Here is a 57,671-nt window from a genome sequence, read left to right as displayed (position 1 = left end):
CTCGCCGATCACTGTCAGCAGCGCACGCGGGTGTTCCTCCAGCAGCGGCCACACCGGATTGGGCCGCGCGAGGTGCAGCCACACGGTGGCTTCGCCGTCGAAGGTGAAATGCGTCGGGACGACCACCGGGAGGTCACGGCCGCGGCCACCGGCCACGAGCTGGCCGAAATCGTGGCTCTCGAGCCACTGCCGCCATTCCGCGTCGTCCCCGGCATCCCAAGGGTGGATCAGCATGACACCGAGTATTGCGCTGGGAAGTGGCCCCGAAAAAGGGCCAGTGCCGGGCTGGAACAGGAGACCACTTGGCCTACGCCGAGGGCGTGAACTCTTCCTCGTCCTCGGCCAGCATCTCCGCCACGGACTTGCGGCGTGTGCGCTCCGGCTTCTCCGTGGTCAGCGCGCCACCGGGTTTGAGCTCCCGGATCGTGAAGTACAGCCAGCCCAGGATCGCCATGCTGCCGAACGCCAGCCACTGCAACGCGTAGGAGAAGAACGGCCCCGAGTCCAGCTGCGGCAGCGGCAGCGCGCCGAGCACGCCGGGCTGGTTCTGGTCGAGCTGGAAGTAGCCGGTCCGGATCTTCAGGCCCGACGAGCGTGCCACGACCTGCGAGTCGACGGTGTAGCTCTGCAGCTTCCCCTTCGTCGACGCATCGGAGAACGCGTCGCGGTGCTTCGGGTCCACCTCGTCGCTGCGCACGCGCGCGACCACGGTGACCTGGCCCCCGGGCGCGGCGGCGTAGGGGAGCACGCCGGACTGGTCGTCGAGCCGCACGTAACCGCGGTCGATCAGGTACACGGTGCCGTCCGCCGCGCGCAACGGCGTGAGCACCTCGAACGCGGCCTCACCCTGCACGGTCCGCAACCGCGCGACGACCTCCGCCGACGGGAGGTAGGTGCCTGTGATCGACACGAGGTGCCATTCCGTCTGCTGGTCGGGCGTCGTGCCGGCCGGCATCAGCTGGGCGACCGGCGCCGGCTGGGCCGTGAACGACGCGGTGAGCGCGTTGTTCTGGGCCTCCTGCTCGGCATCGCGCCGGAACTGCCAGGGCGCGAGAAGGGTGTAGCAGCAGACGGCGAAGGTGAACACCACCACCGTCAGTGCCAGCCAGCCGGGCCGGAGCAGAAACCGCAACCGCACCCCTCCACGGTAGGCCGTCGCCCCCACCGAGCGCGCGGCGACCTCTCCCACCTGTGATTTCGCCCGGGACAAACCGGTCCTAACCGTGCGCGCGCACCCACTCGATCAGGCCGGGCATCGCGCGCTCGATCATCGCCAGCACGTCCTCGAAGCCGTCGTCACCGCCGTAGTACGGGTCCGGCACCTCCGCGCCGACCTTCGCGGCCGGGTCGAACTCCCGCAGCAGCCGCACCTTCGCCGGATCCTCGACGCGCCCGCGCAGGAAGTCGAGGTGCCCCTCGTCCGCCGCCAGCAGCAGATCGGCCTCGAGATCCTCGTCATTCACCTCCGACGCGACGTGCTGCGTCGGATAGCCGTGGGCGCGCAGCGTCGCCTGCGCGCGCCGGTCCGCGGGCTCACCCGCGTGCCACGGCCCAGTGCCGGCACTCGATACCGTCACCGCGCCGTCGAGCCCGGCTTCGGCGAGCTTCGCCCGGAACACCAGCTCGGCCATCGGCGAGCGGCAGATGTTGCCTGAACACACGAACACCACTGAAGTCACGGGTCCCCAGTCTGCCCCAACGGTCGTGGGAAGATCCGGTGGTGCCTGCCCTAGCCGAGATCCTCGACGTCCTCGAACGCCACTACCCGCCGCGCCTCGCCGAGAAGTGGGATGCCGTCGGGCTCGTGTGCGGAGACCCGGCCGACGAGGTCACGCGGGTGCTGTTCTGCGTCGACCCCGTCGAGGAGACGGTGGCCGAGGCCGAGGACCTGGGCGCGCAGCTGATCGTGGCGCACCACCCGCTGCTGCTGCGCGGGGTGCACGGCGTGCCCGCCGACACGGTCAAGGGCGGCCTCGTGCACCGCCTCATCCGGGGCGGCCGCGCGCTCTACTGCGCGCACACCAACGCCGACTCGGCCGATCCCGGCGTGTCCGACGCGCTCGCGAACGCCATCGGCCTCACCGTCGACCGGCCGCTCGACCCGCAGGAACCCGGTGGCCGCACCGGCATCGGGCGGATCGGGCACTTGGCGGAGGCGGAGCCGTTCGCTGTGTTCATCCAACGCGTCGCCGAGGCGTTGCCGGCCACCGTGCCGGGCGTGCTGGGCGCGGGGGACCCGGATCTGCCGATCCGCACCGTCGCGGTGTCGGGCGGTGCGGGCGACTCCTACCTCGCGCGCGCCGCGGCCGAGGGCGTCGACGCGTACGTGACGGCGGACCTGCGCCATCACCCCGCCGGCGAGCACCTCGCCGCCTCGGGGCCCGCGCTGGTCGGGCTCACGCACTGGGCCAGCGAATGGCCCTGGTGCGGGCAGGCCTCGGCCCTTGTCGACGTGGCCTTTGCGGGTAACGTCGACAGTCACGTCTCCACGCGGTGCACCGACCCGTGGACCGTCCGCGCGACCCCCGCCAGCTGACTCACCGCAAGTCCCCAATGCCACCGAGTCCAATTCAACAAGGAGCACCGTGAAGGCCGACCCCGCCGTCCAGCGCCAGCTGCTCGAACTCGCGAAGGTGGACGCCGAGCTTTCGCGCACCGCGCACCGCCGGCGCACCCTGCCCGAGCTCGCCGAGATCGATGCGGGTGAGAAGACCGTGCGCGAGAAGCGCGACGCGCTGGTGTCCGTGCAGACCGCCGCTTCGGACCTCGACCGCGAGATCGCCCGCCAGGAGAAAGAGGTCGAGTCGGTGCGGGCCCGCGAGGACCGCGACCGCAAGCTGCTGGAGTCGGGCTCGGTCAACGCCAAGCAGATGACCGACATCGAGCACGAGCTGCAGACGCTCGGCCGCCGCCAGAGCGCGCTCGAAGACGACCTGCTGGAGCTCATGGAGCAGCGCGAGGCCCTGGAGCTCGACGCGCAGCGCACCGGCGCCGAGGTAGACAAGGCCGAGGCGGGTGTCGCGGCCGCGATCGAGCGCCGTGACGAGCAGTTCAAGGACCTCGACACCACGCGCGCCCGCCGCGACGAAGACCGCGCGAAGCTGCTGCCGCGCTTCCCGGAGCCGGTGCTCAAGCTGTACTCGCGCGTGCTGGACCACAAGGGCATCGGCGCGGCCCTGCTGCGCGCCCGCCGCTGCGGCGCCTGTCAGCTGGAGCTGGACCGCAACACCATCGCCGAGATCAAGGCGACGCCCGAGGACACCATCGTCCAGTGCGAGAACTGCGGGGCGATCCTGGTTCGTACGGTGGAGTCGGGCCTGTGACCGACCGGGTCGTCGTCGAGGCCGACGGGGGGTCCCGGGGCAACCCGGGCCCGGCCGGCTACGGCGCGGTCGTGAAGGACGCCGCCACCGGCGAGGTGCTGGCCGAGCGCCACGAGTACCTCGGCGTGGTGACCAACAACGTCGCGGAGTACTCGGGGCTCATCGCGGCGCTGACCGCGGCGGCGGAGACCGGCGCGTCCATTGTGGACGTGCGAATGGACTCCAAGCTGGTCGTGGAGCAGATGTCCGGCCGCTGGAAGATCAAGCACGCCGCGCTGCAGCCGCTCGCCGCGCGGGCGCGTGAACTCGCGGACGGGTTCGATCGTGTCACCTACATGTGGATTCCGCGCGCAGAGAACTCCCACGCCGACCACCTCGCCAACGTCGCGATGGACAGCGGCACCGGCAAGACCCCAGCTCAGAGTAAACCGCAGGTCAAGACCACCTCCGGTACCGGTGAGGCCGACCGTGGCGCCAAGGCCGGCTGGACGGGCGCGCGCGGCACGCCCACGCGCCTGCTGCTCCTGCGCCACGGCCAGACCGAGATGTCGGTCGACCGCCGCTACTCCGGCCGCGGCGACGTGCCGCTCACCGAGCGCGGCCGGGGCCAGGCGGCCGCGGCGGCGAAGCGGCTCGGCGCGTGGCCCGGACTCGTTTCCGAAGACGGCGAGGCCGCCCCGATCGTCTCCTCGCCCCTGACCAGGACGAAGCAGACAGCGCAGGCCGTGGCCGACGCGCTGGGCTCCCGCTTCGTCACGCACCCGGGCCTCATCGAGACCGACTTCGGCCAGTGGGAGGGCCTCACCTTCAAGGAGGCCGCCGAACGCGACCCCGAGCTGCACGGCTGCTGGTTGCGCGACTCGTCGTGCGCGCCGCCCGGGGGCGAGAGCTTCGACGCCGTCCACGAGCGCGTCGACCAGGCCCGTCGCGACCTGATCGAGCAGTACGAGGGGAGGACGATCATCGTCGTCAGCCACGTCACGCCCATCAAGACGCTGCTGCGGATCGGCCTGGACGCGGGTCCGAGCCTGCTGTTCCGCCTGCACCTGGACCTGGCGTCGCTCTCGATCGTGGAGTTCTACCCGGATGGCAACTCCTCTGTGCACCTCGCCAACGACATCTCGCACCTCTCCTGACTGTTCGTGACCGGTCCTCACCGGGGAAGACCGCCCTCACCGGCGAAATTGTGGGGCGGATCACGCCCAGGGACGACGCGTGAGCGGGCGCCGATCCGGTATTGGCTAGAGTGCTGTGTCGACCGCGGCGCCGCGGCGCGGGTTCCACCCGGGATCCTCATCAGGGGGGCGCAGGCTCGTGCGTTTCTCGGCAAGCTCTGCGAGTAGAAACAGTGACGAGGTAATGACCGCTAGCGCACTCACCGAAGCATCCGAACGCGATCTCCCCGGCGAGAACGCGCCCGTGACCGCCGTCGGCCTGCGCCACGGCTGGATCGCCTCCGTGCTGGCGGTACTGGCCGGTGTCGCCGCGGTCGCCTGGCACGCCACCCGCTACGGCCACTGGATCGTGGACGACGCGGCCATCACGTTCTCCTACTCGCGCAGCCTCGCCGACGGCCTCGGCCCGGTCCTGCAGCCGGGCGCGCCGCCCGTCGAGGGCTTCTCCGACCCGACGTGGATGGTGCTGCTCGCGGGCGGGAAGCTCGTGGGCCTGTTCGACCACGGTCTGCTGTTCGGCATCCCCGACTACGTGCTGTTCCCGAAGCTGCTCGGCCTGCTGTTCACCGCCGGCATTCTCACGCTGTGTCACGTCGTGGCGCGGCAGATCTTCCCGCGCCACGCGTGGGCGGTCACGCTGGCCGTGGGCCTCACGCTGGCGACCATCCCGTCGTTCGTGATCTGGGTGGTCTCGGGCCTCGAGAACTCGCTGTTCGCGTTCGCGGTGCTCGGCCTCGCGGTGCTGCTGTTCACCGCGGTGCGCAAGGAACGCACGCTCACGTGGAAGGTCGCGGTGGGCGCGGGCGTGATCGTGGCGTTCGCCGCGCTGACGCGTCCGGAAGGCTTGATCTACGCCGCCGCGTTCCCGCTCGTCCTGTTGTACGGCGTGCGGCGCGAGGGGTTCTGGGTCAGCTTCCGTTACGCCGTGCTGTCCGTTGTGGCCTTCGCGGTGCCGTTCGGCGTGTACGTGGCTTGGCGCCACAGCGAGTTCGGCGGCCGGTTCCTCGCGAACCCGTCGGTGGCGAAGAAACAGGGCCTGCCCGACCTGATGTCGTTGGTCCGGCCCGGAACCCTGATCCTCTACGCCGGTGTCGCCGCCGTGGTCGTGCTCGCGATCGTGGTGATCTGGGCACTGCGCAAGGCGCCGTGGCGGCGTCCGCTTGCCGCGTTGATCACGCCGTTCGCGCTCGGCGTGATCGCCTTCGGCGTGATGGTGCCCGACTGGATGGCGCAGTTCCGCTTCGCGACGCCGGTGTGGGTGCTGGGCGTGCTCGCGGGCACCCTGTCGTTCGGTGAGCTGCTGCGCACGGTGAAGGTGCGCTGGCGCGCCGTCGCGTCGGTGGTCGTGGTGGCCGCGGCGATCCCGTCGCTGGTCGGGTTCGTGCAGCAGTCCGACGAGTTCATCAAGAGCCCCACCGTGCCGGCGTGCCTGATCGCCGACCGCTTCGGCCGCGGCTTCAACACCTACGCCGACATGCTGGGCCTGCAGCAGGCGTCGCTGCTGCTGCCGGACCTCGGCGGCTCGTCGATGACCAGCCGGCTGCAGCTCGTGGACATGGCGGGCCTGGTCAACGCGCCCATCGCGGACCTCACGCACGACGAGAACATGGTGGGCCTGCGCGACTACGTGTTCGACACGGTCAAGCCCACCTTCATCCACTCGTGGGGCCCGTGGGCCGGCGGCAACGGCATCTCCCTCGACCCGCGCATCGACCGCGACTACTACCCGATCTTCATCTACCCGGGCCCCGGCCTGCGCAACGGCGACTGGGTCCGCAAGGACGCGGTCAAGGACCCGGCGAAGCTCCAGGCCGTCCAGCACTACGCGGCGACCACGATGATGGACGTCGAGGCCTACCGCTTCGGCAACGGCCTCGACGACTGCGGCCCCACGCTGGAACCGGGTCAGACGATCCCACCGCGGCCCTAGCCGTGGCCGCGCTCTGATCCGTCACGGCAGCACCAGCCACAACGCGGTGGTCGCCGCGGCGAGGGAGACGGGTGTGGTCAACGCGCCCAGCGCCGTGAACTCCCGCGCGCGCGGCGTGTGCCCGTGGCGGGCCAGCACGCGCCGCCACAGCAGGGTCGCCAGGGAGCCGAGGTAGGTCGCGTTCGGCCCGACGTTCACGCCGATCAGCACAGCTAGCAGTACGCCCGTGTTCGGGTGGTCGCCCAGCACGGACAGCAGGATCAACGTCGCGGGCAGGTTGTTGACGAGGTTCGCCAGCACGGCCGCGATGGCGGTGGTGAGCAGCAGCTCGGGGAGCGCCGCCGTCGTCGGCAGGAAGGCCTTGAGGGCGCCGCCGAGCCCGTGTTCGTCGACGGCTTCCACCGTGATGGCCAGGCCGAGCACGAACAGCACCAGCATCGGCGACGCTTCCGTGACCACTTGCCACGGCTTGATCTTGCGCTCGGCCAGCGCTCGCGCGCTGAGCACGAGCGCCGCCAGCGCGGCGACCCAGACCGGTTCCACGTGCACGAGCTGGCCCACACCGAAACCGACGAGCATCACGCCGAGCACGACGAGCGCGAACACCGGCGGCTCGCGGTGCTGCGGCTTTTCGGTGCTGCAGGGGCCGGCCAGGTCGCGGTTGAAAAACCTCGAAAAGATGGCCAGCTCGATCAGGATCATGACCAGCCAGGGCAGCGCCATCAGCGCGGTGAATCCGGCGAACGTGAGCCCGGACGCCGCGAAGGCGAGCAGGTTGGTCAGGTTGGAGACGGGCAGCAGCGTCGAGGCCGAGTTGGCGAGGTGGGCGCACGCGTAGACGTGGGGCTTCGACTCGAGCCTGAGCCCCTCCGCCGTGGCCAGCACGACGGGCGTGAGCAGGACGACGGTGGCGTCGAGGCTCAGCACCGCCGTCACCCCGGCCGCCGCGACGAAGGTGAGCACGAGCAGCCGTTTGGGCTCACCCCGGCACACCTCGGCCAGCCGGCTGCCCAGCCAGATGAACACGCCATCGATCGCGGCGAGGTGGCTGACGAGCAGGATCGCGGCCAGGAACCCCATCGTCGGCAGGATCTCGACGACCCGGTCCCACGCGGCTTGCGGCGTCGTGAGCCCGATCGCGAGCACCACCCCCGCGACGGGCACCGCGGCGACCGCCTCGGGCAGCCCGCGCGGGCGCACCATCGCGAACCCCAGTGTCACGGCCAGGAGCACGAGCGAGACGACCGCGGCGAGGGGTTCGGGCACGCGAGAACGCTAATCGAGCCCACCCGCCGACCCGTGAGCGGCCGTTCCCCGTGCTCTCGCGGCCTGACTGACGCGCCGGCGGGCTCGCGAGGAACGCTATTCGGCCCACCCGGCGACCGACGCTCGGCGGTTCCCTGTGCTGCCGCGGCCTGACTGACGCGCCGGCGGGCTCGCGCTGACGCGCCGGCGGGCTCGCGAGGAACGCTATTCGGCCCACCGGCGACCGACGCTCGGCGGTTCCCTGTGCTGCCGCGGCCTGACTGACGCGCCGGCGGGCTCGCGCTGACGCGCCGGCGGGCTCGCGAGGAACGCTATTCGGCCCACCGGCGACCGACGCTCGGCGGTTCCCTGTGCTGCCGCGGCCTGACTGACGCGCCGGCGGGCTCGCGAGGAACGCTATTCGGCCCACCGGCGACCGACGCTCGGCCGCTCCCTCGTGCCGCCTCGGTCCGACCCACCCGCCAGCAATCCCGCAATCCGGCGCGCCTCGGCAACTACACGACCGCCTCGGGCTTTCCTTGCCTTCGCGGGTACGCACCGCGAGATCGCGCCGGCTTCCGGACTGAGCGGTTTTCGTGCGGCCCCTTGCCCGCGCGAAAACCGGGAGGGAAGAAGCCGGCTTGCGGCGATCTCGCCCGCCTCGGCGGAGCCTAGGCAGACAATTCAGCGAGTTCTCGTTCCTTCTCGCGGATCACAGGCAGCACGTTCTTCCCGAAGTACTCGACGTCCTCGAGGTAGTGCAGGAAACCGAGCAGCAGCAGGTTCGCGCCGCGCTTCTTGTATTCGATGGCGCGGTCGGCGATGTGTTCCGGCGTGCCGATGAGCTGGGTGCGGAAACCGTCGTTGTACTGCACGAGGTCCTTGAACTCGGAGTCGGCCCACATGCCCTTGTTGTCCGCCGTGGACTTCCCGGCCTGCGCGACCGCGGAACGGAAGCCTTCGACGGCGGGCCGGTCGGCCTTCTCGATGATCTCGCGAAATACGGCTTCGGCCTCGGCGGCCGATTCGCGCGCGATGACGAACCCGTTGAGTCCGAAGCGGACAGTGCGGCCGTTCGCGATGGCGCGGACGTCTTCGACCTGTTCGGTGAACCCGTCGTAGTCCTTGCCGTTGCTGAAGTACCAGTCGGACACGCGGCCGGCGACCTTGCGCGCGGCCGTGGAGTTGCCGCCCTGGAAGATCTCCGGGTGCGGCCGGCCGGGGGAGACCTCAGGTTTGGGCTTGATGTCGAAGTCGTGGATGCGGTAGAAGTCGCCGCCGAACTCGGCGTGGTCGTTCGTCCAGAGCTCGCGCACGGCGGTGATGAACTCCTCCGTGCGGCGGTAGCGCTCGTCGTGTTCGAGCCACGGTTCGCCCAGCTTGGTGAACTCGTCCTTGAACCAGCCGCTGACGACGTTGATCGCCGCGCGCCCGCCGGAGATCACGTCGGCGCTCGCGACGAACTTCGCGAGCACGCCGGGGTGCCACAGCCCGGGGTGGATCGCGGCGATCACCTTGAGCCGCTGCGTGGCCAGCAGCAGCGCGAGGCTGAAGCCGGTGGATTCGTGCTGGTAGGCGGCGCCGTAGCTGGCGGTGTAGCGGACTTGGGTGAGCGCGTACTCGAAGCCGTTGTTCTCGGCCAGGACGGCGAGCTGCTTGTTGTACTCGTACCCCCAGTCGGTGCGCTGCTCGATGTCGCTGGTGACCAGGCCGCCGCTCACGTTCGGGACCCAGTAGGCGAACTTCAGGGGCTCGTGCAGGTCTGGGACGGACATGGCGCGAGTGAAACAGTGGCCCTGAGTAGCGTCAACGCACGTCCACGGCGTGGGATCATCCACAAAGGACCTTGCGCTGATCGACTTGAACCGGTTTTGGGCGGGGTCCGTACTCCCCGTTGCGAAGGGAGCTGGTGGCCGTGGACCTGATCAACGCCGTGGAGCTCGTGGCGCTGGCGGTGATCGTGACGCTCGGCGTCGTCGAACTGCTCGCCCCGCCGCGCGCCCGCCCGGCGGTACAAAGGTACGATTCCCGGGCGGACGAGTTGGCTGGACGGTCGCGAATCGGGGTGACCCGGTCCGAGGAAAGTCCGGACTCCGCAGGGCAGGGTGGTTGCTAACGGCAACCCGGGGCGACCCGCGGGACAGTGCCACAGAAAACAGACCGCCTCCGTCAGCGTTCGCGTCGACGGGGGTAAGGGTGAAACGGTGGTGTAAGAGACCACCAGCACCCCGGGTGACCGGGGTGGCTCGGTAAACCCCACCCGGAGCAAGGCCAAGAGGGAGCTGCCGCTCCTGCGCAGGCGCTTGAGGACGGCCCGTCCGATGCCTGCGGGTAGGCCGCTGGAGCCTGCCGGCAACGGCAGGCCGAGATGGATGACCGTCGCCCGACCGGCCGAGAGGCCGCGCCGGGCACAGGATCCGGCTTACACGCCAACTCGTCCGCCCTGCTTCGGGGCGACCGCCGAAAACCCACCAGCTACCCCGCAGACAAAGAACCTACCGCCCGGTAGCATCCCGTTCATGGGCGAAGCAGCCGAAGCGGCGAAGAAGTTCAAGGGCACCTTCGACACCCTCCACTCCCTGATCTACTTCGTCCCCGAAGCCGAAGAGCACCTCACCGCCGCGGGGTTGCGGCCCGGGCGTATGACCTACTTCGCCAGCCGTTCGGCGCCGATGGGAGCGGTAAAAGCCGACGTGGTGGCCGCGACGTTCTACAACTTCAACCCCGAGATCATCGAGCGGCACATCCCGTGCGCGTGGACGCTCGCCACGCCCGAACAAATCACCGAAGCCCGCTTCAACGCGGTAGACGCCGCTCTCAGCCGGCTCCTCGGCGACGAGATCCACGCCGAAACCACCGCCGAAGCCGCCGAGCTCGCGCGCGAAGCCACGGACGGCTGCCGCCCGGAAGGCCGAGCCCTCTACGCCGGCCACGCGAGCCTCGCCTGGCCCGAAAAGCCCCACCTCGTCCTCTGGCACGCCCTCACGCTCATGCGCGAGCACCGCGGCGACGCCCACGTCGCCGCCCTCATGCTCCACGGCCTCGACGGCCTGGCCGCCCTCGTCACCCACGTCGCGAGCGGTGCCGGCTTCACGCCCGACATGGCCAAGAGCACGCGCGGCTGGAGCGACGAGCAGTGGGACGCCGAGGTCGCCCGCCTGGCGAACCAGGGTGTCATCGGCCCCGACGGCGACCTCACGGACAAAGGCACCGACCTCCGCGAGCGCGTCGAGGCGGCCACGAACGCCGCTTCCGAAGGCCCCTGGCGGCACCTGGGTGAGGAAAAATCCACCCGCCTCGCCGAGTTGTGCCGGCCGCTGAGCCGCGCTGTCGTGAAGGCCGGCGCGTTCCCCCGGGCGATGACCGCGTCCCGATAAGGCACCTCTCGTGCCCGATGTCCGGCATCACGCTATGTAGTGAAAATCGCGGCACGACTTGCGCGTATCGTGACAAGCGCCTCACTGCTCCCGGCGACCCTGGGGCAGCGTGGCGCTCACTCGTACTCACTCAGCGGACTCGGGCGGGGAGGCCATCCGGGGCATGTCACACTGGTTCCGGCCGGATCCCGACCACTTGGGAAGTACCGAGAGTGAGCAAAGCACTCCCAGCAGGGTGAGTTCGTGGGTCCACTGCGAAATCCGGGTGGCCGGGGTTAATCGCAAGCACCCTTGCCCCCATGATGGAGGGCGAGGAATTCCGACCAGACGACCCCAGCCCCGTCCATGTCCACAAGTCGACATTCACACAGCGCGCTTTGACCACTACCCCTTGTGACGCCATGATGTTGTTCGAGGCTTCGCCGAAGCCAGAACCGCGCGGGACCGTCCGCGCACCGGGAGTATCGCGATGATGACCATGACCACCCTCGAGACGCTGGCTGCCGGCGAACTCGGCACCGGCAACGTCCGAAACTGGTTGCTCGACAACATCGTCCCCCTGGTGTTGCTGGCCGTCGCGCTCCTGTTGCTCTGGCTCGGTGGCGGCAAGGGTGACAACGCCGGTGTCATGCGCCGGCTCGCGGGTGTCGTCATCGCGCTCGCCATCATCGGACTCGCGGTCAGCGGCGCCGGCGTCAATGTGGGCCAGTGGATCGCCGGCCTCTTCACGGGCTGAGGCGGAGCAGGCGTGCGTATCAGGACGGATGACGAGGTCTACCGGGTCGACGCCGTCTGGCTCGGCCCGCCGAAGGCGACTTTTCCCTGGAGGGCCCGCTACGTAGCGTGGCTCATCGGCATACCCATCTTCCTGGTCGTGCTCACCGTCGAGCGGTGGGCCGGCTGGAGCTTCGGGTTCTTCTCCACGGCGTGGGCGTTCGTGGCCACGATCCTGATCACCCGGGTGATCACCGCCAAGATCAGCCACGAGCGCCCGCTGGGCGCGGTGATCGCGATGGCAGGCCGCGAGCTCAACACACCGCGTGAGAAGCCCGCGGGCACGGGCGGCGCCGTCAGCGCCAGCCGCATCCGCGTGCGGGCCGAGCGCCCGCTGCCGAAGCACAAGAGGAGGCGGCAGTACCGGCACCACGGCTACGGCCAAGGCGCCGGGGTTACGGCCGGAGCACAGGGAGCACCACGAGCGCGCCGGAGCCGCAACGCGGCTCGGGCCGGGAGGTAGTCGTTGTTCGGTCGCGGCGGAAGCCGAGGGAAGCGGGATCGAAACGTGCCCACGGGCGCCTGGGAGACCCCGCAGCAGGTCCGGCAACCCTCGCCGAGGAACAACTCCTCGGCGGGCAAGAGGCTGCCCGGTGAGCAGGCCATACCCGCATACACGCCGTCGATCGCGGCGCGCAGCATCGACGGGCACCTGCTGCGCACCGGACACGAGGTGTACGCCTGGTACCGGCTCGCGCCGCAACGGTGGTCGTTCCGCTCCGACTCGCAGCGCCGCGACCTGATCGCGGCCATCGCGGGCCAGTACGCCGAGCTGCAGGGCCGCTGGCTGCACCTGCGTGTGACCAACCGGCCGTACCCGATCCGCATGTGGGCCGAGGCCCACGTGCACAACGCCGTCGGCCGGCCGCAGGACGTGCCGGGCGCGCTTTCCTTCGACGACTACCTCATCGGCGAGCAGCAGCAGCTGATGGGCCGTTCGATGGCCGAAAAAGAGGTCTACCTCGGCGTCCAGGTGCAGACCCGGCGCATGGTCGACCGCGCCGTCGAACGCGCCGCTCCCGTGCTGCGCAAGATCCTGCCCGAAGCCGTCGACGCGGAACTGGTGGCGCTCGACTCCGAGGTCGAACACCTCGACCAGGTCATCGGCACCGCCGGGCTGGAAGGCCGCCCGGTGCACGCCGAGGAGATGTCCTGGCTGATGCACCGCTCGTGCTCGCTGGGCCTGCCCGCGCCGCGCAACATGCCGGCCGTGCCGGGCGCCGCCTGGGAGCCCGAAGACCTCGCCAGCTTCACCGACGCAGCCGACTTCCACGCCGACCCGTACGCGCCCACGGTCACCGTCCGCGGCCGCACGGGGTCCAACGCGGGCGTGTCGCGGCACCTCGCCGTGCTCACCGTCGGCCAGATGCACGGCCTGCAGATCCCCGAGGTCGACGACCCGTGGATCCAGCACGCCGACCGCCTGCCCGCCGCCGTCGAGGTGTCCGCGCGCATCTACGTGCGCCGGCCCGAAGAGGTCGCGGGTGAGCTGCAGCGCCAGATGAACAAGGTGCGCTCGCAGGTCAAGCACTACACCGACGAGCACGAGCTGGAGCCGCCGCAATCGCTTGCGCGCCAGGCCGGGCGCGTGCTGGAGATCGACGACGAGATGACGTCGGGCTTCACCGCGCTGGCCACTCGCGTGCGCTCGTGGTGGCGCCTGGCCGTGTCCGGTCCGACGGAGCGCGACGCGTTGCGCCTGGCCCAGCAGCTGCTCGACCTGTACAAGCCGAAGGTCGCGATCGAGCATCCCGAGGCCCAGTACGCGATGGCGCGGGAGTTCATCCCGGGCGAGCCGCTGGCGTCGGCGGCGTACATGCGCCGCGGCTCGGTGGTGTGGACGGCGTCGTCCGTGCCCACGGCGACCGCCGAGGTCGGCGACCGGCGCGGCATCCTCCTCGGCGAGACGGTGACCGCGACCCGGCGGCCGGTGGCGTGGGACCCGTGGATGGCGCAGGAGATCCGCGACGGCTCGGGCCTCACCGCGATGGTGGCCGGCCTGGGTGGCGGCAAGTCGTTCCTCGGCGGCGGCATCGTCTACAAGACGCTGCGCGCCGGGGCGCACTGGACGATCCTCGACCCGTCGGGCCCGCTGGCGCGGCTGTGCGACCTGCCGGAGCTGCGGCCGTACGCGCGGCCGATCAACCTGCTCAACGCGCAGCCCGGCATCCTCAACCCGTACCGGGTGGTCGCCGATCCGCTGATCGAGCACTTCATGGACGAGGACGACCCGGAACGCTCGTGGCGGCGCGAAAAGGCGCTGGCCGGCGCGACCCGGCGTCGCCTGGTGCTCGACGTGCTTTCGGGTGTGCTGCCGTACGAGGTGTCGCGCATGGCGCAGACGCGGATCGTGCTGCTGCGGGCCGTGCGCGCCGTCGGCGGCCGCTTCGACGCCGACCCGGGCCAGGTCATCGACGCGCTGCGCCGCGACTCCAGCGAGCATCACGAGCACGCCGTCGTGGTCGCCGACTTCCTCGACGAGATGCGCGAACGCATGGCGCTGCTCATCCCGGAGCGCGACGCCGACCCGTACTCCGAGACACGCGACGACCGCATGACCGTGCTCACCATGGCGGGCCTGACCCTGCCCAAGGACGGCGTGCCGCGCGAGTACTGGACCGACGCGGAGTCGCTCGGCGTCGAGATGCTGAACCTCGCGGCGTGGCTCACGCAACGGTCGGTCTACGAGAAGCCGAAGGAACAGCGCAAGGGCGTCTGGATCGACGAAGCGTTCTTCCTCTCCGAAGTCCCGACCGGCCGCGTGCTGATGAACCGCTTCGCGCGTGACTCGCGAAAGTGGAACGTCCGCGTGCTGCTGTCGTCGCAGATCCCGGCGGACTTCCTGAAGATCCAGGGCTTCGTGGCGTTGCTGGACTCGGTCTTCGTCGGCCGCCTCGACGACGACGATGCCCAAGCGGATGCGTTGCGCCTGCTGAAGGTTCCGGTCGGCGTGGGCTACGAACAGGTCGTCGCCGCGCTCGGCCGCCGCCCCGGCGCGCAACGCGGCACGGAACGCGACGTGGAACCCCGCCAGTTCATCTTCGGCGACGGCGCCGGCGGCGTGGAACGCATCCGCGTCGACTTCTCCGGCCCCCACCTCGACCAGCTGCGCTCGGTCATGGACACCACCCCGGGTTCCCCCGACGCGCACACCAAGCCGGGCGCCGCCCTCGTGCTACCCCACGAGGAAGCGCCCGCCCCGTACGTCCCCACCCCACCGGAGGACGACGAGCTGGAACACGACTTCGAGCTCCAGGCCGAGCTCGAAGTCGGCCTCACCGACGAGCAGCTCCTCGGCTCGCCGGACCCGCTCGCGTCCGAGACCGGCGAGGTGGAGGGTGCGGTGCACAACGGAAACGGACAACCTGCCAACGGACACTCCCCGGACCGGCACGCCCGGGCCGGCGGCAAGGGTGGTACCGGCAGGGATGCCGCGTGAACACAGTCTGGACGCTGGCGTTCGTCCTGTCGTTCGCCGCCGGCTGGCACGCCCTGAAGCGGCGCATCAAGGAAGGCCCCAAGCCAGGCGGCCGCAGGCAGCCGAGCCGGCGGGCCGCGATGCTCGCCGTCATCACGATCCTCGGGCTGCAGACGGTGCTCATGGCACCGTCTGCCAACGCCGCGGCCTGTGGTGAGTCGCCGAACCCCGAGCGGCCCGGCTCCGGCATGGTCGGCGCGATCGACCCGCCGGAAGGCCACGGTGAGCCGGGCAGCGCGTACATCGACTACAGCTACGCGGGCATGGTCTGGAACACCTACCAGACCAACTGCACGGCGCTGTCCGCCATCGCCTCGCCCAGCTCCACGATCGACACGTGGGCGGGCAACCAGCTGTTCAACATCGGCAAGAACATCGTCGGCGCCACCAACTCGCTGCACTACACCGTGCTCGAGGGCGGGCTCCTGAACCCGATCTACAGCGCGGTGAAATCGGGTGCGGAGAAGGTCTACAACAACATCTACGCGCAGCTGTTCGGGCTCGTCGCGCTGATCTTGTCGATCATGTTGTTCCGCCAGATCTGGCGGGGTGACCTCGCGGCGGTGAGCAAACGGGCGCTGTACGCGCTGGCGGGGGTGTGGCTCGCGGCGTCGTCGCTGGCGATGCTGCGGTACTTCGACCCGATCGACAAAGCGATCGTCCAGACCACCACGAACATCCAGGCGGGCTTCGTCGACGAGAGCTCCGACCGGATCGTGCGCGACATCCTGCCGACGAACCTGCACACGCAGATCGTCTACGACAACTGGCTGCGCGGGGAGTTCGGTTCACCGACCGCGCCGCAGGCCGACCAGTTCGGCAAACCGCTGCTCGACGCGCAGGCGTTCACCCGCGACCAGCTCGTGAACGGCGACGACGGCAAACAAAACGTCGTCGACGCCAAAAAGGCCGCCTTCAAAGACATCTCCGGCAAGCTCGGCCCCGCCACCGGCTACTTCACCGGCGAGTCCGGCGGCCGCACCGGTGCCGGGTTCCTGGCGCTGGGCCAGAGTGTCGTCTACTCGCTGTTCCAGTTGCTGGCCAAGGCTTCCGTGCTCCTCGCACAGGTCCTGATCCGCCTGTTCACGCTCACCGCGCCGCTGATCGGCCTCGTCGCGTTGCTGCACCCGGACATCCTGCGGCGCGTGCTGAAGGTGGCCGGCGGGATCGCGTTCAACCTGGTGGTGCTGTCGGTGCTCGCGGGTGTGCACGCGCTGCTGCTTCAGGCGATCTTCGACGCCGGCAATTCGCTCAACCTGCTCACGCAGATGGTGCTGGCCGGCCTGATCACGGTGCTGCTGTTCCTCGTCGGGCGGCCCGTGCGGCGGCTGTGGCAGATGGTCGAGATGTCGGTCAACGTGGTGGGCGCGGCCGTGCCTTCGCCCAACGGCGGCATTTTCTCCCGCTTCCGCAAGAAGACCGGGCCCTCGCCGCAGGACGAGTTCTGGCAGAACGTGCGCGAGACCGACGACGTGGTCGACGGCGAGGCGCGCGGCCCGATGGGCGCGACCGTCGGCGGCGGGCGCTACCGGCCCGAGGCCGCGGTCTTCGCCAGCGCGCAGCGGCTCGACAACGGGTCTCGCTCCGCGCGGCCGGCCGCCGCGTGGTCGGGTGCGCCGTGGCCCGGCGCTGTGGGCTCGGCCGGCGAGCGCGCCGCGCTGACGACGGGCGGCGGTGGCGCGCCGGTGTTCTCGCAGTACAACCCGGTCACGGGCGAGCCGGGCGACTACGTCGTCGGCGGCCGTCGCGTGCCGACGCGGGAGAGCCGGCGCGTCGACACATCACCGGTGGCTGATCGGCGTTGGAGCGACGAGCAGGAACCCGTCGTCGTCCCGTCGCGGATGAGCTCGACGGACCGCGGTTACGCCTCGCCGGAGTCGATTCCCGAGCAGGCAGGCGTTTACACGCCACCGGGCATCCGCGCGCAGCCGCGCCGGGTCGACCCGGAGGTGGTCGCGGGCAAGCCCGTTTTCGTGCTGTACCGGCCCTCCCGCGGCATCGAGGTCCGCGACACCGACCAGCTCATGGGGCGGTGACGCGTGCCGATCCGCACCAACCGCGGCCGGACCGCGGTCTACCGCCGCCTGTGGGGTTACCCGCTCCGCTCGCCGCGCCACCTCGTGGGCACGATCGTGTTCCTGGCGATCGTGGTCACCGCGCTCGGCATCGTGCTGCCGAAGGTGATGGGGAAGCCGGCCACCGCCACGCCGGGCGCGCCGGGCAGCACTTCGGTCGCCACGACCACGTCGCAGCCGCCGGGCATCGCGGCACCCGTGCCGACCACCGCGACGCTCCCGACGCGGCTGTCGAGCCCGCTGCTCACCCCCACGTCCGCGGCGCCGAACCCCGAGGCAATCAACGTCGCCAAGCAGTGGGCCACGGCGTGGGTCAACCACCCGGCGGGCATCACCAACGCCGACTGGCTCAACGGCATGCGTGCCCTGACCACCGACGAGTTCCTGCCCCAGATGACCACTGTGGACCCCGCGAACATCACGGCCACCCGCGTGACCGGCGACGCGACCGTCCAGTCCTCCTACACCAGCTCCGTCGTAGTCCTCGTCCCCACTGACGGTCCGAAGCTGTCCATCACCGTGGTCAACACGGGCGCGGGATGGCGGGTTTCGGACTACGACCAGGCGAGCTGACGCGGTGAAGATCGCGATCCTCGTCGCGGTGCTGGTCGCCGCTGTCTTCGCGACGGTGCTCACCGCGAGCACCGTGACGAAAGTCGTGGTGGACCAGCAGGAAGCCGCCGCGGGCGGGATCCTCAACACCTCCTGCGACGCCGCGATCGGCCCCACTCAGCCCGGCCAGCCGGAGACCGGTGCGGGGCAGGCGCAGGACCTCGACAACGAGCAGCGCGGCATCGTCTCGCTCATCATCTCCATCGGCAAGCAGCGCAGCCTTGCCCCGCGCGCGTGGCAGGTGGCGATCCAGGCCGGCATGACCGAATCGCACCTGCACAACTTGAGCTACGGCGACCGCGACTCGCTCGGAATCTTCCAGATGCGCCCGTCGATGAACTGGGGCAGCGTCGCGCAGGTCACCGACCCGAACTACGCGATCAACAAGTTCTACGACGTGCTCCTCGCCGTCCCCGACTGGCAGAACGAACGCCCGGGCGAAGCCGCGCAGGCCGTTGAACGCTCCGGTTTTCCCGACCGCTACCACCAGTGGGAAGCCATGGCTTCCGTGCTGATCGAGAACCTGGGCCAGGTCGTCGACGCGTCCGGCTGCGGCCAGGGCCTCGGCGCCGCGCTCCCGCCCAGCCAGGCGGCGGCGCAGGCCATCAAGTTCGCGCTGGGGGAGCAGGGCAAGCCCTACGTGTGGGGTGCGACCGGTCCCGACTCGTACGACTGCTCGGGTCTCATGCTGCGCGCTTACGAGTCTGCCGGTGTGATCCTGCCGCGCGTCTCCCAGGACCAGTACAAGGCCGGCGCGATGCTCCCGGTGCGCGAGGCGCAGCCCGGTGACCTGATCTTCCTCGCGACGGACCCCGCCGACCCGTCCACCATCCACCACGTGGCGATGTACCTGGGCGACGGCAAGATCGTCGAGGCCCAGCAGACGGGCGTGCCCGTGCACGTGCGCCCCTTCTCCTTCGACGAGGCCGAAGTGGTGCCGCAGGCGGTGCGCCCCGGCGTCTAGCATGGAGTTCGGGAGTCACCGGCTCTTGACATGGACCGGGGTGACCGCTAAGGCGCTTGACCGGCGCCGCGGATTCACCCGAAGTCGCGGCCTGTCCACGAGCACGCGGCCGCGCGCTGGCAGAGGATGACACACGTGGCACGGAAATTCGGCAAACGAGGCAAGCCCGGCCAGGGCGAGCCCCAGGACCCGGCGACGTTGTTCGGTGCGCCCCAGCCCCCGCGGCAGGCCGCGCACCCCGCGTCGAGCACGCCTCTGGCCGACTACCTGGCCCACGGCTGGCCCGGCGTCGACCCCGGGTACGTCGTGGTGCCCCGGTCCTTGGCCGAAGGCATGTCGCTGCCCTGGCAACAACAAATGGCGGCGCTGCTGGCCCAGTTCCACGCCGAACACGCCGCGCTGGCCTGGCCGATCTACCGCGTCGTCCCGTCGCGCTACGAAAAGCTCGTCGACCTCGACGAGGAGCAGCTGGCCGAGGCCGGCTACCTCGTCGAAATCGACACCGAAGGCGAGATGATCTACCGCGAGCGCAGCGGCCGGAAAGTCGACGACCCGCTGAACACGACGGTTCTGGTGTCCTGCCTGGATCCGATTCCGAAGCCCAACGCTCGGCCTGTCGCTCCTGCTCCTTCTCAACCACTGCGGGCGCCTGCGCCGATGAACATCGGCCCGGCGCCGGTGTGGCGGACGGTGCCGCATCCTGGTGAGGGTGAGGTTCCTGGCGTTTCCGGTCCTGGCACTGGCGTTCCTGGGGCTCCGGGTCCTGGGGCTTCGGGTCCTGCTGGTCCGGGCCATCGCGCCGCTTCAGGCCCTGCTACCTCAACCGCCGGCACAGCTCCGGCAGATCCCGGCTTCCATTCCCCAACCGCCGCACCACCACACCCCGGTTTCGACCCGACCGCACACACCGCACCGTCGTCCGAAACAGCCGGCTGGCAACACTCCACCGCAGGTCACCCTGGCGGTTCAACCTTCGCCACCGGCGCCGCCGACCCGAACACAACCACCTTCGGCACGGGCTTTCCCAACATCGGCGGCCCCGGCGCTCCGAGTTTCGCCGCAGGACCTGGAGCTCCACCCGCGGCACCCCAGACTGCTCAGACGCCCTCGGCGTCGGTGCCTGTCGTTCCGGCTCAGATCCCAGTCTCCACCCCACCGCAGTGGGCCTCGACTCCACAGCCACCACCGACTCCTGCGGCCCTTCAGCCCCCGATCGCCAAGACGCCCGAACCCGGCCTGCTCCCACCCGAGACCGCGCCTGCCGTGGAACCGGTCACACATCCCGAGCCCCTTCAGCCGCCGCCTCCGCCCACGGAACCAGAGCCTGTCCAGACTCCGGCTGCGCCCACGGACCCCGAGGCTGCCTCGAGTTCGGCTGCGCCCGCGGATCCCGAGGCTGTCCGGATTTCGGCTGCGAGTACGGATCGCGAGCCTGCCCGGACTCCGGCTGCGCCCACCGAACCCGAGCCGGCCCGGACTTCAGCTCCCGACCTGGCCGACTCGCCTACCGTCGCCGTTCCTTCAGCCCCTCCATCAGCGGAGCCCGCGCCTACTGCCCCGGTGCCCACCGCGGAAGCCCCAAAGCAGCCGACCCCTGAGGCTCCGACGACCCCTGCCGAGCCCTCGGCGAAGCCTGCGGACCTGGGCGACGCCCGAGCGACCGAGCCTCTGGCGCCAGTAGAAGATCCGGCCGGCACTGCTTCCTTTCCGGAGCCGGCCTTCGCGGCCGGGTCGCCCGAGCCCTCCGAGGCCCCCAACGCCGGCGCACCGGACCCCAGCGAACCTGTGGCACAGATTCCCGAGCCACCGCAGGCCCCCACGGCCGCTTCGCCGCAGCCGAATGCTCCCGAGCAACCGCCGCGACCGGCCGAACAGCCGGAGCCAACACCCGCGCCCGAGTACCTGCAATCGCCCGACCATCGGCCATCGGATAACGAGCCGGGGATGCCTTCGGCGACGGAGTCCTCACCGCAGTCACAAAACGCGCCCACCGAGCCGCAATCGTCGGACCGGTCGCCGCGCGTCGATGAGCAGTCGCCAGTGCCACCGGCGACCGAGCTTTCGGAGCAGCCCTCGGCCGCGCAGGCGGCCCTCCAATCGCCTGATCAGCCTCCGACGTCTGACGAGGAACCGCAGGCCTCGCCGGCGCCCGAGTCTTCGGCGCAGTCGCCGATTGCACACGCGGAGCCGCAGCCGCTGGACCGATCGCCGCTGGTGGAAGAGCAGCCGCCGGCGTCTTCGGTGAGTGAGCCTTCGCCGCAGTCACCTGATCAAGGTGCCCCCGACGCCGCCGCGATCGGGCCGCAGTCTGCGATTGAGCAGGCTTCGCCGCAGGTTGCGGTGCCGCAGTCGGATGAGGAGTCTTCTGGCGTCGTGGCTGGTCAGGGCGAAAGCACCGAACCGCCCGCGCACGAGCCGACGCCGCATGCCGGAGGCTCCGAGCAACCGGCGGATGCCCAGGCCGAGTCGAGGCTGGTGCCTTCCACGACTGAGCCGGAGCCGCCCGCAGCGGTCGATCAGTCGACATCGCATATCGCCGCGTCGGAACAGCAGGTTCCGAACGCAGAGCACCAGCCGTCCGGCGAGAGCGCAGGGTCGGCGGAGCAACAGATCGAGCGGCCGCAAGGGGAGTTCCCGCCGGTGCAGCAGGCCTCCGCACCGGCACAGGTCCCGCAGGTTCAGCCTCCGGCTACGCAGTCGGAGCAGGTTGCCGGTCATCCGCAACACGGCCAGCAGACGGGCGGCGCCGGGCCGGTTGGCAGTGCGCAGCCGAGCCAGGCACAGCAACCTTCCGGGTCCCAGCCGACCCAATCGGCGGCTGGTGCGCCGCAGCCTCCGGGCGAGGCAGAGCTGCAGGCGCCCGGACAGCCGACTGCCGCGCAGCCGCAGCCTGGTTGGGCCCTGCCGCAGTCGGGAAACGAGCAGCAGCCGAGCGGCCAGTGGAGCCAGCCGCAGCCGGGTGGGCCTGTGCCGGGAGGTGCGCAGGCTTCGGGCGTCGCGGGTGGGTCGCCCCAGCCGGGTGTGCAGCAGCCGGCTGGCGCGCAGCCCGATGCCCCGATGAGCGGGTTTCCCCAGCCGAGCGAAGTGCAAGGACCCGGCGGGCAACAGTCGGGTGACCCGGCGAGTGGCTTGCCACAGCCGGGCGCACAGCCGGAGGTGGTGCGGCCGGCAGCCCCGGTGAGTGGCTCGCCCCAACCGGGTGCGCACCCATCGGTTCCAGGAAGCGGCTTGCCGCAGCCGGAGGGGCAGCAGCCGGCGGCCCCGCCGAGCGGCTTGCCGCAGCCGGACGTGGCACAGCCCGCGGCCTCGGCGAGCGGCTTGCCGCTACCGGGCGCACAGGCAGAGGGGCAGCAGCCGGCGGTCCCGCCGAGCGGCTTGCCGCAGGCGGGCGCACAGCCGGAGGTGGCGCGGCCGGCGGCCTCGGCGAGCGGCTTGCCGCTACCGGGCGCACAGGCAGAGGGGCAGCAGCCGGTTCCCCCACCGAGCGGATTGCCGCAACCAGGTGTGCAGCCAGGCTGGGGTCAGCAGGAATTGCGAGCCCCAAAGCCCGAGCTGCCCCAACCCCAAACGCGACCGGCGCTAGGACCGGATGGCCGGCCCCTGCCGGTGTTTCCCGGCCAGGAGACCGGGCCCGTGGCACCGCCGCCCGCGGCGGCGCGGGTGTATCGCGCCGCGCCGCCGGTGTTTCCAGGGAAGGAGCCGGTGGTGCCGGTGGTGCCTGAGGTGAACGAGCCCGTTCAGGAGAAGCCGGGGTTGCCGCAGCCGTCGTCGATGGAGAGGAAGTTGGCCGGTCAGCAGGGGCAGGCGGAGGGCGCGCAGGTGAGGGAGGTGCCGTTGGGGTTCTCGGAGCAGGCGGCCCACGGGCAACAACCCAGCGCACCCCAAAGTCACAACGCACTCCAACAACCCGGCGTACCCCAAAGCCCCAGCGCACCCCAAAATCACAGCGCCGACGACACCCCTACCCCACCACGTGGCATCCCGCAGGTGCGCGGTTGGTTCGACCAGCACCCCGACAACCCCAACACCCCACCGCAATCCGCCACGCCCCCCAACGGCGACGACCCGGACGGCGGCGAGTTCGGCCCCACCGGCGACCCGACCGAGATCCCGTTCCGCTGGCGCAAGTGACCTGCCGGATGTCAGGCTGGACGCATGGCTGACGACCCCAACCCGGACCCCGGCTGGTACTACAACACCCGCACCCACGAGGTGGAACACCTGGAACGCAGCCGGAGCATCGACCTCCTCGGGCCCTACCCCGACGAGGCCACCGCCCGCCGCGCCCTCGACATCGCCCGCGAGCGCAACCGGCAGGCCGACGCCGCCGACCGCGAATGGGACGGCGACTGACCACCCGCCGCGCCGGGCCGCGTCCATCCGGCCCGGCCCGCGGGCGGCCGCGCGCTATCGGGCACGCCCGATAGTGACCCGCGAAGGTAGGCGTGGCCCGCCACAGTCGGCACCTCGCCGCCTCGCCGCCTAGTGCAGGTCAGCTCAAAGCGCCGGAATCGCAGTCGAAACCGGTGACGCCGCAGTCTTCAGTCCGTCCCGGCCTGCAGCCTGCCGCCCGGGGCAGGTCAGCTCAAACCGCTGGAATCGCCGCCGAAACCGGGGCTGATAGCGCAGTCGTCAGATCGCCCCGGCCGGCACGTCGCCGCCCGGGCTGGGCCGGCGCGATGTGCTGGAATCGACGCCGACCTGAGACATGGGCTGGTTATCGCAAGCACGGCCGGACACGTCGTGGCCCGGCCCGGCTGAGCGCGCTGAGGTGCGGTCTGCGCTGTCGCTCTGCGGGGCGCATGTCGCCGTCCGGTCGGGCCTAGCACGCTGAGGTGCGGTCTGCGCTGTCGCTCTGCGGGGCGCATGTCGCCGTCCGGTCGGGCCTAGCACGCTGAGGCGCGGCCTGAGCCGTCGCCCCGAGGAGCGCATGTCGCTGCTCGGCCCGGCTGAGCGCACCGAGGCGCGGTCTGAGCTGTCGTCCTGCGGGGCGCATGTCGTCGTTGCCCGGCCCGGCTCAGCGCGCTGAGGTGCGGCCTGGCTGTCGCTCTGCGGGGCGCATGTCGCCGTCCGGTCCGGCCTAGCGCGCTGAGGTGCGGCGTGCGCTGTCGTCCTGCGGGGCGCACGTCGCCGCCCGGGTCGGGCCCAGCACGCCGAGGCTCGACGGGCGCACCGGCACCCGAGCCGGGCACCGACAAACCTCACAAAGACGTCGAAACCCCCGGCCCCAACACGAACACCGGGTCCACCTGCGCTTCGAGGTCCTCGCCGACCCGGCCGTTGCCCCAGGCCCGAGCGTTGCGCAGGTGGAAGTCCACTGCCTGGCGTTGGTAGCGAGCCCAGTCGCGGGTCACGCCGTCGACCGTTGACAGCATTGACGCGAGCGTCTCCAAGTTGTGCGGTTCCAGCTCCCCGATGGGACGCGAAGCGCCGCGCTCGCCGGCCCGGACGTGGCCCGAAGACTCCAGCCAGCCCAGCAACGCCGGGCCCAGCGAAGACTGCAGGAAAGCCACGTCCTCCGCGTCCGTCACCTTGTTCCCCACCGCCACCAGGTGCACGCCGAAGTCGCGCGCGTGGTCGGCGTACTGGCGGTACACGCCGACGCTGCGCAGCGTCGGCTCGCAGACCAGGAACGTCACGTCGAAGCGCGTGAACAGGCCGGACGCGAAGGCGTCGGCGCCGGCGGTCATGTCCATCACCACGTACTCGCCCGGGCTGTCGACCAGGTGGTTGAGCAGCAGCTCCGCGGCCCCGACCTTCGAGTGGTAGCAGGCCACGCCGAGGTCGTCCTCGTCGAACTGGCCCGTGACACCCAAGCGCACGTCGCCCAAGAACCGGAAGCACGCGTCGGTGACGGGGTTGTCCTCGAACGGCGTGACCAGGCGCGATCCGCGGCCCGGCGGCGTGGTCTTGATCATCGCCGACGCGGACGGGATCCGCGGGTTGTCACCGCGCAGGTAGTCCTTGATCAGGCCCATGTTGTCGCCCAGCGTGGGCCACGCGAGCGCTTCCTCCTCGGTCGCGCCGAGGGCGACGGCGAGGTGCTGGTTGATGTCGGCGTCGATGGCCAGCACCGGTTTGCCGGCGTCGGCCAGATACGAGACGAACAGCGACGAGAGCGTGGTCTTCCCGCTGCCGCCCTTGCCGACGAACGCGATCTTCACGGCGAAACCCTTTCACAAAATGAAGATGGTTTTCATTACAGCACGGATGAACGTACACCCGCGCGGCTCGCGCCCGAACGGGCGATCGGGGGCCGTCTCGCGAGATACTGTTGTGTGGTGCCACTCGTGATCAGGACACCCGCGTCGGGAGGGGACTTCGGTCGGCTCCGGACGGAGTTCGCGTTGCCGGAGTCTTTCGGCCCCGAGGTGCTGGCCGAGGCGGAGGCCGCTGTGCTCTCCGCGCGCGCCGAGGGCCGCGAGGACGCCACGGACCTGCCGTTCGTGACGATCGACCCGCCCGGCGCCAAGGATCTCGACCAGGCGATGGTCGTCGAACGCACCGCGGGCGGCTTCCGCGTGCACTACGCCATCGCCGACCTCGCCGCGTTCGTCCCGCCCGGCGGCGCGCTCGACCACGAGGCCCGCCGCCGCGGCCAGACGCTCTACCTGCCCGACGGCAACGTCCCGCTCCACCCCACCGTCCTGTCCGAAGGCGCCGCGAGCTTGCTGCCCGGCGAGATCCGGGCGGCCGTGCTCTGGACCATCGACGTCGACGCCGCCGGCGAGCCCGTCGCCACCCACGTGCGCCGCGCCCTGGTGCGTTCGACCGAGCAGCTCGACTACGAGAGCGTGCAGGCCTCGCTCGACGCCGGCACCCCGCACCCATCCGTCGCCGCGTTACCGGAGCTCGGCCGGCTGCGGCGCGAGCTGGCGGTGCAGCGCGGGGCCGTGGAGCTGCAGCTGCCGGAGCAGGAGATCAGCGGCAACCCCGACGGCGGCTGGGCGCTGGCCCGCCGCCCGCGCACCGCCGTCGACGCGTGGAACGCCGAGATCTCGCTGCTCACCGGAATGGCGGCGGCGCAGATCATGATCGAAGCCCGCGTCGGCGTGCTGCGGACGCTGCCGCCACCCGAGCCGGACGCCGTGGAGTGGCTGCGCCGCTCGGCCTCGGTCGTGGGCGTCGCGTGGCCGGCGGGGCTCGGGGTGTCGGAGTTCCTGTCCTCTTTGGACCCTGAACAGCCCTCGTCGATGGCCATCTTCGCCGACACCACCAGGCTTTTGCGCGGCGCGGGCTACACGTCCTTCGACGGCTCGATGCCCGCGCTGACGACCCACGCGGGCATCGGCGGTGCGTACGCCCACGTCACCGCACCCATCCGCCGCCTGGTCGACCGCTTCGGCACGGAGGTCTGCTTGGCCGTGACGGCCGGACGGGAGGTGCCGTCGTGGGTCCGCGAGGCACTCGCGGAGGTGCCGCTGCAGATGTCCGCTTCGGACAGTCTCGCCGCGCGCGTCGAACGCGCCTGCATCGACCAGGTGGAGGCGTGGGTCCTGGCGGAACGCGTCGGGCGCGAGTTCACCGCCGTGGTGCTGCGCGCGGAGGAGACGCGAGCCGAGATCCTCGTGGAGAACCCGCCGGTGATGGCCAAGTGCACCGGCTCGAATTTTCCTGAAGGCGAACGGATCGGCGTCCGCCTGACCGCCGTGGACGTCGACAAGCGGAAGGTGTCGTTCGAACGCGTATGAGGACACTGGTCGACGACCTGGGCGAACCGGTCCCGCTCTCCGGCCCGCCGGTGCGGGTGGTGTCCCTGGTGCCCTCGCTGACGGAAGCCGTGGCGGTCAGCGCGCCCGGCCGGCTCGTCGGTGCCACGGACTACTGCACGCATCCGTCCGATTTGGACGTTCCGCGCGTGGGCGGGTCGAAGTACCCGAAGATCGACCGCGTGCTGGACTTGGCACCGGACCTGGTGCTGGCGAACTCGGAGGAGAACCGCCCGGAGGACGTAGAACGGCTGCGCGCCAATGGAATCCCCGTGTTCGTCATGGCGGCAGCCGCCTCGGTGCCTGCGGCTCTGGGCTCTCTGCGCCGCTTGCTGACGCAGGTCTACGCCCTCGACGAACCCGAGTGGCTGGTCACCGCCGAAGAACTCTGGCGCACGACGGCCCCGATCAGCTTCCACGCCGTCATCCCGGTCTGGCGCAAACCGTGGATCGTGCTGGGGCGCGACACCTTCGCCGGCGATGTCCTGCGCCGCGTCGGCGTGGCGAACGCGTACGCCGACGCAGATGATCGCTACCCGCGCCCGCCACTGGCCGAGTTGCAGGCAGCTGCCGCCGACATCGTCGTGCTGCCGGACGAACCGTACGAGTTCACCGCCGACGACGGCCCGGGCTTCTTCCCGGACCTGCGCCCGGTTCTGGTCTCGGGTCGCTATCTGACCTGGTACGGGCCTTCACTCGTCGAAGCGCATGCCGCCTTGACAGCAGCGCTGGAGGATCTGTCGTGACACTCGGCGTACGAGCCGCGCGGTTGCTCGCATCGCTGGACTGCTGCCGCATCGAGCCCGGCCTCACCGACGCGGAATTCGATCGGATCGAGGCCCAGTACGGGATCGAATTCGCCGACGACCACCGCGCGTTCCTCGCCACGGGCCTGCCCGTCGAGTCTCCGCACGAAGAGGGTCAAACCTGGAAACAACCGTGGCCCGACTGGCGCAACGGCGACTCGGCCGCCCTTCGCGCCCACCTCGACTGGGAGACGGACTACGTCACCGACCTCGTCCGCGACGGCTACTGGGAGCCCCGCTGGGGCAACCGCCCGATCACCCCGCACGACGCCGTGGGCGCCTTCCGCCGCCGCCTCCGCGCGGCGGCCCCGATGGTGCCGATCTATGCTCACCGCTACCTCCCCGGAGGACATGGCACCTCCGGGCGCCCGGTCCTCTCCATGCGCGGCTTCGACATCATCTACTACGGCAGGGATCTGCTGAACTACATCGTCCGCGAGTTCGCCGAACCCTTGTCCGGACCGTGGCCGCCCCCGCGGATCGCGTTCTGGGACCACTACGTCGACGACGAGTAGGGACCACGGGCCGCCCAGAAGCTGAGCGGCCCGTCGACCTCTGATTCCTACAGCGTCAACCCCGTCAGTACCGTCACCCGTTCCTCAGTGAAGTCCGCCATCGCCGCCGCCGGGCCTTCGCGGCCGACGCCGGAGTCCTTGACGCCCCCGTAGGGCATCTGGTCGGCGCGGAAGCTGGGGACGTCGCCGATGAGGACGCCGCCGACCTTCAGCCGCGCGGAGATGTCGAACGCGGTGGGCAGGTCGCGCGTGAAGACGCCGGCCTGGAGGCCGAAGCGCGAAGCGTTGATCCGCGAGACGCCCTCGTCCACAGAGGACACCCGGATCAGCGAAACCACCGGCCCGAACACCTCCTCGGCCATCACTGCCGCGTCTTCCGGCACCCCGGACAGCACCGTGGGCTCCACCGTCGCGCCGGAACGACCGCCACCGGTCAGCAGGGAAGCGCCGGCCGACACCGCGTCCGACACCCACGAAGCGACGCGCGAAGCCGCGGCCTCGTTGATCAGCGGTCCGACGTCGACACCGTCCGAAGCAGGGTCGCCCGTGTGCAGGGCCGCGACCTGCGCCAAGACCCGCGACTCCAGCTCGTCGTAAACGTCCGTGTGCACGTAGACCCGCTGCACCGAGATGCACGACTGGCCCGCCTGGTACATCGAGAACGTCGCGATCCGCTGCGCCGCGAAGTCGAGGTCCGGCCAATCGGGACAGACCAGTACGGCGCCGTTTCCACCGAGCTCCAGGGCGACGTGCTTGCGTGGCACACTGTCCCGAATCGACCAGCCGACGGGCACCGACCCCGTGAACGACACGACCGGCAGCCGAGGATCCTGCACCAGCGAAGCCGTCTCGCCATTGCCCAGCGGCAAGATCGACCAGCTCCCCGGCGGCAACGCCGTCTCCGTCAGGATTTCCCCCAGCAGCAACGACGTCAACGGCGTCGCCGGCGCCGGCTTCAGCACGATCGGCGCACCGACCGCGATGGCCGGCGCGACCTTGTGCGCCACCAGGTTCAGCGGGAAGTTGAACGGCGTGATGCCGAGCACCGGTCCGCGAGGCACGCGCCGCACCAAGGCCAACCGGCCGGTGCCGCCAGGGTCCGTGTCGAGGCGCTGGAGCTCGCCCGAGAACCGGCGGGCTTCCTCGGCGGCCCAGCGGAACGTCGACACCGCGCGCCCCACCTCGCCCCGAGACCACTTCAACGGCTTGCCCGACTCGGCCGTGATGAGCTGCGCGATCTCGTCGGCCCGCTGACTCAACGAACGGGACACGTGGTCCAACGCCCCCGCCCGCACGTGCGCGGGCGTAGTGGCGAACTCGTCGGCGCCCGAAGCCGCCGCGGCGACCGCCGCCTCGACGTCCGACGCGGTCGGCACGTAGTGCGAACCGGCTTCGCTCCCGTCGTAGGAATGGCGGACGACCGCGGTCGAAGAACTGGTCACCGGCTTGCCGGCGATCCAAAAGGGAACAGTCACTTGCGCACCTCCGTGCGGACCGCGTGCTCGAGGACGGACAGGCCCTCGTCGAGCAGCTCGTTGGACAGGGAAAGCGGCGGCAGCAGCCGGATGACGTTGCCGTAGGTGCCGCAGGTCAGCACCACCACGCCGAGTGCGTGGCACGCGGCCGCGACGCGCTTGGTCAGGTCGGCGTCCGGCTCGGAAGTGCCGGCGCGAACGAACTCCGCGGCCAGCATCGCGCCGCGCCCGCGCACGTCGCCGATCACGCCCGTCTCGGCGGCCAGCGCGCGCAGCCGAGGCAGCACAAAGGACTCCACGCGCTGCGCCGAAGACGCGAGATCCGAAGTACGCATCGTCTCGATCGAACCCAGCGCCGCGGCACATGCGATCGGGTTGCCGCCGTAGGTCCCGCCGAGCCCGCCGGGGCCGACCGCGTCGAGCAGCTCCGCACGCCCGGTCACGGCCGAGAGCGGCAGCCCGGCCGCGATGCCCTTGGCCGTCGCGATCAGATCCGGCACCACGCCCTCGCGCGACGACGCGAACCAGTCGCCCGTGCGGCAGAAGCCGGTCTGCACCTCGTCGGCCATGAACACCACGCCGTTCGCGGTGCACCACGCGGAAAGGGCCGGCAGGAACCCGGGCGCCGGCTCGATGAACCCGCCCTCGCCCTGGATCGGCTCGATCACGACGGCCGCCACCTGGTCGCCGCCGATCTGCTTCTCGATCCGGTCGATCGCGATCCGCGCGGCCTCCGGACCCGAAAGCCCGTCGCGGTACGGGTACGACCCCGGCACGCGGTACACCTCGGGCGCGAACGGCCCGAAGCCGTGCTTGTAGGGCACCGACTTCGCGGTCAACGCCATCGTCAGGTTCGTCCGCCCGTGGTACGCGTGATCGAACACCACCACGGCCTGCCGCCCGGTCGCGGCGCGCGCGATCTTCACCGCGTTCTCCACGGCCTCCGCGCCGGAATTGAACAGCACCGACTTCTTCGCGTGGTCACCCGGCGTCAGCTCGGCCAGCGCCTCGCACACCTCGACGTAACCCTCGTACGGCGTGACCATGAAACACGTGTGCGTGAACCAGCACGCCTGCTTGCGCACGCGGTCGACCACCTCGGGCGCGGAGTGCCCCACGTTCGTCACGGCGATGCCGGAGCCGAAGTCGATGAGCACGTTGCCGTCGGCGTCGGTGAGCAGGCCGCCGCTGGCCGACGTGATGTACGCGGGCAGCGTCGAGCTCACCCCCGCCGCGACCGCGGCCGTCCGCCGCTCCTGCAGCGCGCGCGACGCCGGGCCGGGGATCTCGGTGCGCAACTGGCGCTGACGGGGCGCCGGGGCCACCAGGGTCTCGGTGGTCGTGGTCATGGGCTCAACTCCTGGGAAACGGGCTGGGTCACCTCCCAGGATGAGGCGGCTCCAGGCCCGAGTCAGCTGGCCAAGATGTCCAAGACCGCGCGTAAACTTGGCCACTATGGCACTCACCCTGCGCGCACTCACCGAACAGCGGCCGCTCGCTCTTAGCGTGGTCGCCGGAGAGGCTGGGCTCGACCGCCCGATCGGCTGGGTGCACCCGACCGAGCTCACCGACCCCCACGCCTTCCTGGAAGGCGGCGAGCTCCTGCTCACCACGGGCCTGGCCCTCGACGAGACGACGTCCGAGGCCTACGTCCGCCGCCTCGTCGAAGCGGGCACCGCCGGGCTCGGCTTCGGCGTCGGGCTCAGCCACGAGCACGTGCCGGCCACGTTGAAGGCGATCGCCGACGAGGTCGGCCTCCCGGTGCTCGAAGTGCCCCGCAAGACGCCCTTCATCGCCATCACCCGCGCCGTCTCCCGCGCGGTCGCAGCCGACGAGTACGCCGCGACCGTCCGCATCGGCCGAGCCCAGCAGGAGCTCACCCGCACTGCTGTCGGGAAGACGGGCGCGCCGGGCGTCGTGCGCCGCCTCGCCCGGCTCGTCGACGGTTGGGTCGTGCTGTTCGACGCCGCCGGCCGCATCCGCGAAGTCTCCTCCGTGTCCGCTCGCGCATACGGGGAACAGCTCGACGTTAAGGACCTGCGCGCCGGCACGCGGGTTGTCACGCTGGGGGAGCAGGAGGTCGTGCTCCAGACCTTGCACACGCGCGGCGCCCTCGCGGTCGGCACCACCCAGCCACTCGACTCGGCCGGCCGCCACATCGTGAACACCGCGGTCTCACTGCTTTCCCTTGCGCTGGAGCAGGACCGCGCCCAGCGCGGCGCACTGTCCCGGCTGCGCACCGGCCTGCTCGACCTGTTCACCGACGGTCAGGAAGCCCTCGCGCTCGACGTGCTGCGCACGGTGCAAGGCGCTCCGCCGTCACCGTGGGCCGTGCTCGCCGTCGCGGGCCCGCCGGCCGCGCGGACCACGCTGTACGACCGCCTGGAACCCGTTGCGGCACAAGTGTTCTTCGCCCACTCCGACTCGCTCCTCGTCGCCGCGACCGACGACGCCGACCGCGTGCTCACCGCGGCCGCCGAAGTCGGCGGCTGCCACGTCGGCGTCGGCGATGCGAGCGAGTTCCCGGCAGCCCTGCGTCAGGCCAAGCAGGCAGCCGAAACCGCACGCAGCCAGGACCTCCCGCTCCTGCGCTACGCCGACCACGCCGGCCGCGGACTGCTCAACCTCCTGGATCCCCTTGCCGCCCAAGCCTTCGCGCACGAGCTGCTGAACCCGCTGCGCACCCACGACGAGTCCGGCCGCGGCGAGCTGGAGGAGTCCCTGCGCTGCTGGCTGGAAAACCACGGCCATTGGGACCGCGCCGCCACCCGGCTGCACATCCACCGCCACACCCTGCGCAACCGCATCACCAAGGCGGCCGAGCTCCTCGGTCAGGACCTCGACTCACCCGGCACCAGGGCCGAACTCTGGCTCGCCCTCCAGGTCAACCGCTGAAGGTCATCCGCCGAAGATCACACACTCACGAGCAACGCGATCGGCGAATCCCCGCACCGCCGCAAAGTCGCGCCGCCCGACATCGTCAGCGGTTCCGCCCCGGCGGTCCACCATGCCGGCACGTCGACGTCGCGCACCAGCGAACCCGTCGCCTGCCGGACGCTGTTCGACACGATCACGCGCCCTTGCGCGTTGAGCAGAGCGGCGTGCCGGCCCAGCGAACGCAGCCGCCGGCTCACCGTCCGCTCGAACTCGCGCACGTAGACGTCCGCGCCCACCACACCGGCAAACGAACCGTCGCGGTACACAGGCAGCGTGAACGTGAGCGTGTACTCGTCGGTGCAGAGGTAGTCGACGTACGGCCCGTTGATGTGGCGCCGCCCGCTGTCGCGCGGCACGGTGAACCACGACTGGCGCGTGTAGTCGAGGAAGTTGGGGCTCTCCGGATCGAGGCTGATGAACAGCTGCTCCGGCACCTGGTCCGAACCGGTGGTGGTCCACCACTCGAAGCCGAACTCCTGGTCCGACAACACGTGGGGTGCGCTGACGAACCCGGCGCCGATCACGAGGCCACCGAGGGCCTCCAGCACCTGCGGCCGGATGCCGCGGAGCGTGCCGGAACCGGCGCCGCCGGGCTCGGCCAGCAGGGTCTCGGCCGCGGCCAATACGGGCTTGAGCCGCTCGAAGATCTCCTCGACCAGCGCGGATACCTGCGCGACGACCTCGTCGCCGGTCAACGTGCGGGTGTCGGTCACGATGCTCACCTCGATCGCGGGGTCATCGAAGCTTACGGCGTTTCGAGGCTTAAGTGCAGATCCACGAGCCGGTCGAGCGCGCTCAGGATGTGCTCCTCGGTCAGCTTGCGGGCCCGGTCGCCGTCGGCTGCCGCGATCGCGGTGACGATCGCGTGGTGCTCAGCGTAGGACTGGCGGCAGGTGTCCTCGCCGTCGAGGGGCACCCAGAGCAACCCGCCGTGTTCGCCCTGCAGTTGGACCTCCTGGTTGGTGAGGCGCGGCGACTGCGCGGCCGCCGCGACCTCGAGGTGGAAGTGGCGTTCGGCGCGCGTCGCCTCGGGACCGGTCGCTCCGAGGAGGTCTTCGCTGGTCAGGCGCAGTCGTTCGAGGTCCTCGGGTGAGGTGCGCTCCGACGCGAGCTTGGCCGCCGACCCGGCCACGGCGAGGTAGTGGTCGCCGAAGTCGCGCAGGTCCGCGAGCGAGACGAGCCGCAGGCGCTGCGCCCACGAGCTTGGCGCCGGCCACGCGGGCGTGCGCACGAAGCTGCCGCCGCCGCGGCCGCGCCTGGTCTCGACCAGCCCCTGCTGCCGCAGCACGGCGAGCGCTTCACGGACCGTCACGGTGGACACGCGGAACTGCGCGGCGAGCTCGACCTCGCTCGGCAGCTGCTCGGCGTCGTCGAGCAGACCCAGGGTGATGGCGTCGAGCAGCCGGGCCGCGACCGCCTCGGCGCGGCCGAGCTGGTCCAGCGGAGCGAACATCGCCAGTCGTGCGCTGTTCGACATCTCCTTGCGCATCGTGGGTCCACCCGTCTCGGCGTGCGATTGGGGCCAATAGTGCCCCAGGACCTTGTCATGTGAAATATGGAGTTATATGTTTCATCCTGCCACGGAGAGTCAGGAGGCGCACGCGTGCAGGAACTGAAGCACTACGTCGGCGGGAAGTTCGTCGACTCGCTGTCAGGGAAGGTTCTCGAGATCGTCGACCCGGTCACGGGGCGCGCGTACTGCACCGCGCCGGTGGCGGGTGCCGAGGACGTCGACCGCGCGCTCAAGACTGCGGCCGAGGCGTTCGAGAGCTGGAAAGAGACCACGCCGGCCCAGCGCCAGCTCGCGCTGCTGAAGATCGCCGACGCCGTGGAGGCCCGCGGCGAGGAGCTCATCGCCGTGGAGTCGCGCAACACCGGCAAACCGGTGGCGCTCACGATGTCCGAAGAGCTGCCGATGATCGTCGACCAGCTGCGCTTCTTCGCCGGCGCCGCGCGCGTGCTCGAAGGCCGCGCGGCGGCCGAGTACATGGAAGGCCACACGTCCTTCGTCCGCCGTGAGCCCGTGGGTGTCTGCGCGCAGGTGACGCCGTGGAACTACCCGCTGCTCATGGCGATCTGGAAGATCGCGCCCGCGCTCGCGGCGGGCAACACCGTGGTGCTCAAGCCCTCGGACACCACGCCGGCGTCCACGCTGCTGCTGGCCGAGATCTGCGGCGAGTTCCTGCCGCCGGGCGTGTTCAACGTCGTGACCGGCGACCGCGACTCCGGCCGCGCGCTGGTGGAGCACCCGATCCCGGCGATGGTGTCGATCACCGGCTCCGTGCGGGCCGGCATCGAGGTGGCCGGGGCCGCGGCCCGCGACGTCAAGCGCGTGCACCTCGAGCTGGGCGGCAAGGCGCCGGTGATCGTGTTCTCCGACGCCGACCTCGAGGTCGCAGCCGAGACCATCGCGATGGCGGGCTACTTCAACGCCGGCCAGGACTGCACCGCCGCCACGCGCGTGCTGGTGGCCGACGACGTGCACGACTCATTCGTGGCTGCGCTCTCGCGCCAGGCCGAGGCGAACAAGACCGGCAAGCCCGACGACGACACCGTCGCCTTCGGCCCGCTCAACAACGCCGCGCAGCTGGAGAAGGTGTCCGGCTTCATCGACCGCCTGCCCGGCCACGCCACCGTCCACTGTGGAGGGCGGCGCGTCGGCGACGAGGGCTTCTTCTACGAGGCCACCGTGGTCTCGGGCGTCACGCAGGACGACGAAATCACCCAGAACGAGATCTTCGGCCCCGTGATCACCGTGCAGCGCTTCTCCGACGAGGCCGACGCGGTGAAGGCGGCCAACGGCGTGCCCTACGGCCTCGCGTCCTCGATCTGGACCAAGGACCACCAGCGCGCCATGCGTGTGTCCGCCAAGCTCGACTTCGGGTGCGTGTGGATCAACACCCACATCCCGCTCGTCGCCGAGATGCCCCACGGCGGGTTCAAGAAGTCGGGTTACGGCAAGGATCTCTCGCTGTACGGCCTCGAGGACTACACCCGCGTCAAACACGTGATGAGCGCGCTGTAGGTACCGGTGACGAGATCCACGGGAAGGCCCGCCATGCCCCACCAAGCCCCGACGACCGCCCGCCGGCCCGAACGGCCGCGCGCCGGCGGTGAGCCGGCGATCCGGCTCACCGGGCTGCAGAAGCACTTCGACAAGGTCCGCGCCGTCGACGGCGTCGACCTCGACATCCCGCCCGGTGAGTTCTTCTCCATGCTCGGTCCGTCGGGCTCGGGGAAGACCACGGTGCTGCGCATGATCGCCGGCTTCGAGCTGCCGACGGCCGGCACCATCCACCTGGCCGGCCGCGACGTCAGCCAGCTGGCGCCGTTCGAGCGCGACGTGAACACCGTGTTCCAGGACTACGCGCTCTTCCCGCACATGTCCGTGCGGCAGAACGTGGAGTACGGCCTCAAGGTCAAACGGGTCGCCAAGGCCGAGCGCAGGCAACGCGCCGCGGAAGCCCTCGAGACCGTGCGGCTCGGGGAGTACGGCGACCGCAAGCCTTCGCAGCTCTCGGGTGGTCAGCGCCAGCGCGTCGCTCTCGCGCGGGCGCTCGTGAACCGCCCGAAGGTGCTGCTGCTCGACGAACCGCTGGGAGCGCTCGACCTCAAGCTGCGGCAGGCGATGCAGATCGAGCTCAAGCAGATCCAGCGCGAGGTCGGGATCACCTTCGTGTTCGTGACGCACGACCAGGACGAGGCGCTGACCATGAGCGACCGCATCGCGGTGTTCAACGCCGGGCGGATCGAACAGGTCGGCACCCCGGTGGAGGTGTACGAGAGACCGGCGAGCGCGTTCGTCGCCGGCTTCGTCGGCACGTCCAACCTGCTCAGCGGGCGTGGGGCCGAAGCGGTGATCGGCAAGCCCGGCGTGTACAGCATCCGGCCGGAGAAAATTCGCATCGATGGTGATCTTGCGTCGCCGGCCGGTCCGGGCGAGACTTCCGCGACCGGAATCGTCACGGATGTCGTATACGCCGGATCCACAGTGCGCTACGCTGTCGCGCTCGATGCGGGGGGTCAGTTGTCCGTGGTCCGCCAGAACACCAGTGAACCGACCGAGTTCGCCGACGGCCGGGTCCGCTTGCGGTGGCGCCACGAACACAGTTTCCGGGTCCCCGAAGCCGGCTAGTTCTCACGGGAAGGTTTCTCTCGACATGAAGAACAGGAAGACGCTGCTCGCAGGTCTGTGCGGCGTGAGCCTGCTGCTCGCGGCCTGCGGGACGTCGGGCTCCGACTCAAGCACGGGGTCCGCGCCTGGCGCCCAGGGGTTCACCCCGCCCAAGCTGGCCGCACTCACCCAGCTCGGCCAGCCGGAAGGCCAGCTGAACGTGCTCGCGTGGCCCGGTTACGCCGAGAACGGCTCCAACGACTCGAAGATCAACTGGGTCAAGCCGTTCGAGGACCAGACCGGCTGCAAGGTCACCGTCAAGCCGTTCGGCACGTCCGACGAGGCCGTGACGCTGATGAAGACGGGCCAGTACGACGTGGTGTCCGCCTCGGGCGACGCCTCGCTGCGCCTGGTCGCCTCGGGTGACGTCGAGCCGGTCAACACCGCGCTCGTGCCGAACTACAACGACGTCTACCCGTTCCTGAAGAACAAGGCGTGGAACAGCGTCAACAACGTCGCCTACGGCATCCCGCACGGCTGGGGCGCCAACGTGCTGACGTACCGCACCGACAAGGTGAGCCCGGAGCCGACGTCGTGGTCGCCGATGTTCGACGTGAACTCGCCCTACAAGGGCAAGATCATCGCCTACGACTCGCCGATCTACATCGCCGACGCCGCGCTGTACCTCATGGCGCACCAGCCCGACCTCGGCATCAAGAACCCGTACGCCTTGGACGACAAGCAGTTCAACGCAGCGGTGGACCTGCTGAAGAAGCAGCGCCCGAACGTCAGCGAGTACTGGTCGGACTACCTCAAGGAAACCCAGTCGCTCAAGAACGCGGACGCAGTGATCGGCACCGCGTGGCAGGTCACGGTGAACCTGGCCAAGAGCGAGGGCGCTCCGCTGGGCGCGACCGTGCCGAGCGAGGGTGCCACCGGTTGGTCGGACACGTGGATGGTGTCCGCGAAGTCGCAGCACAAGACGTGCGCGTACAAGTGGATGGACTACATCATCAGCCCGAAGGTCAACGCTCAGGTCGCCGAGTACTTCGGTGAGGCCCCGGCCAACTCCAAGGCCTGCGCCGAGATGACCGACAAGACCCTGTGCGACACCTACCACGCCAACGACGCCGCCTACGCCGCCAAGATCCAGTACTGGACCACGCCGATCCAGCAGTGCCTCGACGGCCGCACGGACGTCAAGTGCAAGGACTACGGCGACTGGACCAAGGCCTGGACCGAGATCAAGGGTTGACGTGCTCGTGAGGGCCGGCGCCGCTTGAAACCGGCGCCGGCCCTCACGGGAATCCCCCGGTAGCTCCGGGGGCGGCGGGCACCCTCCCCCTCGTCCGCCGCCCCCGGACCCCTCCTCCCGACCGTGCCCCGAAGGTGCCCGCATGACCGCCGTGAGCCCGCCGAGCCGCCGCGCTTCGGCTTTCTTCTTCCGTAAACCCAAGCTGCGCCTGGGCATTCTGCTTTCGGCTCCACTGTTGTGGCTCGGCCTGGCCTACCTCGGCGCGCTCGCCGCCCTGTTCATCACGGCCTTCTGGTCCACCGACGTGTTCACCGGCAAGGTGGTCACGGACTGGTCGTTCGACAACTTCGTCACCCTGTTCACCGATTCGGTCTACCGCACGATCACCTTGCGGACCGTCGGCATCGCGCTGCTGGTGACGGTGATCGACGCGGTGATCGCGTTCCCCATGGCCTTCGCGATGGCCAAGCTCGCTTCCCCGAAGGCGCAACGGATCCTCGTGATCGCCGTGATGACGCCGCTGTGGGCGAGCTACCTGGTGAAGGCCTACGCGTGGCGGACCTTGCTTTCCGGCAACGGCGCGATCAGCTGGCTGCTGAGCCCGTTCGGCCTCTCCGGCCCCGGTTACGGCGTCGCGGCCACTGTGATCACGCTGTCATACCTGTGGCTGCCGTACATGATCCTTCCGATCTACGCCGGCCTGGAGCGGCTGCCCGACTCGCTGGTCGACGCGTCCGGTGACCTCGGTGCGCGGTCGTTCCGCACGTTCCGCTCGGTGATCCTGCCGCTCGCCTTCCCGGCGATCGTGGCGGGTTCGATCTTCACGTTCTCCTTGTCCCTGGGCGACTACATCGCCGTGAAGATCGTGGGCGGCACGTCGCAGATGCTCGGCAACGTCGTCTACGACAACATCGGCGCGGCCAACAACCTGCCGTTCGCGGCGACCGTGGCCATCGTGCCGGTCGTGATCATGCTCGTGTACTTGGCCGTCGTGCGTCGCACCGGCGCGCTGAACAACCTCTAGGAGACCGCCGTGCGCATGTCGAAGACCGGCCGGGTGGTGCTGTGGACGGCACTCGGGGTCGGGTTCGCGGTGATCTACTTCCCGCTTCTGGTGGTGCTGCTCAACTCCGTGAACTCGGACACCACGTTCGGCTGGCCGCCGAAGAGCTTCACCCTCGAGTGGTGGGGCCGCGCGGTCACCAACGCCGGCGCGCTGCACGCGTTGTGGACCAGCATCGAGGCCGGCGTGGCCGCCACGGCGATCGCGCTCGTGCTCGGCACGATGGCCGCGTTTGCCTTGCAGCGCTACCGGTTCTTCGGCCGGGACTCGATCTCGCTGCTCATCATCCTGCCGATCGCGCTGCCCGGCATCGTCACCGGCATCGCGCTGAACAACGCGTTCCGCACGATCCTCGGCATCGACCTCGGACTGCTCACGGCGATCATCGCCCACGCGACCTTCTGCATCGTCGTGGTGTTCAACAACGTCGTGGCCCGCCTGCGGCGCATGGGCGGCAATCTCGAGGAAGCGTCGATGGACCTCGGCGCCGACGGCATCACCACGTTCCGGCTGGTGACGTTCCCGATGCTGCGCTCGGCGCTGCTGGCGGGCGGGCTGCTGGCGTTCGCGCTGTCGTTCGACGAGATCATCGTGACGACGTTCACGCTGGGCACCGGCATGGAGACCTTGCCGATCTGGATCTACGACAACCTGTTCCGCCCCAACCAGGCCCCGGTGGTCAACGTGGTGGCGGCGGTGCTGATCATCGTCTCGACGGTGCCGGTGTACTTCGCGCAGAAGCTCTCCGGCGGCGACAGTTCTTCGGGTGGCCGGATCTAGCGGGTGCCTAGATCACGGAGCGGATGGTGCCACCGTCCACGCGGAGGGTGGCCCCGCTGACGTAGTCGCCGTACGGGCTCGACAGATACGCCACGGCGCCCGCGATCTCCTCGGGCCGCCCGAAGCGGCCGATGTCGTTGGGCACGAAGTCCTGCGCGGCGTTGAGTTCGATGGTCTCCCAGTTCTCGCCCCAGCCGCGCTCCGGGGCGAGGTCGGTGAGGTAGCGCTGCACCGCGTCGACGAGGATGGCGCCGGGAGCGACCACATTGGACGTCACGCCGGTGTCCTTTAATTCCCGCGCAAGGGAAACCGCGAGGTTGTGCCGGGCGGCGAGGGTCGCGTTGTACTGGGGGAGCGTGGCGGTGGGCTGGCCGGAGAGGCCACCGCCGATCTGGATCACCCGGCCCCAGCCGCGCTCGCGCATGCCGGGCACGAGCAGGCGGATCATCCGCACCGCCGAGACGACGTTCACCTCGTACGTCCACGCCCAGTCCTCGGGTGTCGCGTCGGCCCAGCCGCGGTGTGCGTAGGCGCCGGCGTTGTTCACGAGCACGTCGACCTCGCCGGCTTCTTCGGCCACTTTCGCCGCACCGTCGTCGGTGGCGAGGTCGCCGATCGCGACGGCTTTCGCGCCGATTTTGTCCGCCACCGCACGGGTTCGGGCTTCGTCGCGGCCGTGGACGACGACGTCGGCGCCCTCCTGGGCGAGCAGCCGCGCGATCGCTTCGCCGAGGCCGGAGCTCGAGCCCGTGACGAGCGCGCGGCGGCCGGTCAGGTTGAGTTCCATGGTTCTCCGTTCAGGTCTACTAGTGTAGATTTAGTGTAGTCTACACTCGTATACATGACTGCACCACGTCGTCGCGACGCCGCCGCGACCCGGGAAGCGATCCTGCGCGCGGGCGTCGAGGCGTTCACGCGCTTCGGCTACGACGGCGTCGGCGTGCGGGAAATCGCGCAGACCGCCGGCGTCACGGCAATGCTCGTGAACCGCTACTTCGGCTCAAAGGAGGGGCTCTTCGCCGAGGTGGCGGAGGTGTCGATGACCGAGCGGACCGTGCTGACAGGCGACCCGGCCACGCTCGCGCGGGACGTCGCGGCCTCACTGGTGTCGCGGACTTCGCCGGACGCCGACAGTCTCGACCCGTTCCTGCTGATGCTTCGCTCGGCTGCCAACCCGCGCGCCGCCGAGATCCTGCGCGCGGGCATCGAAAAGCACGTCGAGGCGCACATTCTCGACGTCGTCCCCGGCGTGCGCGGGACCGATCGCGCGGCCGTGGCGCTGTCGCTGATCTCGGGGTTCTGGTTGATGCGCAAGGTGATCGGCAGCACGGCGTTGAACGAGACCGACGAGGCCACGTTGGCCTCGACGTTGGAGGGGCTGTTCCGGCTGCTGCTGGACGTCTAGCGGAAGTCGTCGGTCGCCTGGCGCAGCGCGGCCAGCGTGCCCGGGTCGTTCACGGCGTGCCCCGCGCCTTCCGTGATGCGCAGGATCGAGCCGGGCCACGCGCGGTGCAGCTCATACGCCGTGATCGGCGGGCAGACGGCGTCGTAGCGGCCCTGCACGAGTACGCCCGGCACGCCGGCGAGCTTGCCGGCGTCGCGGATGAGCTGCTCGTCCTCGAGCCACGCGTCGTGGCTGAAGTAGTGCACGGCCAGCCGCGCGAACGTCAGCGCGAACGACGGATCGGCGTACCGGTTCAGGAACGCCTGCTGCGGCAGCAGGGCTACCGTCGCGCCTTCCCAGACGCTCCACGCGATCGCGGCCCGCTCCCGCACGCCGCGGTCGGGGTCGTCGAGCAGCTCGGCGTACCCGGCGAGCGGATCCTTGTGGTGCTCCTCCGGCAGCGGCGCCAGGAAGTCCTCCCACTCCGCGGGGAAGAGGTTCGCCGCGCCGCCGCGGTAGATCCAGTCGAGCTCGCGCCGCCGCGCCGTGAAGATTCCGCGCAGCACCAGTTCCGTCACCTGATCGGGGTAAGTCTGCGCGTATGCCAGCGCGAGCGTCGACCCCCACGACCCTCCGAACACCTGCCAGCGCCGGATGTTCAGCCGTTCCCGCAGTAGCTCCATGTCCGCGACGAGGTGCCACAACGTGTTCGTGCTCAGGTCCGCGTCCGGATCCTCGACACTCGGCGTGCTCCGCCCCGCCCCGCGCTGGTCGAACAGGATGATCCGGTACGCGGCGGCGTCGAAGTGCCGGCGCGCCATCGGCGCGATCCCGCTGCCCGGTCCACCGTGCAGCACGACCACCGGCTTGCCCTGCGGGTTTCCCGCTTCCTGGCAGTAGATCCGGTGCCCGTCGCCCACGTCGAGCATCCCATCGGCCAGCGGCTGCAGCGGCGGGTAGAGGTCGTCCATGCCGATCACTCTGCCGGACCGGCGGCCGTCGCGCGGGGGATGGACCCGCCTTCCCCGCGACGTTCAGCCGAAAGGCCGCGAGCCGTCCGGGTGTCGGCCGGCGTCTCCCCGAGCGCGTCGGCAGCCGCATCGAGAGAGAAGGTGGAGGCCCGCCCCCGCCGCCGGGCTGAGCGGGCCCCCGTCCGTGTCGCGTCGGTGGCGCACGAGAGACGTGGCCGCGTCGGCGATTTCCTTCACCGTGGTGCGGACCTCGGGCGGCGGGTCGCACGTGAAGCTCCGGCTGCTTCCGGCATCCCGTCCTCCTCGCTGAGCTGAGGTTCACACCTTCGTGGTGGGGACCACGCTAAGCCACCGCCCGAACACCAGTCAAGGACATGATTCGTATTCATGGATGTGAACAAGCACAAGGTTGTCGACGAGGTTCTTTCGCCCCCTTGCCCCGCGTTTACCCGGCAGTGGGTAGCTTGCGCGAGGAAAGGCCGAACCGACGCGAGAAAGGCTCGAGAATGTCCGCGGTCACGTATGTCGAGTCGATCGTCGTCGGTGCGCTGCAAGGCGTGTCGGAATTGTTTCCCGTGTCCAGCCTCGGGCACAGCATCCTGCTGCCCGCGGTGATCGGCGGATCGTGGCAGCGTGATCTGAGCATCGGCGAGGATTCGCCTTATCTCGCGGTGCTCGTGGCGATGCACGTGGCCACGGCGCTCGCCCTCGTGCTGTTCTTCTGGCGCGACTGGGTGCGCATCATCGGCGGCTTGATCTCCTCGATCCGCCACCGCGAGGTCCGCACGGCCGACCAGCGCCTCGCGTGGCTGCTGATCCTCGCGACGATCCCCGTCGGCATCGCCGGGCTGTTGCTCGAAAGCGTGCTGCGCGACTTCCTCGGCAAGCCCGTGCCGTCGGCCATCTTCCTCATCCTCAACGGCGGCGTGCTGTACGCGGCCGAACGCTTCTCCCGCGCCGCGCCGAAGACCGGAATCTCCGGCAGGACAACGGAAGACACCGTCGACTTCAGCGCCGAAGACACCCTCGTCATGCGCGCGATCACGGTCGAGGAAGCCACCGACGCCCGCCTGTCCAAGCTCAGCGTGAAGGAGGCCGTGCTCATCGGCTCGGCCCAGATCCTCGCGCTCCTGCCGGGCATCAGCCGCTCCGGCATCACGATGGTCGCGGGCCTGCGCCGCGGGCTCGGCCACCAGGATTCGGCGCGCTTCGCGTGGCTGTTGGCCACCCCGGTGATCCTCGCCGCGGGCGTGCTGAAACTCCCGTCGCTGTTCACGCCGGAGAACAGCCCGTCGCTCGGTCCGGCGCTCGCCGGAAGTCTGGTGGCCGGTATTGCGTCCTACATTTCTGTCCGTTTTCTCACGAAATACTTCGAAACGCGCACCTTGACGCCGTTCGCCATCTACTGCGTCCTCGCCGGAATCGCCAGCCTGCTCGTCTTCAGTTTCTGAGGGCGGTGTCCCGGCCCGATTTCCGGAAGGGGACACTGGCGCTATCGAAACCCCGCTGACCGGCACCACGCTCTTCACGGCCTGGACTCCCGACGTCCCGGCCCTCGTCGTCGTGCTCGCTCTCGGCGCGGCCTACGTCGTCGCCGCGCGGAAGCAGGAGACCTGGGCGCCGGGCCGGACGACGGCGTTCCTCGCCGGGCTCGCCACGATCGTGCTCGTCACGTGCTCGTTCCTCGGCGTCTACGACACCACGCTGTTCTGGATCCGCGCCACGCAGAACACCGTGCTGCTCATGGTCACGCCGCTGCTGCTCGCCCTCGGCGCGCCGATCACGCTGCTGATGCGCACCGCGCCGCCCGGGCTCGCCTCGTGGCTGCGCCACCACGGTCGCAGCCCGTTCGCGAGGTTCCTCACGTTCCCGCTCACCGTCACGGTCGTGCTGATCGCGCCGTTCCTGATCATCTACCTGACCCCGCTCTACGCGTTGGCACTGGACCACGCGGTGGTCGCCGGCGTCGTGCGTGTGTTGGTCGTGGTGGCGGGATTCCTCTACTTCTACAGCCGCGTCGGGCTCGACCCGACCCCGCGCGGCGGCTCACACCTGGTGTCGATGTGGATCTCGTTCACCGAGGTCGTGTTCGACGGCGCGCTCGGCCTCGTGCTGTGGCTCGGTCCGCTGCTCGCGCCCGCGCACTATGCCACCGCGCACCCCGGCTGGGGCCCGGACCCGCGCACCGACCAAGTCATCGGCGCCGGCGTGCTGTGGATCGGCGGCGACGTGGCGGGCCTGCCGTTCGTCGGCGCGCTGTTCGTGCGCTGGGTCCGCGACGACGAGAAGCGCGCGAAGCAGGTCGACGAGCGGCTCGACGAGGAAGCCGATTCCGGCGAGGCCCCTACGGGTGGTCTCTGGTGGCAGAACGACCCGGAGCTCGCCGAGCGGTTGCGCCGCCGGTGAGCCCCGGGCCCGGGAAATCTCAGTGGAACGCGTGCTCCGGAGCGGGGAACTCCCCGCGCCGCACGTCCTCGGCGAACGCCGAGGCCGCACCCTGCAGCACGTCGGCGAGCTCGGCGTAGCGCTTCACGAACCGCGGTGCCTTGCCCCGGCGCAGGCCGGCCATGTCCTGCCACACCAGCACCTGCGCGTCGCAGTCGGGCCCGGCGCCGATGCCGACCGTCGGGATCTTCAGCTCGTGGGTGACGCGCTTCGCGGCTTCGGCGGGCACCATCTCCATCACCACGGCGAACGCGCCGGCCTCCTGCAGCGCCAGCGCGTCGGCGAGCAGCACGTCCGCCGCTTCACCGCGCCCCTGCACCCGGTAGCCGCCGAGGTTGTGTTCACTCTGCGGGGTGAATCCGATGTGCCCCATCACGGGGATGCCGGCCGATGTCAGCGCCTCGACGTGCGCGGCGAACCGGCGCCCGCCTTCGAGCTTCACCGCGTGCGCGCGGCCTTCCTTCATGAACCGCACCGAAGTGGCCAGCGCCTGCTCGGGCGAGAGCTGGTAGGAGCCGAACGGCAGGTCGGCCACCACGAGTGCCCGCTTCACCGACCGCGTCACGGCGCGGACCAGGGGCAGCAGTTCGTCGACCGTCACCGGCAGCGAGGTGTCGTAGCCGAACACGTTGTTGGCCGCGGAGTCGCCCACGAGCAGCACGGGGATGCCGGCCTCGTCGAAGATCTGCGCCGTGTACATGTCGTAGGCGGTGAGCATGGGCCACGGCTCGCCGCGTTCCTTCAGCTCACGCAGGTGGTGCACGCGAACCTTGCGCCCGGTCGCCGCGGGTTGCGCGGGCGTGGCGCCTGTTCCGTACGGGGCGGCTACCTCGTCGGATCCGTTCGGGTTGGCAGACATCGTCGTCGACCGTCCTTCCCTCGAGGCCTCGGTGAGGTCCCCGGGTCGTGGAGTCAGAACACGTCAAAGCCTGACATGCCCGCCGGGCGGCCCCAAGGTCGTGCGATGAGCTTCACACGCGCGTGGTGTGCTCCGTCAGCAGGATCACTCTCAGCCTCTCGGGTGCTGCCTGTGTTTGTCCTCAGACAACCATTCGCTGTTCACTGACGTCTTTGCACCAGTCGTGATGATCATGTGAGAAGGGCACCGATGGGAACCCCAGCGAGCGCGCGCAGGCGCATCCCCGCCTGGAAGGCCAGGGCGGGCGGCATCGTCGCGACTGTTGTGCAGCTCGCCGCCGTCTTCTCGGTGGTGTTGCTCATCGCCGGCGGTACCCACGGGCACCTGCTCAACGGCATCGACATGGCGTTTTCCGCCCTGAGCGTGCCGACCAGCGCGAGCCTGGTGATCGTGCTGCTGCTCGTCGTCCTCGGCGCCGCCCTGCGCCGGCGGAAGAAAGCCGCGCTCTACACGCTGCTGCTCTTCCAGCTCGCCGGCCTGGCCATCACGCTGGCGCTGCAGGCGGTGCTGCTGTGGGCACCCGACCTGCTCACCCTCGGCCCGCGCCAGATCCGGCACATCCCGATGCAGGTCGGCGTGCTGACGATCGCCGACGTCCTGTCGGTGCTGCTGATCTGGCTGCTGCTGGCCCTGCGCCCGGCGTTCCCCGCGCGGCTCGCGCCCGGTGCCTGGCGCGACGGGCTGGCGGTGCTCTTCGGCGGCCTGCTCGTGGTGGTCGCGCTCGGCTGGGCGCTCACCGAGGCGTTCCCCGGCACGCTCGGCGACTCGTGGGAGCGCCTGGTCTGGGTGGTCAACCACGCCACCGGTGAGAACCTGCAGCTGCGCAAGATCGGCGTCGGCGAGGGTCCGGCGTGGATCGACGTGGTGCTCGACTTCGGCGCGACCTTCGTGGCCACCGGTGCGCTGTACACGCTCTTCCGCGGCGTCCGGCACCGCCGCCGGCGCACCGACGACGAGGAGCTGGAGCTGCGGCGCCTGCTCGCCGAGTTCGGCGACGACGACTCCCTCGGCTACTTCGCCACGCGCCGGGACAAGAGCGTGGTGTTCTCGCCCAACGGCCGTGCGGCCGTGACCTACCGCGTGCTCGGCGGCACCAGCGTGGCCAGCGCCGACCCGATCGGCGACCCGGACGCGTGGCCCGACGCGGTGCGTGCCTGGCTCGACGAAACCCGTTCGTACGGCTGGATTCCCGGCGTCCTCGGCGCGAGCGAGCGCGGCGCGAAGGCGTACGCGGCCGCGGGCCTGCGCGCGCTGGAGATCGGCGACGAAGCCGTGCTCGACGTCCGCGAGTTCTCGCTGACCGGGCCCGAGCGCAAGTCCGTGCGCCAGGCCGTGAAGCGGATCGAACGCGCGGGCTACACCGCACGCGTGCGCCGCCACGGCGAGATCCCCGACGACGAGATGCGGGGCCTGCTCGCGCGGGCGCAGCAGTGGCGCGGCGCGGAGTCCGAGCGCGGCTTCTCGATGGCGCTGGGCCGCCTCGGCGACGCCAGCGACGCCCGCAGCGTGATGGTTGAGGCCTACGACGGCGAAGGTGAGCTGCGCGGCCTGCTGTCCTTCGTGCCGTGGGGCCGGCGGGGCCTCTCACTCGACCTCATGCGCCGCGACCGTGCCGCGGAAAACGGCCTCAACGAGTTCATGGTCGCCGAGGTCGTCGCGGCCGCGCAGCACCTCGGCGCGCAGCGGATCTCCCTCAACTTCGCCATGTTCCGCGCGGTCTTCGCCGAGGGCGAGCGCATCGGCGCCGGTCCAGTGCTGCGCCTGTGGCGGTCGGTGCTGGGCCTGGCGTCGCGGTTCTTCCAGCTGGAGTCGCTGTACCGGTCCAATGCGAAGTACGGCCCGGACTGGGAGCCGCGTTTCCTCTGCTACTCCTCGGCCCGCCGCCTGCCGCGCGTCAGCATCGTCGCCGGCGCGCTCGAGGGGTTCGTGCCCACGGGCCGCTCGCGCGTGCTGCGGCTCGAGACGGTGAGCGACGAGTTCGTGGCCCAGGTCCGGCGCATCGAGGAGGGCGCCGCGCGCGTCGTCCCGAAGGCCGCCCGACGTCCGGAGCAGGTGCGCGTGCGCGTCGCGAAGCTGGACAAGCTGCGCGATCTCGGCGTGGACCCGTACCCCGTCGGCTTCAGCCGCGAAGACCTGCTAGGCGACGTCGTGAGCAAGTTCGCCGAGCTGCCTGCGGATTCGCGGACGGGACACCGCGTGCGCGTGGCCGGCCGGGTGCTCGCGCTGCGGACGCTCGGCGGGCTGTGTTTCGCGCGCATCAAGGACTTTTCGGGCGAAGTGCAGCTGATGCTCGACGCGGGCGTGCTCGACCTCTCGGGCTGGCGCACCGGGGTGGACCTCGGTGACCACGTGGGCGTGAGCGGCGAGGTGATCACCTCGCGCCGCGGCGAGCTGTCCGTGCTCGTCGACGAGTGGACGGTCACCGCGAAGTGCCTGCACCCGTTGCCGGACAAGCGAAAGGGCCTCACCGACCCCGAGACGCGCGTGCGCCAGCGCTACCTCGACCTCGCCGTGAACCCGGAGTCGGCGCAGATGCTAAGGCTGCGGTCCACGGTGGTCCGCGCGGTGCGCGAGCGACTGCACCAGGGCGACTACCTCGAGGTCGAGACGCCGATGCTGCAGACCGTCCACGGTGGAGCCAACGCGCGGCCGTTCGTCACGCACATCAACGCCTACGACATGCGGATGTACCTGCGCATCGCGCCGGAGCTCTACCTCAAGCGCCTCTGCGTCGCCGGCGTCGAGCGCGTCTTCGAGCTCACCCGCAACTTCCGCAACGAGGGCGTGGACGCCACGCACAACCCCGAGTTCACGATGCTCGAGGCGTACCAGGCCTACGCCGACTACAACTCGATGCGCAACCTCACCCGCGAGCTGGTGCAGCACGCGGCCGAAGCGGCCTTCGGCGCCCAGATCGTTCGCCGTCACGACGCCGACGGCCAGGTGACCGAGTACGACATCTCCGGCGACTGGCCGGTGATCCCGGTACACGAGGCCGTGTCGGCGGCGCTGGGGGAGGCGATCGACTCGGGTACGTCCGTGGCCACCCTGCGGCGGCTCTGCGTCGCGGCCGGCGTGCCGGTGGGGGAGGACGCCGGCCACGGTGACCTGGTGCTCAAGGCCCACGAGCACCTCGTCGAAGGCTCGACGGTGCTGCCGACCTTCTACACCGACTACCCCACGGACGTCTCGCCTCTCACTCGCCAGCATCGGCGAGACCCGCTGCTGGCCGAGCGCTGGGACCTCATCGCGTTCGGCTCGGAGGTCGGCACCGCGTACACCGAGCTCACGGACCCGATCGAACAGCGCCGACGCCTCGAAGCCCAGTCGCTGCGCGCCGCGAGCGGGGACGTCGAGGCGATGGAGCTCGACGAAGACTTCCTGCTCGCGCTCGAACACGGCATGCCGCCGACGGGCGGGCTGGGTCTCGGCGTCGACCGCCTGCTGATGATGCTCAGCGGTGCGTCGATCCGGCAGACGGTGCTGTTCCCGTTCGTCCGCTCGCACGTCTGAGTAACACTCCGGTCGCAGACCGTTATTTCTTTGGGGCGCGGGGGAAGTCACAGCTGTGACACCACCGCGCGCAACGTCGCACACTTTCGCTTAGGGTGTGCGAGTGCGTACTGCACGACTCGTTGCGGTCGTCCTCGTCGGGCTCGGTGTGGTGGTGTATTCCGCCTGGTTACTCGAGTTCTTGCTGCCCACGGGGGTCTCGCCGAGCCAGCAGCCGGCCGGGGACCTGCTGCTGGCCGTGCCGCTGTTCCGCGTCACAGTCGGGATCGCGGGACTTGCCTTCGTGCTCGCCGGGCCGCCGTTGATGCGGCTCGCGCCGGTGCACTGGACGGGCCGGCTCACCGCGAGCTCGGTGGCGTTCCTCGGGCTCGTGCTGATCGCCGACTCGCTGGTGCCCGGCGCCTCGGTGGTGGAGCTGCTGACGAACCTCGCGTTCGTGTCCGGTTCGGTCAGCCTCGCGTTGTGGTGGCCGCCGGGCTGGCGCGAGTGGGCCGTGGCCGGGTGCGCGCTGGTGCTGATCACATGGGCGCTGGCGTTCATCGCGTCGCAGCTCGGGCCGGGGCACTACGCCGGCGTGTTCAGCCGGGTGCAGCTCGCGGTGCGCGCGGTGCTGCTGATCGTGGGCATCGCGTACGTGGTCGTGATGCCCGTGCCGCGCTTCGCGCCCCGCGGTAACCACTGATTTTGTCGGGGCTGATTTTTGTCGGTGCCCGCTCGTACGCTGACGAGATGTCCGTTGAGTTCGCTGTCTTCGACACCCCGATCGGCCCGTGCGGCCTGGCCTGGCGCGATGGCACGGTCATCGGCACCGCCCTGCCCGAAAGCACTGCCGCGCGTACCCGGGCCTGGTTCCTGAAGCGCTTCCCGGACGCGGTGGAAGCGCTGCCGCCGCCCGAGCTGGAAGGCGCGGTGGAGAAGATCACCGCGCTGCTCTCGGGAGCGCACCACGACCTTCGCGACGTCCCGCTCGACCTGGACTCCGTGCCGGAGTTCAACCGCCGCGCTTACGAGATCGCGCGCGCCATCCCGCCGGGCAAGACCAAGACCTACGGCGACATCGCCCACGAGCTGGGCATGCCCGGCGCCGCGCAGGCCGTGGGCCAGGCGATGGGCAACAACCCGTTCCCGATCGTCGTGCCGTGCCACCGCGTCCTCGCGGCCGGCGGCAAACACGGTGGCTTCTCGGCGCCGGGCGGTGTCGAGACGAAGCGCCGCATGCTCGTCATCGAGGGCGCGCTGCCCGACGAGCCGACGTTGTTCTGAAGGGCGGGCTGGTCTGAGGGGCTCAAGCTTTCCGCTCGCGCCACGCGTTCGTGATCGGCAGCCGCCGGTCGCGGCCGAACGCCTTGAACGTGATCTTCGTGCCCGGCGGGTACTGCCGGCGCTTGTACTCCGCGCGGTCGACCATCCGCACGACCCGGTCGATGGTCTCCGGCTCGAACCCGGCGGCCACGAGGTCGGCGTAGCCGCGGTCGCCCTCCACGTAGTCGTCGAGGATGTCGTCGAGCAGCGCGTAGTCCGGCAGCGAGTCGGCGTCCACCTGGCCGGGCGCGAGCTCGGCCGAGGGCGGTTTGGTGATCGAGTTCTCGGGGATCGGCGGGGTTTCGCCGCGCTTGGCCGCCTCGTCGTTGCGCCAGCGCGCGAGCTGCCAGACGTGTGTTTTGAACACGTCCTTGATCGGCGCGAACCCGCCCACCGCGTCGCCGTAGATCGTGGAGTAGCCCACGGCCAGCTCGGTCTTGTTGCCGGTGGCGAGCACGAGGTGACCGTCCAGGTTGGACAGTGCCATGAGGAGCATGCCGCGGGTGCGGGCCTGGATGTTCTCCTCGGCCAGCCCGGTCAACGCCAACTGCTCGACGTAGACCTTCACCATGTCCTCCACCGGCTCCTCGCGGTAGTGCGCGCCGATGCGCCGCGCGAGGTCGGCGGCGTCGTCCTTCGAGTGCGAAGACGAGTACCTCGACGGCATCGAGACGCCGTACACGTTGTCGCCACCGAGGGCGTCGGCCGCCAAAGCCGCGCAGACCGCGGAGTCGATGCCGCCGGAGAAGCCGAAGATCACCGACGAGAAGCCGTTCTTGTGCACGTAGTCGCGCAGCCCCACCACGAGCGCCGACCACACCTCGGCCTCGTCGGACAGCGGCTCGCTGATCACCGGGTCCGTCAACGGCGGGTACGCGGGCAGCAGCTCGGCGCTCAGCACCCGCCGGTGGACGTGCAGGCCCGCCAGTGCGCCGTCGCCGGCGTGGCCGCCCGAGGTGAGGTCCATGTCCACCACCAGCAGGTGCTCCACGAACTGCGGCGCCCGCGCGAGCAACTTGCCGTCGGCGCCCACCACGAGCGAGTCGCCGTCGAACACGAGGTCGTCCTGGCCGCCGACCTGGTTCGTGTAGACCAGCGGCGCGCCCGCCTCGGCCGCGCGCCGGACCACGAGCGGCAGGCGCTGCTCGTCCTTCGACCGCTCGTAGGGCGACGCGTTGGGCGCCACGACCAGATCGACGCCGGCCTTGCCGAGCGCGGAGATCGGGCCGCCGTCCTGCCAGATGTCCTCGCAGATCACCATGCCGATGTCGATGCCGTGCAGCCGCACGACCTGCAGCTCCGTGCCCGGCTTGAAGTAGCGGTGCTCGTCGAACACGCCGTAGTTGGGCAGGTGGTGCTTGTACTGCTTCGCCACGACCTCGCCGCGGAACAACGCGGCGGCCGCGTCGCGCGGGCCGGCCTCGTCGTGGTCGAGGTAGCCGACGTAGGTGAGCACCTCGCCGCAGCCCGCGTCGGCCAGCCGGCGGGCCAGCTCGTCGAGCGAATTGCGCGACGCCTGCGCGAAAGTGGCCCGGAATGCCAGGTCCTCCACGGGATAACCCGTCTGGGACATCTCCGGGAACACGACCACGTGGGCGCCGGCCTCGGCGGCCCGACGGGTCCACTCGACCGTGCGCGCGGTGTTGCCGTCGATGTCGCCGACGGTGGGGTTGACCTGGGCCAAGGCGATGCGCAGCTGCGGCATGCGGTCATTCTGACCCGCCGCCGCAGCCGTGCCGAGCGAATGTGGGCAAAAAAGAAGCCCGGCCCCCGACGTGGGTGACCGGGCTCCTCACGACGACAAGATCAGGACTTCTTCATCCGCATCATGCTGCGCACCTTCTTCACCGTCTGCTCGAAGTCCGAGTCGAACGGGTTGTCGTGCACCAGGTAGGTCCACGTCGTGTTCGCCCGCCGCACGCCGGCGTCGGCGAGATCGATGCCGTCGTCGGTGATCTCGGCTTCCTCGAGCGTCTTCGACGCGCGCGCCGCCGACTCCGGGATGATCTTGTGGAACTCCGGGATCGCCGCGCGGTGGAACTCGTCGAGCGGCGTCTCGCGGGCCAGCGCCCGCAGGTGGATGCTCTCGCGCACGTCGGTCAGGTACGCGAGGTGGTCGGACCAGAGCTGGTCGAGGTGGAACAGCACGACCTCGCGGGAGAGCTGCTCGAGCCGCTCGGTGTCGTCGAGCTTCTCCTTCACCTCGGCGAACTTCTCCGGCTGCGCCTTCTCCAGCTCCTCGGCCGCGAACGCCGTGTGCAGCACCTTGTCGCGGTGCTCCAGCAGCTCCGTGCGCTGCCGCTCGATCAGCCGCGTGTAGCGCCAGGTGTTGCGGTGGATCTCCAGGTCGACGCCTTCGGCCACGCGCTGGGCGTGGTTGATCTGCCGCAGCGCCGCCGGGTCGGTGATCTCCCCGGTCTCGGTGTCGGCGTCGATGCCCTCGGGGATGTCGGGGGCGTTGGAGAGCACCAAGTCGTCGTTGAGGCTGGCGAAGAAGATCGCGCTGCCCGGGTCGCCTTGGCGGCCGGACCGGCCGCGCAGCTGGCCGTCGAGCCGGCTCGACGGGTACCGCGCGGTGCCGATCACGTGCAGGCCGCCCAGCTCGGCGACCTCTTCGCGGCTCGCGCCTTCGGTGCCGCCGAGGCGGATGTCGGTACCGCGCCCGGCCATCTGCGTGGACACGGTGACCGCGCCCTTCTTGCCGGCCTCGGCGATGATCGCGGCCTCTTCGGCGTCGTTGCGCGCGTTGAGCACCACGCACGGCAGGTCGACCTTCGCGAGCTTGTCGGCCAGCTCCTCGGACTCGGCCACGTCCTGGGTGCCGACGAGGATGGGCCGACCGGTCTCGTGCACCTTCCGGATCTCCTCCTCGATCGCACGCAGCTTCTGCGACGGCGACCCGAAGATCCGGTCCGGCTGGTCCTCGCGGACGTTGGGGGTGTTCGGCGGGATCACCGCGACCTCGAGCTGGTAGAACTCGCGCAGCTGCTCGGCCACGGCCACGGCCGTACCGGTCATGCCCGCCACCGACGGGTAACGCGCGAGCAGCGCCTGCACCGTGATCGAGTCGAGGATCTCGCCGCGGTCGGTCGCCGCCACCTGCTCCTTCGCTTCGACGGCGGCCTGCAGGCCGTCCGGCCAGCGCTGCAGCTCGGCGACGCGGCCGCGGGCGGCGTTGATGAGCTGCACCTTGCCGTCGCGCACGAGGTAGTCGACGTCGCGGGTGAGCAGCGCGTGGGCGTGCAGGGCGACGTTCACGGCGGCCAGGCGGTCGGAGCCCGTGTCGCCGTAGAGGTCGATGCCGCCGAGCGACTTCTCGACCACGGACGCGCCGGCGGTGGTGAGCCACGCGTTGCGGCCGTCGGTGTCGGTCTCGTAGTGCAAGCCGAGCCGCAGCCGGCGCACGACCGTGGCGACCTCTTCGTCGGCGTCGTTGTGGTCGATCGAGCCGGCCATCACGAGCGGCACGCGGGCCTCGTCGACCAGCACGGAGTCGGCCTCGTCGACGATCGCCACCTCGGGCGCGGGCTGCACCAGGTCGTCGACGTTCGTCACGAGCCGGTCGCGCAGCACGTCGAAGCCGATCTCGGCGACGGCGCCGTAGGTGACCTGCTTGCCGTAGGCGTCCTTGCGCTCGTCGCGCGAGTGTGCGGGCTCGACCCAGCCGACGGTGACCGCGAGCAGGTCGTAGACGGGTTTCATCCATTCGGCGTCGCGTCGGGCGAGGTAGTCGTTGACGGTGACGACGTGCGCGCGGTTGCCGCGCAGGGCGTATCCGGCGGCCGCCAGCGCTCCGGCGAGCGTCTTGCCCTCACCGGTCTCCATCTGCACCACGTGCCCGGTGAGCAGACCCATCGTGCCGAGGATCTGCACGTCGAACGCGCGCTCGCCGAGCGCGCGCCGGGCGGCCTCCCGGCCCAGCGCACAGGTCTCCACCAGCTGGTCGTCGTTGAACACCTTCGCGCCGCCGAGGTCTTCACGCAGCTTTTCGGCGCGTTCGGTGAGCTCGGCGTCCGAGAGCTTCTCGAGCTCGGGTTCGAGCTTCGCGACTGCGGGCAGCAGCGCTTCGTAGCGGGTCAGCTCGACGCTGCCCGGCCGCTGGATGATCCGGCGGAGCCGCTTGCCCACCCGGCTGATCAGTGCCACCCCTGGTCTCCCGTCCTGTCTTGCGCGTGTGTCTCCGACCGCCACCTGCTGAACTGCCCAACGCGCCGGTGGTGCGTCGGAGTTCCGCCGCCGGATGGCACGATCAAACCGTGCCTCCACATGCCAGCGCCAGCTCTCGCGCCCACCGGATCGCCGCTCTCGCGGTGGCCGGCCTGCTCGGCGGCACGCTCGCCGCGTGCTCGTCGAACACCGGCCAGACCGTGCCCTCGCCGACGACCGAATCGCACCCGCCCGTCGGGCCGGTGCCCACGGGGCTCGCGCGCTTCTACGGCCAGAGCATGACCTGGGCCGAATGCGCACCCTACGCGACCTCGGACGACGCGCAGTCCGCCTTTCGTCGGTCCGACATCCAGTGCGCTCGGCTGACCGTCCCGCTGGACTATGACAAACCGGGCGGACAGACCATCACGCTCGGCGTCCTGCGGCACAAGGCGAGCGAACCGGACGACCGCGTCGGCTCCCTGGTGGTCAACCCGGGCGGTCCCGGCGCGTCCGGCATGGTCGCCGCGGCGGGCTTGATCGACCAGGTCAAGAACAACGATCTCGGCAAACGCTTCGACCTCGTCGGCTTCGACCCGCGCGGCATCGGGGCGAGCGAACCGCAGATCCGCTGCCTCACCGACAGCGAGCGCGACGCGGACCGCGCCGACGACAGCGAAACCGACGGCACGCCCGCCGGCATCGCGAAGCAGGAGACGCAGGAAAAGGACTTCGCCGCGAAGTGCGCCCAGCGCACGAAACTCGGCGACGACATGCTCGAACACGTCGGCACGCGCGACGCGGCGAAGGACCTGGACGTGCTGCGGTCCGTGCTCGGCGACGAAAAACTGACCTACCTCGGCTACTCCTACGGCACCCTCCTCGGCTCGACCTACGCCGAGGACTTCCCGCGCAACGTCCGCGCGCTCGTCCTCGACGGCGCCGTCGACCCGACGCAGGACCCGGAAGACTCACTCGTCGCGCAGGGCCAGGGCTTCGGCGTCGCGTTCGGTGAGTTCGCGAAGTGGTGCGCCGCTCAGCAGGACTGCGCGCTGGGCACCAACCCGGCCGCGGCGACGAAAGCGTTCCAGGACCTCACCCGGCCGCTGATCGACTTCCCGGTGCCGGTGGGCGACGGGCGCAAGCTGTCGTACGAGGACGCCACCACCGGCGCCATCCAGGCGCTCTACCAGCAGAACCTCTGGGAGTACCTCAACACGGGCCTCAACGAGCTGCGCAACCAGCGCGGCGCAACGCTCGAGAAGCTGGCCGACATCTACAACGAGCGCGGCCCCGACGGGCGTTACGACACCACGCAGGACGCCTTCACCGCGATCCGCTGCGTCGACGACCCACGCGTCACCGACCCGAAGGCGATCCTCGACGCGCAGCAGAAGTACGAGCAGGTGGCGCCGTTCCTCGACGACGGCCGCCCGGCCAGCTCCGCACGCGACGCGTGCGCCTTCTGGCCCGTGCCGAACACCATGACGCCGCACGAACCGCAGGTCGAAGGGCTGCCGAAGACGCTCACCATCTCCACGACCAACGACCCGGCCACGCCGTACCAGGCGGGCGTGAACCTCGCGAAGGCGTTGAAGGGCGCGTTGCTCACCTTCGAGGGAACGCAGCACACGGCGTTCCTGCAAGGCAACGCGTGCGTCGACAAGGCCGGTATCGCGTACCTCGTGGACGGCACGGCGCCGGCCGACGGGACGCGCTGCGCGGGGTCGTGATCAGCCGAGCGGCGTCGGGACGGGCTGGTTCTCGTTCGAGAGCTCGACCTCGAACATCACCGGGCTGTCCCGCTCCGTCGGGGGCGGGACCTGCAGCCAGAACCGGGTGAACCGCCGCGGCTCGGCGGCCGTGACCCACACCTTCACGTTCACGTCCGAGTGAATCTGAGGGAGTAGCCGCGTGGCCACCTTCGCGGGCAGGACCCCGCCGACGCGGTACGTGTCGAGGCCGTGCACGGGCTCGCGCGTCTCGGTCCGCGGGTTGCCGAGTGAGCTCAGCAGGTGCGCCAGCCCGCTGTCGGGGCCGAGGAAGTCTCCGACGGTGAACGTCGCCGGGCCCGACCAGGTCGCGCCGGTGCTGTCGTGGGTGGTGGCGTGGGTGCCGTCGAGGACGAAGGAGAGCTTCCGGTCGCTCGTGGCGTTCTCCAGCTCGGCGGTGCCGGCCGCGTGGCCGCCCTCGTCGAGTGTCGCGTCGCCGTCGACGGTGCTCAGCGGCAGGCCGGGCAGCACGCCGTTGACGACCACGGAGAAGTGCAGGCTGCGCACACCGGCGAAGTTCGCTCCGGTCGCACCGAGCAGGTCACCGGCCGGGGGCAGCGAGGGCGCTGTGCACCCGCCGACGAGTCCGAGGAGCAGCAGCGCCGGCAGGAAGCGTCGGCAGCGCATGGCGATGAGACTACCCGTGGCCCGATCCTTTCGGACGGTGTCCTTCAAGCCACTGTCCAGGACGCCGAAGACGAATCAGACTCATCACCCGTGACCGTCGAGACTCGTCCCGCGCCCCGCGTCCACCGAGCCTGGTTCGTGGCCGCGGCCGCGTTCATCGCTCTGCTGGCCGCGGCCGGGTTCCGCGCCGCGCCGAGCGTGCTGATCGATCCGCTGCACGAGGAGTTCGGCTGGTCACGCGCGACCATCGGCCTCGCCGTCTCCGTCAACCTCGTGCTCTACGGCCTCTTCGCCCCCTTCGCCGCGGCGCTCATGGAACGTTTCGGTATCCGGCGCGTTGCCGCGACCGCCTTGTTCGTCGTGGCGCTCGGCGCGGGCGGCACGGTGTTCATGAGCACGAGCTGGGAGCTCATCCTGTGCTGGGGCGTGCTCGTCGGCGCCGGCACCGGCTCGATGGCCATGAGCTTCGCCGCCACCGTCACCACGCGCTGGTTCGTGCGCCACCGCGGCGCCGTGACCGGCATCCTCACCGCGGCCGGCTCGACGGGTCAGCTCGTGTTCCTGCCCGTAGTCGCCACGCTGGCCGTGAACGACGGCTGGCGCACGGCGTCGCTGGTCATCGCCATCGCGGCGCTCGCCGTGGTCCCCGTCGTGCTGCTCGTGGTGCGCGACCATCCGGCCGACCACGGGGTGGTCGCGTTCGGCGCGCCGGCGGGCACGGAGGTGGCCCGCCCGGAGGTCAAACGCGGTTCGGCGGGCCGGGCGATCAGCGTGCTGTTCCAGGCCATGCGCTCACGCTCGTTCTGGCTGCTGGCCATCGGCTTCGCGATCTGTGGGGCGACCACCAATGGCCTGGTCGGCACCCACTTCGTGCCCGCCGCGCACGACCACGGCATGCCGCAGTCCACCGCGGCGAGCCTGCTCGCGCTCGTCGGGGTGTTCGACGTGGTGGGGACCGTCCTGTCGGGGTGGCTCACCGACCGCG

General features: G+C 70.4%; 46 protein-coding genes and 1 other RNA gene (2 of these 47 cut by a window edge). 31 read left to right on the top strand and 16 right to left on the bottom strand.

All coding sequences use genetic code 11. From position 1 onward, the window contains the following. The 3 genes from QRX50_RS01710 to QRX50_RS01700 form a co-directional block, all read right to left on the bottom strand. Window positions 1–234: the 5' end (the start) of an FMN-binding negative transcriptional regulator gene (locus tag QRX50_RS01710; RefSeq protein WP_285970238.1), read on the bottom strand. It extends 381 nt beyond the left edge of the window; 234 of the gene's 615 nt are visible here — the first part of the coding sequence; its start codon is at window positions 232–234; its stop codon lies beyond the left edge, outside the window. A gap of 73 nt (window positions 235–307) precedes the next feature. After that, complete coding sequence (locus QRX50_RS01705) at window positions 308–1,138, bottom strand: SURF1 family cytochrome oxidase biogenesis protein (RefSeq protein ID WP_285970237.1); 831 nt, start codon at window positions 1,136–1,138, stop codon at window positions 308–310. A gap of 79 nt (window positions 1,139–1,217) precedes the next feature. Further along, window positions 1,218–1,679, bottom strand: coding sequence for a low molecular weight protein-tyrosine-phosphatase (locus QRX50_RS01700; protein ID WP_285970236.1), 462 nt, complete (start codon window positions 1,677–1,679; stop codon window positions 1,218–1,220). A 41-nt stretch (window positions 1,680–1,720) separates the two neighbouring features. Between QRX50_RS01700 and QRX50_RS01695 the strand changes: the two genes are divergently transcribed. From QRX50_RS01695 to QRX50_RS01680, 4 genes are all read left to right on the top strand, one after another. Beyond that, the gene (locus QRX50_RS01695; RefSeq protein WP_285970235.1) at window positions 1,721–2,536 is read left to right on the top strand and encodes a Nif3-like dinuclear metal center hexameric protein; all 816 of its coding nucleotides are present in this window, start codon (window positions 1,721–1,723) and stop codon (window positions 2,534–2,536) included. A gap of 49 nt (window positions 2,537–2,585) precedes the next feature. Next, the gene (locus tag QRX50_RS01690) at window positions 2,586–3,323 is read left to right on the top strand and encodes a zinc ribbon domain-containing protein (protein ID WP_285970234.1); all 738 of its coding nucleotides are present in this window, start codon (window positions 2,586–2,588) and stop codon (window positions 3,321–3,323) included. Beyond that, a complete protein-coding gene (locus QRX50_RS01685) occupies window positions 3,320–4,459 on the top strand; it encodes a bifunctional RNase H/acid phosphatase (protein ID WP_285970233.1) in 1,140 nt (379 codons plus the stop codon). Before QRX50_RS01690 ends, QRX50_RS01685 begins: the two co-directional genes overlap by 4 nt. Window positions 4,460–4,682: 223 nt before the next feature. After that, window positions 4,683–6,428, top strand: coding sequence for a glycosyltransferase family protein (locus QRX50_RS01680; protein ID WP_285970232.1), 1,746 nt, complete (start codon window positions 4,683–4,685; stop codon window positions 6,426–6,428). A 21-nt stretch (window positions 6,429–6,449) separates the two neighbouring features. On the opposite strand, the gene QRX50_RS01675 is transcribed toward QRX50_RS01680, so the two are convergent. Both QRX50_RS01675 and sfnG read right to left on the bottom strand, forming a co-directional pair. Beyond that, window positions 6,450–7,631: an SLC13 family permease gene (locus tag QRX50_RS01675; protein WP_285974322.1), complete on the bottom strand. Its 1,182-nt coding sequence runs from the start codon at window positions 7,629–7,631 to the stop codon at window positions 6,450–6,452. Between the two features lie 713 nt (window positions 7,632–8,344). Then, window positions 8,345–9,448: a dimethylsulfone monooxygenase SfnG gene (sfnG, locus tag QRX50_RS01670; protein ID WP_285970231.1), complete on the bottom strand. Its 1,104-nt coding sequence runs from the start codon at window positions 9,446–9,448 to the stop codon at window positions 8,345–8,347. A 262-nt stretch (window positions 9,449–9,710) separates the two neighbouring features. Between sfnG and rnpB the strand changes: the two genes are divergently transcribed. The 10 genes from rnpB to QRX50_RS01620 all read left to right on the top strand — a co-directional run bounded on the left by rnpB (window position 9,711) and on the right by QRX50_RS01620 (window position 23,306). Next, window positions 9,711–10,114: RNase P RNA component class A (rnpB, locus tag QRX50_RS01665), an RNA gene on the top strand. Window positions 10,115–10,192: 78 nt separating this feature from the next. Beyond that, the gene (locus QRX50_RS01660) at window positions 10,193–11,050 is read left to right on the top strand and encodes an SCO6745 family protein (protein WP_285970230.1); all 858 of its coding nucleotides are present in this window, start codon (window positions 10,193–10,195) and stop codon (window positions 11,048–11,050) included. A 469-nt stretch (window positions 11,051–11,519) separates the two neighbouring features. Beyond that, the gene (locus QRX50_RS01655; protein ID WP_285970229.1) at window positions 11,520–11,786 is read left to right on the top strand and encodes a hypothetical protein; all 267 of its coding nucleotides are present in this window, start codon (window positions 11,520–11,522) and stop codon (window positions 11,784–11,786) included. Between the two features lie 12 nt (window positions 11,787–11,798). Further along, complete coding sequence (locus tag QRX50_RS01650; RefSeq protein ID WP_285970228.1) at window positions 11,799–12,287, top strand: hypothetical protein; 489 nt, start codon at window positions 11,799–11,801, stop codon at window positions 12,285–12,287. A gap of 3 nt (window positions 12,288–12,290) precedes the next feature. Next, on the top strand, window positions 12,291–15,263 hold the full coding sequence (locus QRX50_RS01645; RefSeq protein WP_285970227.1) for an ATP-binding protein: 2,973 nt from the start codon (window positions 12,291–12,293) through the stop codon (window positions 15,261–15,263). After that, on the top strand, window positions 15,260–17,338 hold the full coding sequence (locus QRX50_RS01640) for a magnesium transporter (protein WP_285970226.1): 2,079 nt from the start codon (window positions 15,260–15,262) through the stop codon (window positions 17,336–17,338). The genes QRX50_RS01645 and QRX50_RS01640 overlap by 4 nt, the downstream gene beginning before the upstream one ends. Before the next feature lie 3 nt (window positions 17,339–17,341). Next, the gene (locus tag QRX50_RS01635; RefSeq protein WP_285970225.1) at window positions 17,342–17,950 is read left to right on the top strand and encodes a hypothetical protein; all 609 of its coding nucleotides are present in this window, start codon (window positions 17,342–17,344) and stop codon (window positions 17,948–17,950) included. A gap of 4 nt (window positions 17,951–17,954) precedes the next feature. After that, complete coding sequence (locus tag QRX50_RS01630) at window positions 17,955–18,953, top strand: C40 family peptidase (RefSeq protein ID WP_285970224.1); 999 nt, start codon at window positions 17,955–17,957, stop codon at window positions 18,951–18,953. 3,633 nt (window positions 18,954–22,586) lie between these two features. Further along, the gene (locus QRX50_RS01625) at window positions 22,587–23,084 is read left to right on the top strand and encodes a hypothetical protein (protein ID WP_285970223.1); all 498 of its coding nucleotides are present in this window, start codon (window positions 22,587–22,589) and stop codon (window positions 23,082–23,084) included. Between the two features lie 24 nt (window positions 23,085–23,108). Further along, window positions 23,109–23,306: a hypothetical protein gene (locus QRX50_RS01620; RefSeq protein WP_220246518.1), complete on the top strand. Its 198-nt coding sequence runs from the start codon at window positions 23,109–23,111 to the stop codon at window positions 23,304–23,306. 848 nt (window positions 23,307–24,154) lie between these two features. Here the strand turns inward: QRX50_RS01620 and QRX50_RS01615 are convergent. Continuing rightward, the gene (locus QRX50_RS01615; RefSeq protein ID WP_285970222.1) at window positions 24,155–25,117 is read right to left on the bottom strand and encodes an ATP-binding protein; all 963 of its coding nucleotides are present in this window, start codon (window positions 25,115–25,117) and stop codon (window positions 24,155–24,157) included. 126 nt (window positions 25,118–25,243) lie between these two features. Here QRX50_RS01615 and QRX50_RS01610 point away from each other — a divergent pair, with 126 nt between their 5' ends. Genes QRX50_RS01610 through QRX50_RS01600 form a run of 3 tightly spaced genes read left to right on the top strand, consistent with a single transcriptional unit; the run spans window position 25,244 to window position 27,983 of the window. Continuing rightward, on the top strand, window positions 25,244–26,644 hold the full coding sequence (locus QRX50_RS01610) for an RNB domain-containing ribonuclease (protein WP_285970221.1): 1,401 nt from the start codon (window positions 25,244–25,246) through the stop codon (window positions 26,642–26,644). Further along, a complete protein-coding gene (locus QRX50_RS01605) occupies window positions 26,641–27,408 on the top strand; it encodes a helical backbone metal receptor (RefSeq protein ID WP_285970220.1) in 768 nt (255 codons plus the stop codon). Before QRX50_RS01610 ends, QRX50_RS01605 begins: the two co-directional genes overlap by 4 nt. Then, window positions 27,405–27,983: a rhodanese-like domain-containing protein gene (locus tag QRX50_RS01600; RefSeq protein ID WP_285970219.1), complete on the top strand. Its 579-nt coding sequence runs from the start codon at window positions 27,405–27,407 to the stop codon at window positions 27,981–27,983. The genes QRX50_RS01605 and QRX50_RS01600 overlap by 4 nt, the downstream gene beginning before the upstream one ends. Window positions 27,984–28,030: 47 nt before the next feature. Here QRX50_RS01600 and QRX50_RS01595 read toward each other — a convergent pair whose 3' ends face one another. Then, window positions 28,031–29,458, bottom strand: coding sequence for an aldehyde dehydrogenase family protein (locus tag QRX50_RS01595; RefSeq protein WP_285970218.1), 1,428 nt, complete (start codon window positions 29,456–29,458; stop codon window positions 28,031–28,033). Beyond that, window positions 29,455–30,807, bottom strand: coding sequence for a 4-aminobutyrate--2-oxoglutarate transaminase (gabT, locus tag QRX50_RS01590; RefSeq protein ID WP_285970217.1), 1,353 nt, complete (start codon window positions 30,805–30,807; stop codon window positions 29,455–29,457). The genes QRX50_RS01595 and gabT overlap by 4 nt, the downstream gene beginning before the upstream one ends. 106 nt (window positions 30,808–30,913) lie before the next feature. Here gabT and QRX50_RS01585 point away from each other — a divergent pair, with 106 nt between their 5' ends. After that, a complete protein-coding gene (locus tag QRX50_RS01585; protein ID WP_285970216.1) occupies window positions 30,914–32,353 on the top strand; it encodes a PucR family transcriptional regulator in 1,440 nt (479 codons plus the stop codon). Between the two features lie 17 nt (window positions 32,354–32,370). Here the strand turns inward: QRX50_RS01585 and QRX50_RS01580 are convergent, their stop codons facing one another. Both QRX50_RS01580 and QRX50_RS01575 read right to left on the bottom strand, forming a co-directional pair. After that, complete coding sequence (locus QRX50_RS01580; RefSeq protein WP_285970215.1) at window positions 32,371–33,108, bottom strand: cache domain-containing protein; 738 nt, start codon at window positions 33,106–33,108, stop codon at window positions 32,371–32,373. Window positions 33,109–33,140: 32 nt separating this feature from the next. Then, window positions 33,141–33,884 carry a FadR/GntR family transcriptional regulator gene (locus QRX50_RS01575; protein WP_285970214.1) on the bottom strand — a complete coding sequence of 248 codons (744 nt, stop codon included), beginning with the start codon at window positions 33,882–33,884 and terminating at the stop codon, window positions 33,141–33,143. A 114-nt stretch (window positions 33,885–33,998) separates the two neighbouring features. On the opposite strand from QRX50_RS01575, the gene QRX50_RS01570 reads away from it, so the two are divergent. The 5 genes from QRX50_RS01570 (at window position 33,999) to QRX50_RS01550 (ending at window position 39,607) form a co-directional block, all read left to right on the top strand. Next, window positions 33,999–35,420: a gamma-aminobutyraldehyde dehydrogenase gene (locus QRX50_RS01570; protein ID WP_285970213.1), complete on the top strand. Its 1,422-nt coding sequence runs from the start codon at window positions 33,999–34,001 to the stop codon at window positions 35,418–35,420. Between the two features lie 33 nt (window positions 35,421–35,453). Next, window positions 35,454–36,530, top strand: a complete 1,077-nt coding sequence (locus QRX50_RS01565; RefSeq protein ID WP_285970212.1) for an ABC transporter ATP-binding protein — start codon at window positions 35,454–35,456, stop codon at window positions 36,528–36,530. A 25-nt stretch (window positions 36,531–36,555) separates the two neighbouring features. Then, a complete protein-coding gene (locus tag QRX50_RS01560) occupies window positions 36,556–37,764 on the top strand; it encodes an ABC transporter substrate-binding protein (protein ID WP_285970211.1) in 1,209 nt (402 codons plus the stop codon). Window positions 37,765–37,906: 142 nt separating this feature from the next. Further along, window positions 37,907–38,788, top strand: a complete 882-nt coding sequence (locus QRX50_RS01555) for an ABC transporter permease (protein WP_285970210.1) — start codon at window positions 37,907–37,909, stop codon at window positions 38,786–38,788. Between the two features lie 15 nt (window positions 38,789–38,803). Beyond that, window positions 38,804–39,607 carry an ABC transporter permease gene (locus QRX50_RS01550; protein ID WP_370643837.1) on the top strand — a complete coding sequence of 268 codons (804 nt, stop codon included), beginning with the start codon at window positions 38,804–38,806 and terminating at the stop codon, window positions 39,605–39,607. Between the two features lie 7 nt (window positions 39,608–39,614). Here QRX50_RS01550 and QRX50_RS01545 read toward each other — a convergent pair whose 3' ends face one another. Beyond that, complete coding sequence (locus tag QRX50_RS01545; protein WP_285970209.1) at window positions 39,615–40,394, bottom strand: SDR family NAD(P)-dependent oxidoreductase; 780 nt, start codon at window positions 40,392–40,394, stop codon at window positions 39,615–39,617. A 54-nt stretch (window positions 40,395–40,448) separates the two neighbouring features. On the opposite strand from QRX50_RS01545, the gene QRX50_RS01540 reads away from it, so the two are divergent. Beyond that, the gene (locus QRX50_RS01540) at window positions 40,449–41,012 is read left to right on the top strand and encodes a TetR/AcrR family transcriptional regulator (RefSeq protein WP_285970208.1); all 564 of its coding nucleotides are present in this window, start codon (window positions 40,449–40,451) and stop codon (window positions 41,010–41,012) included. On the opposite strand, the gene pip is transcribed toward QRX50_RS01540, so the two are convergent. Continuing rightward, window positions 41,009–41,962, bottom strand: a complete 954-nt coding sequence (gene pip, locus QRX50_RS01535; protein ID WP_285970207.1) for a prolyl aminopeptidase — start codon at window positions 41,960–41,962, stop codon at window positions 41,009–41,011. The two genes, QRX50_RS01540 and pip, sit on opposite strands and share 4 nt — an antisense overlap. A 506-nt stretch (window positions 41,963–42,468) precedes the next feature. Between pip and QRX50_RS01530 the strand changes: the two genes are divergently transcribed. Further along, window positions 42,469–43,413: an undecaprenyl-diphosphate phosphatase gene (locus QRX50_RS01530; protein ID WP_285970206.1), complete on the top strand. Its 945-nt coding sequence runs from the start codon at window positions 42,469–42,471 to the stop codon at window positions 43,411–43,413. Between the two features lie 112 nt (window positions 43,414–43,525). Continuing rightward, window positions 43,526–44,368 carry a cytochrome c oxidase assembly protein gene (locus QRX50_RS01525; RefSeq protein WP_285970205.1) on the top strand — a complete coding sequence of 281 codons (843 nt, stop codon included), beginning with the start codon at window positions 43,526–43,528 and terminating at the stop codon, window positions 44,366–44,368. Between the two features lie 19 nt (window positions 44,369–44,387). On the opposite strand, the gene panB is transcribed toward QRX50_RS01525, so the two are convergent. After that, window positions 44,388–45,266, bottom strand: a complete 879-nt coding sequence (gene panB, locus QRX50_RS01520) for a 3-methyl-2-oxobutanoate hydroxymethyltransferase (RefSeq protein WP_285970204.1) — start codon at window positions 45,264–45,266, stop codon at window positions 44,388–44,390. 249 nt (window positions 45,267–45,515) lie between these two features. Between panB and lysX the strand changes: the two genes are divergently transcribed. The 3 genes from lysX to QRX50_RS01505 all read left to right on the top strand — a co-directional run bounded on the left by lysX (window position 45,516) and on the right by QRX50_RS01505 (window position 50,102). Continuing rightward, window positions 45,516–48,839 (top strand): bifunctional lysylphosphatidylglycerol synthetase/lysine--tRNA ligase LysX, encoded by a 3,324-nt coding sequence (lysX, locus tag QRX50_RS01515; RefSeq protein WP_285970203.1) that lies wholly within the window; start codon window positions 45,516–45,518, stop codon window positions 48,837–48,839. 103 nt (window positions 48,840–48,942) lie between these two features. Then, entirely contained in the window at window positions 48,943–49,521 is a 579-nt protein-coding gene (locus QRX50_RS01510; protein WP_285970202.1) for a hypothetical protein, read from the top strand. Between the two features lie 47 nt (window positions 49,522–49,568). After that, window positions 49,569–50,102 (top strand): methylated-DNA--[protein]-cysteine S-methyltransferase, encoded by a 534-nt coding sequence (locus tag QRX50_RS01505; RefSeq protein WP_285970201.1) that lies wholly within the window; start codon window positions 49,569–49,571, stop codon window positions 50,100–50,102. A 22-nt stretch (window positions 50,103–50,124) separates the two neighbouring features. On the opposite strand, the gene QRX50_RS01500 is transcribed toward QRX50_RS01505, so the two are convergent. Next, window positions 50,125–51,846, bottom strand: a complete 1,722-nt coding sequence (locus QRX50_RS01500) for an NAD+ synthase (protein WP_285970200.1) — start codon at window positions 51,844–51,846, stop codon at window positions 50,125–50,127. Window positions 51,847–51,947: 101 nt separating this feature from the next. Next, window positions 51,948–54,287: an accessory Sec system translocase SecA2 gene (secA2, locus tag QRX50_RS01495; RefSeq protein WP_285970199.1), complete on the bottom strand. Its 2,340-nt coding sequence runs from the start codon at window positions 54,285–54,287 to the stop codon at window positions 51,948–51,950. A gap of 164 nt (window positions 54,288–54,451) precedes the next feature. Here secA2 and QRX50_RS01490 point away from each other — a divergent pair, with 164 nt between their 5' ends. Next, window positions 54,452–56,020, top strand: coding sequence for an alpha/beta hydrolase (locus QRX50_RS01490; RefSeq protein WP_285974321.1), 1,569 nt, complete (start codon window positions 54,452–54,454; stop codon window positions 56,018–56,020). Here the strand turns inward: QRX50_RS01490 and QRX50_RS01485 are convergent, their stop codons facing one another. Continuing rightward, window positions 56,021–56,686: an LppX_LprAFG lipoprotein gene (locus tag QRX50_RS01485; RefSeq protein WP_285970198.1), complete on the bottom strand. Its 666-nt coding sequence runs from the start codon at window positions 56,684–56,686 to the stop codon at window positions 56,021–56,023. Between the two features lie 90 nt (window positions 56,687–56,776). Here QRX50_RS01485 and QRX50_RS01480 point away from each other — a divergent pair, with 90 nt between their 5' ends. Further along, on the top strand, window positions 56,777–57,671 hold the 5' portion of the coding sequence (locus QRX50_RS01480; RefSeq protein ID WP_285970197.1) for an MFS transporter. It continues 386 nt past the right edge of the window; the window shows 895 of its 1,281 coding nt (coding positions 1–895); it begins with the start codon at window positions 56,777–56,779; the stop codon falls past the right edge of the window.

The organism is Amycolatopsis sp. 2-15 (assembly GCF_030285625.1).
GTDB classification, from domain to species: domain Bacteria; phylum Actinomycetota; class Actinomycetes; order Mycobacteriales; family Pseudonocardiaceae; genus Amycolatopsis; species Amycolatopsis carbonis.
Note: the sequence above shows the minus strand (reverse complement) of the source record. Positions and strands in the feature narration are given on the sequence as shown.

Excerpts from the sequence above, each read along its gene's own strand:
- QRX50_RS01560 (WP_285970211.1), top strand. The coding sequence starts at position 36,556 with ATGAAGAACAGGAAGACGCTGCTCGCAGGTCTGTGCGGCGTGAGCCTG.
- gabT (WP_285970217.1), bottom strand. The coding sequence starts at position 30,807 with ATGACCACGACCACCGAGACCCTGGTGGCCCCGGCGCCCCGTCAGCGC.
- QRX50_RS01605 (WP_285970220.1), top strand. The coding sequence starts at position 26,641 with ATGAGGACACTGGTCGACGACCTGGGCGAACCGGTCCCGCTCTCCGGC.
- QRX50_RS01485 (WP_285970198.1), bottom strand. The coding sequence starts at position 56,686 with ATGCGCTGCCGACGCTTCCTGCCGGCGCTGCTGCTCCTCGGACTCGTC.
- lysX (WP_285970203.1), top strand. The coding sequence starts at position 45,516 with ATGGGAACCCCAGCGAGCGCGCGCAGGCGCATCCCCGCCTGGAAGGCC.
- QRX50_RS01565 (WP_285970212.1), top strand. The coding sequence starts at position 35,454 with ATGCCCCACCAAGCCCCGACGACCGCCCGCCGGCCCGAACGGCCGCGC.
- QRX50_RS01655 (WP_285970229.1), top strand. The coding sequence starts at position 11,520 with ATGATGACCATGACCACCCTCGAGACGCTGGCTGCCGGCGAACTCGGC.
- QRX50_RS01675 (WP_285974322.1), bottom strand. The coding sequence starts at position 7,631 with ATGGTGCGCCCGCGCGGGCTGCCCGAGGCGGTCGCCGCGGTGCCCGTC.
- QRX50_RS01575 (WP_285970214.1), bottom strand. The coding sequence starts at position 33,884 with ATGCGCAAGGAGATGTCGAACAGCGCACGACTGGCGATGTTCGCTCCG.
- QRX50_RS01505 (WP_285970201.1), top strand. The coding sequence starts at position 49,569 with ATGTCCGTTGAGTTCGCTGTCTTCGACACCCCGATCGGCCCGTGCGGC.
- QRX50_RS01585 (WP_285970216.1), top strand. The coding sequence starts at position 30,914 with ATGGCACTCACCCTGCGCGCACTCACCGAACAGCGGCCGCTCGCTCTT.
- QRX50_RS01500 (WP_285970200.1), bottom strand. The coding sequence starts at position 51,846 with ATGCCGCAGCTGCGCATCGCCTTGGCCCAGGTCAACCCCACCGTCGGC.
- sfnG (WP_285970231.1), bottom strand. The coding sequence starts at position 9,448 with ATGTCCGTCCCAGACCTGCACGAGCCCCTGAAGTTCGCCTACTGGGTC.
- QRX50_RS01660 (WP_285970230.1), top strand. The coding sequence starts at position 10,193 with ATGGGCGAAGCAGCCGAAGCGGCGAAGAAGTTCAAGGGCACCTTCGAC.
- QRX50_RS01530 (WP_285970206.1), top strand. The coding sequence starts at position 42,469 with ATGTCCGCGGTCACGTATGTCGAGTCGATCGTCGTCGGTGCGCTGCAA.
- QRX50_RS01540 (WP_285970208.1), top strand. The coding sequence starts at position 40,449 with ATGACTGCACCACGTCGTCGCGACGCCGCCGCGACCCGGGAAGCGATC.
- pip (WP_285970207.1), bottom strand. The coding sequence starts at position 41,962 with ATGGACGACCTCTACCCGCCGCTGCAGCCGCTGGCCGATGGGATGCTC.
- QRX50_RS01680 (WP_285970232.1), top strand. The coding sequence starts at position 4,683 with ATGACCGCTAGCGCACTCACCGAAGCATCCGAACGCGATCTCCCCGGC.
- QRX50_RS01550 (WP_370643837.1), top strand. The coding sequence starts at position 38,804 with ATGTCGAAGACCGGCCGGGTGGTGCTGTGGACGGCACTCGGGGTCGGG.
- QRX50_RS01555 (WP_285970210.1), top strand. The coding sequence starts at position 37,907 with ATGACCGCCGTGAGCCCGCCGAGCCGCCGCGCTTCGGCTTTCTTCTTC.
- panB (WP_285970204.1), bottom strand. The coding sequence starts at position 45,266 with ATGTCTGCCAACCCGAACGGATCCGACGAGGTAGCCGCCCCGTACGGA.
- QRX50_RS01545 (WP_285970209.1), bottom strand. The coding sequence starts at position 40,394 with ATGGAACTCAACCTGACCGGCCGCCGCGCGCTCGTCACGGGCTCGAGC.
- QRX50_RS01620 (WP_220246518.1), top strand. The coding sequence starts at position 23,109 with ATGGCTGACGACCCCAACCCGGACCCCGGCTGGTACTACAACACCCGC.